We start from the raw sequence: 56,950 nt of genomic DNA, 5'->3' as shown, positions 1-56,950 counted from the left end.
CCCGAGGACGTCGCGGTCGGCGACCACGGCGGACACCGGCACCACACCGCCGCCGAGGGCCTTGCCCAGCACGTACACGTCCGGGACGACGCCCTCGTGCTCGCAGGCGAAGGTCTTCCCCGTGCGGCCCAGACCCGACTGGATCTCGTCCGCCATGAACAGCACGTTCCGCTCGCGCGTCAGCTCCCGCACGCCCGCCAGGTACCCGGGCGGCGGGACCAGGACGCCCGCCTCGCCCTGGATCGGCTCCAGCAGCACGGCGACGGTGTTGGCGGTGACGGCGCGGGAGAGCGCGGTGAGGTCCCCGTACGGGACGATCTCGAAGCCCGGCGTGTAGGGGCCGAAGTGGTCGCGGGCGTCGTGGTCGGTGGAGAAGCTGACGATGGTCGTCGTGCGGCCGTGGAAGTTGTCGGCCGCGACGACGATCTTGGCCTGCCCGTCCGGGACGCCCTTGACCTCGTAGCCCCACTTGCGGGCGGTCTTCACCGCCGTCTCCACGGCTTCCGCGCCCGTGTTCATGGGCAGCACCATCTCCTTGCCGCACAGCGCGGCCAGTTCGGTGCAGAACTCGGCGAAGCGGTCGTGGTGGAAGGCGCGGGAGGTGAGGGTGACCCGCTCCAGCTGTGCCTTGGCCGCGTCGATCAGACGCCGGTTGCCGTGCCCGAAGTTGAGCGCCGAGTACCCGGCGAGCATGTCGAGGTAGCGCCGCCCCTCCACGTCGGTCATCCACGCGCCCTCCGCCGAGGCCACGACGACCGGGAGGGGATGGTAGTTGTGCGCGCTGTGCTCGTCGGCGGAGCGGATGGCATCAGCTGTTCTCGACACGGGGTCTCCGATCGTCCGTCTGCTGGTGACGCGGGTGACATGGGTGGCGTCCTTTGTATCGTCGCTCGGATCGTGGACGCGGAAACCTCCCGGGTGCCGCGCCCGCTAAGGTGTTCGGTACGCACGGCGACTGGCGTACGGGGAACCAACTCCGGGGGAGTCGTGCGCGCACGACCGCACACAGGGCCGCTCGCCTGGGCCTCGCGGGGACGAGACACGACATCGACCCCGGAGGAGCCGCGATGACCGCGCACCGCCAGCCCGCCCTGCTCGCCACCGACCCCGAACTCGCCTCGCTCGTCACCGCCGAGGAAACCCTCCAGGCGCAGACCCTGCGGCTGATCCCCAGCGAGAACTACGTCTCCGCGGCCGTCCTCGAAGCCTCCGGGACGGTCCTGCAGAACAAGTACAGCGAGGGGTACCCGGGCCGCCGCTACTACGAGGGCCAGCAGAACATCGACCGCGTCGAGGCGCTGGCCGTCGAGCGGGCCAAGGGCCTGTTCGGGGTGGAGCACGCGAACGTCCAGCCGTACTCCGGCTCCCCGGCCAACCTGGCCGTCTACCTGGCCTTCGCCAAGCCCGGCGACACGGTGATGGGCATGGCCCTGCCGATGGGCGGCCACCTGACGCACGGCTGGGGCGTCTCGGCGACCGGCTCCTGGTTCCGCGGCGTCCAGTACGGGGTGCGCGCCGAGGACGGCCTGATCGACTACGACGCGGTGCGCGACCTGGCCCTGGCCGAGCGTCCGAAGATCCTCTTCTGCGGGGGCACCGCGCTGCCGCGCACGATCGACTTCGAGGCGTTCGCGTCGATCGCGCAGGAGGCGGGCGCGGTCCTGGTCGCGGACGTGGCCCACATCGCCGGCCTCATCGCGGGCGGCGCGCACCCCTCGCCGGTGCCCTACGCGGACGTCGTCTCGACGACCACCCACAAGACCCTGCGCGGACCGCGCGGCGCGATGCTGATGTGCAAGGAGGAGCACGCGAAGGCCATCGACAAGGCGGTCTTCCCCGGCCTCCAGGGCGGCCCGCACAACCAGACGACGGCGGGCATCGCGGTGGCCCTGCACGAAGCGGCCCAGCCGTCCTTCACGGCCTACGCCCACGCGGTCGTCGCCAACGCGAAGGCGCTGGCCGCGGCGCTGCTGGAGCGGGGCTTCGACCTCGTCTCGGGCGGCACGGACAACCACCTGATCCTCATGGACCTCACCTCGCGGGGCGTTCCGGGGAAGGTGGCGGCGAAGGCGCTGGACCGGGCCGGCATCGTCGTCAACTACAACACGGTGCCGTTCGACCCGCGCAAGCCGTTCGACCCGTCGGGCATCCGGATCGGCACGCCGTCCCTGACCTCCCGCGGCCTGTCGGCCGAGCACATGCCGGCGGTCGCGGACTGGATCTCCCGCGCGGTGGACGCCGCCGCCAAGGGTGACGAGCCGGCCCTGGGCGTCATCCGCTCCGAGGTGGCCGACCTCCTGGCCGCCTACCCCGCCCCGGGCCTCCCGGTGGCGTAGCCGGTCCCCGCCCCGCCCTTCCACCGTTCGCCGGGGCAAGCCCCGGAGAACGGGTGAAGGGCGGGGCGGGGAGCGGGCCGGTACCTGAGAGAATGGCGGCATGGCTTCTGATCGTCCTCGCGCGCTCTCCGGCATCCAGCCCACCTCCGGCTCGTTCCACCTCGGGAACTACCTCGGAGCGATCCGCCAGTACGTCGCCCTCCAGGAGACGCACGACGCCTTCTACATGGTCGTCGACCTGCACGCGATCACCATGCCGCAGGATCCGAAGGACCTCCGCGCGAACACCCGCCTCTCCGCCGCGCAGCTCCTCGCCGCCGGCCTGGACCCCGAGCGCTGCACGCTCTTCATCCAGAGCCACGTCCCCGAGCACGCGCAGCTCGCCTGGGTCATGAACTGCATCACCGGCTTCGGCGAGGCCAGCCGGATGACCCAGTTCAAGGACAAGTCCGCCAAGGGCGGGGTCAACAGCGCCAGCGTCGGCCTGTTCACGTACCCGATCCTCCAGGTCGCCGACATCCTGCTGTACCAGGCGAACGCCGTCCCCGTCGGCGAGGACCAGCGCCAGCACGTGGAGCTGACCCGCGACCTCGCCGAGCGGTTCAACCACCGCTACGGCCGGACCTTCACCCTCCCCGCCGCGCACATCGTCAAGGAGGTCGCGAAGATCTACGACCTCCAGGACCCGTCGATCAAGATGTCGAAGTCCGCGTCCTCCCCCAAGGGCCTGATCAGCCTCCTCGACGAGCCCAAGGTCACCGAGAAGAAGATCAAGAGCGCGGTCACGGACACCGAGGCCGAGATCCGCTTCGACGCCGAGAACAAGCCCGGCGTCAGCAACCTGCTCACGATCTACTCCACCCTCACGGGGGAGTCGATCCCCGCGCTGGAGGCCGCCTACGAGGGCAAGGGTTACGGCGCGCTGAAGACCGACCTGGCCGGCGTGATGGTCGACTTCGTCACACCCTTCAAGCAGCGCACCCAGGAGTTCCTGGACGACCCCGAGACCCTGGACGCCGTACTGGCCAAGGGCGCGGAGAAGGCCCGGGCGGTCGCCGCCGAGACCCTGGCGCAGGCCTACGAGCGCATCGGCTTCGTGCCCGCGAAGCACTGACGGACCGAGGCCCCTGGCGGCCGAGGGGGTGCTGCCGCCACACTGAGGCGGCAGCACCCGATGCGAGCACATCGACCCGACCACCTCGATGTGACCACACACCAAGACAGCGCGGAGGAGATCACGTGGGGACCGTAACGCTCGGCGTTTCGATCGCGGTCCCGGAGCCGTACGGCAGCCAGCTCCAGCAGCTGCGCGCCGGCTTCGGGGACGCCGCCGCGCACGGCATCCCCACGCACGTCACCCTCGTCCCGCCCACGGAGGTGGAGGAGGGGCGCCTGCCGGCGATCCGCGCGCACCTCGCCGAGGTCGCGCGGTCCTTCCCCGCCTTCGCGATGCGGCTGGAGGGCACGGGAACCTTCCGGCCCCTCTCCCCGGTCGTCTTCGTCCGGCTCGCCGAGGGCGTCGAGGGCTGCACCAGCCTTCAGGGCCGCATCCGCGACCCCGAGGGGCCGCTCGACCGCGAGCTGGCCTTCCCCTACCACCCGCACGTCACGGTCGCCCACGGGATCTCCGAGGAGGCGATGGACCGGGCCTTCGCCGAGCTGGCCGACTACGCCGCCGCCTGGCAGTGCGCGGGCTTCGCCCTCTACGAGCAGGGCTCGGACGGGGTCTGGCGCAAGCTGCGCGAATACCCCTTCGCCACCGCCGCGACCGCCGTCCCCGCACAGTCGGGCCCGGCCGCCGCCGACACCGCCATACGACGCTCCTGACGCGACGGACGCAGGCCCCGGCCGGCCCGGACGGCGTGGAACCGGAGCCTTCGCAGGACCAGGGCGTGGAACGGCCGGGGCGCGGGGCGGGGCGCGGGGCGGAAAGTCACAGTCGACGACCGTAGCGCCCGAAAGCGGCAATTCCGACTATTTCCGGCAGCTCTTTTACGGTGACCCCCATGGACTGGCTGAAGAAACTCCCTGTGATCGGGCCGCTCGTGTCGGCTGTCGTGCGGACCCACGCCTGGCACTCGTACGAGCGTCTCGACCGCGTCCACTGGTCCCGGCTCGCGGCCGCGATCACGTTCATCAGCTTCCTCGCGCTCTTCCCGCTGATCACCGTCGCCGCGGCCGTCGGCGCCGCGCTGCTGAGCCAGGAGCAGCTGGACCGGCTCCAGAAGAGCCTCGCCGAGCAGGTCCCCGGCATCTCCGACCAGCTCGACCTGCCCGGCCTGGTCGCCAACGCCGGCACCATCGGCCTCGTCGCCGGCGTGCTCCTCCTCTTCACCGGCATCGGCTGGATCGGCTCGATGCGCGACTGCCTGCGCGCCGTCTGGGACAGGGACGACGAGGACCAGGGCAATCCCGTCGTCCGCAAGGGCAAGGACGCCCTCGTCCTGCTCGGGCTCGGCGGGGCGGCCCTGGCCTCGGCCGCCGCGTCGATCATCGGATCCACCGCCGTCGGCAAGGGCGCGGAGCTCGTCGGCATCCCGCGCGCGGGCGCGGGCGGGGCGCTGCTGCGGGCCGCGGCCTTCCTCGTCGGGGTCCTGGCCGCCTTCCTGCTCCTGCTCTACCTGCTGACCCTGCTGCCCGGGGTCGAGCCGCCGCGTGCCCGCCTCTTCCAGGCCGCGCTGATCGGCGCCGCCGGCTTCGAACTGCTGAAGCTGCTGCTCAGCGGCTATATGCGGGGGGTCGCCGCCAAGAGCATGTACGGGGCCTTCGGCGTGCCGGTCGCCCTCCTCCTGTGGATCAACTTCACGGCGAAGCTGCTCCTGTTCTGCGCCGCCTGGACCGCGACCCGGGACGACGGGGAGGAGCGGGGGGCGGACGTCACGAACCCTGCCCCCGGCGGCCGCGCGGCCAGCGCCGGTTGACCACGAAGGCCCCGCCGGCCACCACGGCCAGTGCCCCGCCCGCGATGCCGAGCGCGGTGCCGAGGCCGCCGCCGGCCGCCGGCGGCCCGTCCGCCACGGGGGTGTTCTCGTGGGACGTCGCGGGGGAGCCGTAGGGCCTGGTGTCGGCGCTCTTCGGGGGCACCAGCTCGCCGACGGGCTTGACCTTGCCGGCCGCCGCGAAGCCCCAGTCGAAGAGGGCGGCGGTCTCCTCGTAGACCGAGTTGAGGCCGCCGTGGTCCGGGTTCATCACGGTGACCAGCAGCTTCTTGTCCCCGCGCTGGGCCGCGCCGGTGAAGGTGGATCCGGCCATGGTGGTGTTGCCGTTCTTCACCCCGGCGATGCCCTTGTACGGGGTGATCCCGCCGGCGCCGGTCATCAGCCGGTTGGTGTTCTGGATCTGGAAGTACTCGCGGGGCTTGCCCGCCTCCTGAAGGCCCGGGAACTTCGCCTGGGCGGTACCGCAGTACTCGCGGAAGTCCTGCTTCTGGAGCCCGGAGCGGGCGATGAGGGTGAGGTCGTACGCGCTCGACACCTGCTCGGGGGCGTCGTACCCGTCGGGCGAGACCACGTGCGTGTCCAGGGCCTGGAGCTCCTCGGCGTGCGCCTGCATGTCCTTGACGGTCTTCTCGACGCCGCCGTTCATGGCAGAAAGCACGTGCACCGCGTCGTTCCCGGAGCGCAGGAACACCCCGAGCCAGAGGTCGTGGACGGAGTAGTCGTGGTCCTCCTTGACCCCGACCAGGCTGCTGCCGGGGCCGACGCCCTCCATGTCCTGGCCGGTGACGTGGTGCACCTGGTCCTTGGGCAGGGTGGGCAGCACGGTGTCGGCGAAGAGCATCTTCAGGGTGGACGCCGGGGGCAGCCGCCAGTGGGCGTTGTGGGCCGCGAGGACCTCGCCGGTCTCGGCGTCCGCCACGATCCAGGACCGGCCGCTGAGGTTCGCGGGCAGCGCGGGCGCCCCGGGCAGGAGGTTCACCTGGGTGCCGGGCTGGCCGAGCCGGGCGCCGCCGACGCCGGACATCGACGGCGGCGGTGCGGGTGCGGCCGGCCGCCCCTTTCCGTCCGTCGGAGGGGGAGGTGTCGTCGCGGCGTACGCGGGGGCGGTGGAGGCCTGGACGAGCATCGCCGGAACCAGCAGCGCGGCGGAAAGGACCGTCAGGGCGGTCTTCTTGGCAGACACGCAGGTGAACGTACATCCCGATGAGCCGACCGGCGTCGCGGACCGGCCAACCGGGGCGAACCGCCCCCGGTACGGCCCACCCCGCCGCGTCCGTCCCGGGGACGAATCCGATACTGGGGACATGAAACTCAGCCGCACCGCGTCCTGGTTCCTCGCAGCGTTCGGAGCTTGGTCCTGGGTGATCTGGTCCACGTTCGTCAAGAACCTCTTCAATGACGCCAGCGGTCTGGCATTCGATGACGGTCGGCCCACGGCCTACTTCTGGGTCCACCTGCTCCTTGCGGTGACGTCCTTCCTCCTGGGGACGGCGGTCGGAGTGATCGGGTTGCGCAGCATCCTCGTCTTGCGGCGCACATCACGATGACCGTGTTTGTGGTGATTGTGGCGGTCGTCGCGGTCCTGGCGCTGCTGGGGATGGTCCATCGGTGGCTGTGGGTACGACTGGTCCGTGACACCACCCGCGCGGGCGGGCCCGCGCGCCGCGCCGGGACGGTCCTGGCGTTCGCCCTGCCGCTGCTGTCCCTGGCCGCCCTGCTCGCGGGGCGGGCCGGAGCCCCGTTCTGGTTCCAGCGGCTGGTGGCCTGGCCGGGCTTCATGTGGCTCGCGGTACTCCTGTACCTGACGCTGGCGATGCTGGTCGCCGAGCCGCTCCGCCGCGTGTGGCTCCGCCGGACCGCCCGCGACGCCGCCGGGGCGGCGCCGGCTCCGCCGCGCCCCGTGCCCGACGCCGTACCCGCTCCGGCGGCGGGAGCCGCGCCCGCGGGCGACCCCGCGGCGGAGCCGGTGGGGGCCGCCGGGCGGGAGCCCGTGCGGGGGTCCGGAGCGGAGCCCGGCTCGCCGGAAGGGACGGGTGGGGAAACCGCCCGGCAGGGCCCCGAGCCCGCGGCGGGGTCCGCGGCCGGGTCCGGGGGGCCGGTGCCCGGAGCCCCCGCCGCCGGGGTCAGCCGACGGGTGTTCGTGGCGCGCACGCTCGGCGGGGCCGCCGTCGCCGCCGCCGGGGTGACCGTCGGGACCGGGACGTACGGGGTGCTGCGCGGGCCGCGCGTCAAGCGGGTGCAGGTCCCGCTCGCCCGGCTGCCCCGCGCCGCGCACGGCTTCCGGATCGCCGTCGTCAGCGACGTCCACCTCGGCCCGGTCCTGGGCCGCGCCCACACCCGCCGCATCGTCGACACCGTCAACCGCACCCAGCCCGACCTCATCGCCGTCGTCGGGGACCTCGTCGACGGCAACGTGCACGACCTCGGCCCCGCCGCCGAGCCCCTGCGGGAACTCCGGGCCCGCCACGGCAGCTTCTTCGTCACCGGCAACCACGAGTACTTCTCCGGCGCCCGGCAGTGGGTCGACCACGTCCGCGAACTGGGCCTCACCCCCCTGGAGAACGCCCGCCGGGAGCTGCCCCACTTCGACCTCGCCGGGGTCAACGACGTGCAGGGGGAGCAGGAGGGCGAGGGCCCCGACTTCCAGGCCGCGCTCGGCGACCGGGACCGCTCCCGCGCATCCGTGCTCCTCGCCCACCAGCCCGTCGTGATCCACGACGCCGTCCGCCACGGCGTGGACCTCCAGCTCTCCGGTCACACCCACGGCGGCCAGCTCTGGCCCGGCAACTACCTGGCCGAGCTCGCCAACCCCACGGTCGCCGGTCTGGAGCGGTACGGGGACACCCAGCTCTACGTCTCCCGGGGCGCGGGTGCCTGGGGACCGCCGGTCCGGGTCGGCGCGCCGTCCGACATCACGCTCGTCGAACTCGCCTCATACCACACCTGACGCTCGGCGACCGGGACAAATCGCCCCTTCCCGTGGCCGAATTTCCATGATTGGGTGGCCGACGTTCGTCCGATAGTCGGATGTGCGTTTCGCATGCCAGGGATTCAAGGGGCTGGGGATGGCGTTGGGGTCTGTCCGCACGAAGGCCGTCGCGGCCGTTCTGGTCCTCGCGGCGGCAGGCGGGGTGGCCGCGTGGCAGCTGCTGCCCCTGGGCGACCAGGGCCACGGCGCGATCCGGGTCGGCACCACCGACCACGTCTCGGCCCTGGACCCGGCCGGGGCCTACGACGCCGGCTCCTGGGCCCTGTACAGCAACGTCTACCAGTCGCTGCTGACCATCAAGCCCGGCGCCGACACCCCGGCCCCGGACGCCGCGTCCTCCTGCGCCTTCGTCGGGCAGAAGCTGACCACCTACCGGTGCGAGCTCCGCTCCGACCTCACCTTCGCCGGTGGCCGCCAGGTCACGGCCGAGGACGTGAAGTTCTCCTTCGACCGCATCAAGCAGATCAACTCCGACCAGGGCCCGGCCCCGCTGTTCAACACCCTGGAGTCGGTCAAGGCCGAGGGCCGCACCGTCACCTTCAACCTCACCGCCCCCGACGCCACGTTCCCCTTCAAGATCGCGACGGGTGCCGCCTCCATCGTGGACAGGGAGCGGTACCCGGCCAAGGCGCTGCGCGCGGACGGCAAGGTCGACGGATCCGGCCCGTTCACCCTGACCGGCTACAAGGCCGGTACGACCGCCGAGCTCAAGCCCAACCCCGCGTACAAGGGGCAGGCCAAGCCCGCCCGGGCCGCTGTCACCGTCCACTACTTCAAGGACTCGGCCCAGCTGGACCAGGCGTGGAAGGACCACCAGATCGAGGTCGCGCACCGCGACATGCCCCCGGCGGTGCTCGCGGGCCTCAACCCGGGCCTGAAGGACACCCGCTACCAGGCCTCCGGCGGCACGGAGACCCGTCACATCGTCTTCAACGTCCGCCCCGGCTCGACGGTCCAGAAGCCGGCCGTCCGCCAGGCCATGGCCGCCTCGCTGGACCGGTCCAAGATCGCCGGCGACGTCTACAAGGGCACGGTCACCCCGCTCTACTCCCTGGTCCCGGCGGGCATCGCCGGACACAGCACGCCGTTCTTCGACACCTACCCCGCGCCCAACGGCGCGGCCGCCCGCAAGCTCCTGACCGACGCGGGGATCTCGCTGCCGGTCTCCGTCACCCTCGGCGTCAACACGCGCGGCGCGAACGTGGCCGAGGCCGACGAGATCAAGCGGCAGCTGGAGTCCACCGGCCTGTTCCAGCTGAAGATCAAGGCGGTGGAGGCCTGGGAGGACTTCCAGAAGGCCTACGCGGCGGGCGAGTTCGACGCCTACACCATCGGCTGGATCGCCGACTTCCCGGACGCGGACAACTTCCTCGCCCCGCTGGTCGGCAAGGACTCCAGCATGAACAACGGCTTCTCCGACAAGACCGTCGAGGACCTCATCACCCGCACCCAGTCCTTCCAGGACCGCGGCGAGGCCTCCAACGACTTCCACGAGCTCCAGCGCGTGGTCTCCCAGCAGATCCCGCTGCTGCCGATCTGGCAGAAGAAGGACTACGTCCTCTCCCGCGAGGCCGTCAGCGGCCTGCAGTACCTCTCCGACGGCACGGGCGTGTGGCGCCTGTGGGAGCTCGACTGGCTGTAGCCGGCCCGGTGGTGTCCCCGCGGGCCGCCAGGAGGGTGCGCGGTGCCGTTCGGGGCGCGCCCGCCCCCGCTCAGCCCTCCTCGGTCCCCGGGTCGGAAGCCCGCTTCCCGCCCCGCGACACCGCCGTCTGGGCCATGCCCGGCAGGAAGTCCGCGAACAGCTCGTGCACCTCCCGCACCAGCGGCCGCAGCACCCGGAACCGGGCCAGGACGATGCCCCGCGTGGTCAGCTGCGCCCCGCGCTCGGCGAGCCGGCGCGACTTCTCGCTGTCCGGGGAGCGGTCGAAGACCCAGTACAGGACGAGCCCCATCTGCGAGAGCCACATCAGCTCCGGCAGGACGTCGGCCAGCTCGTCCGGGACCTTGCTCTTCGCCCCGGCGAGCACCTCCCGGTGGATGCTGATGGCCGCCTGGCGGGCCGGTTCCGATTCCGGGGAGAAGGGGCTCAGCGGACTCTCCGGGTCCGCCGCGTTCTTGAAGAACTGCGAGGCGAACTCGTGGTACGGCGCCGCGATGTCGAGCCAGCTCGTCAGCACACCCGCGAGCCGCTTCTGCAGATCGGTCTCCCCGTCCAGGATCGGCCGGACCGCCGCCTGGTGGGCCGCGCTGATCCGGTCGTAGAACCCCTGGACGAGGTGTTCCTTCGACTCGAAGTAGTAGTACGCGTTGCCGACCGAGACCCCCGCCTCCTTGGCGATGGCCCGCATGGTCGTCTTGTCGAACCCGCGTTCCTGGAACAGACGGAGCGCGGTTTCGAGGATGAGCGTGCGGGTCTGCTCGCTCTTGGGAGCCTTCTGATCTGTCACGGTGTCCGACCTTATCGGGGCGCCGCGCCGTGGTCGCCACAGGCCGGTTCCCCGGACTCCGCTTCGGACTTGGTCCGTACCACGCGCCGCGGCGGCGGGGGTTCAGCCCGGCCGTCGGAGCGTGAGCGGGTGGTCGGGGGCGAGGTGGTTGGCGAGGGCGACCAGGACGTCCGTGCTGGCGTTCTGGACCGTGCTGCCCCGGCCCTGGGTGGCCACCGTCGCGATCGCCAGCTTCTTCGCCGGCAGGTAGGCCACGGTCGCCGCGTATCCGGCGAAGGAGGGGTTCTGCAGGATCCAGTCGCCCTGGACGACCAGCCCCAGGGCGTACGAGGTACCCGGCTGGACCGTCGACACCGGGGTGAGCTGCGCCTTGTGGGACCGCGGGCTCAGCAGTTCGCCCTCGCCGATCGCCGCGAAGGACTTCGCCATGTCCGCCATCGTGGACGTCATCACCGCTCCCGGCGCGATCGTCCACGACGGGTCCCAGTACGTGGAGTCCTCGAACACCTTGCGCTCGTTGTCGAAGGCGTGCAGGACCGGCGGGGGGATCTCGGCCGTGGAGGGGTTCGAGGTCCCGGTCAGCCCCAGCGGCTTGATGATCTCCTCCCGCATCACCTCGCCCAGCGGCCTGTCCCGCACCCGGGCGATGATGTCGCCCAGGATCTGCCAGTTGGCGTGCGAGTACGCGAAACCCGAGCCGGGCGCCCGCACCAGGGGCTTGCCCACGGAGATCCCGACGAGCTCCTGCGGCGTCCACTGCCGGAACGGGTTCTCGTACAGGGCGGCGAGGAACTTCGGGTCCCGGACGTAGTCGGAGTACCCCGAGGTGGTGGAGGCCAGCATCCGCAGCGTGATCGCGTCCGCGTGCGGCAGGTCGGGGCGCCAGCGGGAGATGCTGTCGTCGAGCGACACCTTGCCCTCGTCGACGAGCTTGAGCAGCGAGGTCGTCAGGTACGGGATCGCGACGGCGCCGTTGCGGAACCGCATGTCGGGGGTGGCGGGGATGCCGGTCATGGACTTTCCGGCGGCGACGGAGGCGACCCGCTCGCCCCCGGACCACACCTCGGCCATGGAGGCGGTGAGTTTGTACGTCGCCAGCGAGGCCCGGACCTGCGCCCGGGCGAACCCGGCGGCGTCCCCGGGCAGGCAGACACCGCCCCGGGACATCTGCCCGGCCGGACAGTCCACCTCGTCACCCGCCGCCGGGGTCGACCCGCACCCGGAGAGCAGCGAGGCCCCGAGGGCCAGCGGGAGCGCCAGCAGCGCGGGCTTCACGGAACGACGGCGCACGGGTGCCTCCCTGCGGTTCGGAACGCTTCCCCACCGCTCCGGACGCTAACCCCGCGCCCCCGCCCCGGCACGCCGGAAGGGCCGTGCGGATGACACCCTCCGGGCACGCGCGAGGCCCCGCCCCCGGAGCAGGTCCGGGGACGGGGCCTCGACGGTCCGCGGCCCCGGGCGGAGGCCGACGGACGGGGTCCGGCGCGTCGGGAAGGTCAGAAGCGGCGCGTGATCAGCGCACGCTTGACTTCCTGGATCGCCTTCGTCACCTCGATGCCACGCGGGCACGCGTCGGTGCAGTTGAAGGTCGTGCGGCAGCGCCACACGCCGTCCTTGTCGTTCAGGATCTCCAGCCGCTGCTCGCCGGCCTCGTCACGCGAGTCGAAGATGAAGCGGTGGGCGTTCACGATCGCCGCCGGGCCGAAGTACTGGCCGTCGTTCCAGAACACCGGGCAGGACGAGGTGCACGCCGCGCACAGGATGCACTTCGTGGTGTCGTCGAAGCGCTCGCGGTCCTCGGCGGACTGCAGGCGCTCGCGCGTCGGCTCGTTGCCCTTGGTGACCAGGAACGGCATGACGTCCCGGTACGCCTGGAAGAAGGGCTCCATGTCGACCACGAGGTCCTTCATCACCGTGAGGCCCTTGATGGCCTCGACCGTGATGGGCTTCTCCGGGTTGATGTCCTTGATCAGCGTCTTGCAGGCGAGCCTGTTCTTGCCGTTGATCCGCATCGCGTCGGAGCCGCAGATGCCGTGCGCGCAGGAGCGGCGGAAGGTCAGCGTGCCGTCGAGGTCCCACTTGATCTTGTGGAGACCGTCGAGCACGCGCTCCTTCGGGTCGATCTCGATCTGGAAGTCCTGCCACTCCGCCTCGGCCGAGACCTCGGGGTTGTAGCGGCGGATCCGGAAGGTGACCGTGATGTACGGCGAGGCGGCGGCCGCCGCCTCCATCTTGTCCAGGGTCGGGGTGGCCATCAGTACTTACGCTCCATCGGCTGGTAGCGGGTGACGACGACGGGCTTGTAGTCCAGGCGGACGGAGTCCTTGCCGTCGGCGCCGACCTCGCGGTACGCCATGGTGTGGCGCATGAAGTTGACGTCGTCGCGGTTCGGGTAGTCCTCGCGGTAGTGACCGCCGCGGGACTCCTTGCGCGCCAGGGCGGACACGGCCATGACCTCGGCCAGGTCGAGCAGGTTGCCCAGCTCGATGGCCTCCAGCAGGTCCGTGTTGAAACGCTTGCCCTTGTCCTGGACGGACACGTTCTTGTAGCGCTCGCGCAGCTCCGCGATCTTCTCGACCGCGGTCTTGATGGTCTGCTCCGTACGGAACACCATCACGTTCGCGTCCATCGTCTCCTGGAGCTCCAGGCGCAGGTCGGCGACCCGCTCCGTGCCCGTGGAGTTGCGCAGGTGCTCGACCAGGTCGGCGACCTGCTGCGCCGGGTTCTCCGGCAGCTCGACGTAGTCGTTCTCGGCGGCGTACTTGGCCGCGGCGATGCCGGAGCGCTTGCCGAAGACGTTGATGTCGAGCAGCGAGTTGGTGCCCAGGCGGTTGGCGCCGTGCACCGACACGCACGCGACCTCGCCGGCCGCGTACAGGCCGGGGACGACGGTGGTGTTGTCCGCCAGGACCTCACCCTCGACGTTGGTCGGGATGCCGCCCATGGCGTAGTGCGCGGTGGGCTGGATCGGGATCGGGTCCGTGTACGGCTCGATACCGAGGTAGGTGCGCGCGAACTCCGTGATGTCCGGGAGCTTCGCGTCGAGCTGCTCCGGCGGGAGGTGCGTCAGGTCCAGGTACACGTGGTCGCCGGCCGGACCGCAGCCGCGGCCCTCGCGGATCTCGGTGTAGATGGAGCGCGAGACGACGTCACGGGACGCGAGGTCCTTCATGACCGGCGCGTACTTCTCCATGAAGCGCTCGCCGTCCTTGTTGCGGAGGATGCCGCCCTCACCACGGGCGCCCTCCGTCAGCAGGATGCCCATGCGCCAGATGCCCGTCGGGTGGAACTGGAAGAACTCCATGTCCTCCAGCGGCAGGCCGCGGCGGTAGCAGGCCGCCTGGCCGTCACCCGTCAGGGTGTGCGCGTTGGAGGTCACCTTGAAGAACTTGCCGGTGCCGCCGGAGGCGTAGATGACCGCCTTGGCCTGGAAGACGTGGATCTCACCGGTGGCGAGCTCGTACGCGACCACACCCGCGGACTTCTTCACACCGTCGACCTCGACCAGCAGCTGGTCCAGGACGTAGAACTCGTTGAAGAACTCCACGCCCTCCTTGACGCAGTTCTGGTACAGCGTCTGGAGGATCATGTGGCCGGTGCGGTCCGCGGCGTAGCAGGACCGGCGGACCGGCGCCTCGCCGTGGTTGCGGGAGTGACCGCCGAAGCGGCGCTGGTCGATGGTGCCGTCCGGGGTGCGGTTGAACGGCAGGCCCATCTTCTCCAGGTCGAGGACCGCGTCGATGGCCTCCTTCGCCAGGATCTCGGCGGCGTCCTGGTCGACCAGGTAGTCACCGCCCTTGACCGTGTCGAAGGTGTGCCACTCCCAGTTGTCGTCCTCCACGTTGGCCAGCGCGGCGGCCATGCCGCCCTGCGCGGCGCCCGTGTGGGAGCGGGTGGGGTAGAGCTTCGTCAGCACGGCGGTGCGGCTGCGCTTCGTCGCCTCGATGGCGGCGCGCATGCCCGCGCCACCGGCGCCGACGATGACGGTGTCGTACTTGTGGATCTTCATTGGATTCGCCTCAGCCCCGTTGCCTAGCGGATGTTCGGGTCGAAGGTGAAGATCACCAGCGTGCCCAGAAGGATGGTGAACACCGTGGCGGTGTAGAGCAGGCCCTTCAGCCACAGCCGCGTGTTGGCGCGCTCCGCGTAGTCGTTGATCACGGTACGCAGGCCGTTGGCGCCGTGCAGCATGGCCAGCCACAGCATCAGCAGGTCCCAGACCTGCCAGAACGGGGAAGCCCAGCGGCCGGCGACGAAGGCGAAGCCCACCTTCGAGACGCCGCCGTCCAGCACCAGCTGGATGACGAGGTGGCCGATGACGAGGACGACCAGCACGATGCCCGAGAGGCGCATGAAGAGCCACGCGGCCATCTCGAAGTTGCCGCGGGTCGAGCGCGGCGTCTTGCCGGTCCGCTTGCGCGGGGCCTCGATGTAGGGCGCCGGGTTGTCGGCGTCGTAGAGGGACACGCCCTCGACGGAGCCGATCGCCTGGGCGGAAGAAGTGTCAGAAGACATGCGTGTCACTCCCCGAACAGAACGCGGTAGGCGTGGCCGAGGACCGGGATGACGGCGAACGCCATCGTCACGGCCCACAGGCCCACGACGGTCCAGAGCATCTGCTTCTGGTAGCGGGGGCCCTTGGACCAGAAGTCCACGGCGATGACACGGAGACCGTTGAGCGCGTGGAAGAGGATGGCGGCGACGAGGCCGTACTCCAGCAGCGCGACGATCGGAGTCTTGTAGGTAGCCACGACATCGTCGTACGCCTCAGGGGAGACGCGGACGAGTGCGGTGTCGAGGACGTGTACGAACAGGAAGAAGAAAATGAGGACGCCGGTGACTCGATGAGCCACCCAGGACCACATTCCTTCCCGGCCGCGGTACAACGTTCCAGCCGGCACGGAAAACCCTCCGGAAGCGGGGCGGGGGCCAGCCGGCTTCTTTGTCGGTCGGGCCCGGCCGGGTACGGTCCACCGGCCCCGGACATCGTAGCGACGCTTCGTCGGTTCCCTCGCGCGGGGTCCACTGGTGTGATCAAACAGGCACGGACGGCCTATCCCACAGGGGCGAATAGCCCGAAATCGGCCGACGGCAGGCCGTCGTCGGGGTCGCTGCCGCGCCGAGGGGATCCCGCCAGCCGGCCGAGCAGGTGCAGCAGCCGCGAGCGGGCGACCATCCGCAGTTCGTCCGCCGCGACCGAGCGCTCCTCGTCGATCTCGTGACCCATCCTGCGGCGGATCGCGGCGAGCAGCTGGCTTATCTGCTCCTCCGGCGGGTGGCCGTCCAGGCAGACCACGAAGGCGTGCCCGAAGGTGCGCTCGTACTCCGCCCGGGCCGCGTCCAGCGCCACCAGCGCGGCGTAGGGCGCGCCGTGGCCCAGCTCCGCCGAGGACTCCCGGGCCAGCGCCTCGGTGAGGTCCCCCTGGGACATGTCGTACGCGGCTTCGTCGGCGGCCGCCAGCAGGGAGGCGGCGTCCGGGTAGGGGCGGTGGTCGGCGACCCGCTGGGCCCAGCGGGCGCTGCCGCAGCAGTGCAGGAGGGCGGTCCGGGCGTGCTCGGCCGGCAGCGAGTTGAACCGCACCAGCCCGGCGCCCGGAGCGGAGACCGGGCCGCGGACCTGTGCCGGAAAGGGGCTGGACAGCGGAGTTCTCCTCGATGCGCGGCGCGGGTGTACCGCCACGCTAGCGATCTCGGAGAGGGGGTGGCGTATGCATGAGGGGATTTCACCCGGAAGTGAGCCGAAAGGATGACACGCGGGCCGGATGGAACCGGCCGGAGGGAGGGGAGGGCGACCGAGGCCGCCACCCCCCACAGGAGAGGCCCCGGTCGCCATCCGTCACGGGCTCGTGCGACAAGCCCGTATCTGTGTCAGCGTCCGGAGTGCGTTTTCTGTCACACCTCGCTCCGCGCAGGCTTGGTCGCTGGTTGTGCAACGCGTGGACGAGAGGTACGCGAAAGCCGTAACGTGCGGATTTGCGCCACACGTACAGGACGTCGAACGGGTTGGGGACTTTGCTGGGGGACGACGCGGAGCTGACCGCCGCGGTGCTCGCGGCACAGGACGGCGACGAGAGCGCGTTCCGGACTGTGTACCGCGCCGTGCACCCGCGCCTGCTCGGATACGTACGCACGCTCGTCGGAGACGGCGACGCCGAGGACGTGACCTCCGAGGCCTGGCTGCAGATCGCCCGCGACCTCGCCTCCTTCACCGGAGACGCCGACCGCTTCCGCGGCTGGGCGGCCCGCATCGCCCGCAACCGGGCGCTCGACCACATCCGCATGCGCGGCCGCCGGCCCGCGGTCGGCGGCGACGAGACCGAGCTGACGGGCCGGCCCGCGGACTCCGACACCTACGGTGAGGCCATGGAGGCCCTGTCCACGGGCCGCACCATGGCGCTGATAGCCCAGCTCCCCCAGGACCAGGCCGAGGCCGTCGTCCTGCGGGTGGTCGTCGGGCTCGACGCCAAGAGCGCGGCCGAGACCCTGGGCAAGCGGCCCGGCGCGGTCCGCACGGCGGCGCACCGCGGGCTGAAGAAGCTCGCCGAACTGCTCGGCGCCGAATCCGGCCCCGCCGACGGGGCCGAGGCGCGCGGGCGGGTCGGCCATAATGCCGGAGACCCGGCGCGGGACCTCGACGCCGTACCGGCACAGCGGGCGCGGGCCAAGGACCTGGTCGAACAAACCGGTGTGACGCATTCACGTTGGCGGACGCAGAAGGACATGTGATGGCCGACGAGCACAAGGCGTGGCTGGACGGAGCCACGGCGGAAGAGCTGCTGCGCGGACGGGCCGCGGGTCCGGCCGGACCGGGCGCAGACCCGCGCGCCCGCGAGGAGGCCGCCCGGCTGCGCGCCGCCCTCGACGCCCTGGCCCCGTCGCGCGCGGACCGGGGCGAGCTGCCCGGCGAGGCCGCGGCCCTGGCCGCGTTCCGCGCGGCGCACGCGAAGCGGTCCGCCGCCGCGTCCGCCACGGCGCGGACCGCGGCGGACGGCGGGGCGGACCGCACCGGTGTCCCCGACGAGCCCGTGATCGACCTGGCCCCGATACCCGTCGTACGGATCCCCGCGCAGCGGCGCCACGGCAGTCCCGCCCGACTGGGGCTGGCGGCCGCGCTGGCCGGAGTCGCGGTCGGCGGGATCGCCGCCGTCGCCGGTGCCGGCCTGCTCGACCGGGCCGTCCACCTCACCGCGGGCCCGGCGCCCGCCGTCTCGGTCAGCGCCGACTCGGACCGTACGCCGGCCGGCGAGACGGCCGGCCCCACCCCCCTGCCCCAGCTGAGGCCCGCCCCGGAGGGCGGCGGCGGCCTCGCCTCGCTCGGCCCCGGCTTCTCGCTGCCGCCGGACGGGCAGGCCCGCACCCCCCTGGACGCGGCCCCGAGCCTGTCGCTGCCGCCGGGCGTGGTGCGCAGCCCGGGTACCGGGGGCGGCGGCGCGGCGGGCACGGACGGCACCCGCAACACGTTCACCGACAAGAACGGCGGCACCGGCCACGGTGACGGCACCGCCGGCGGCGGCGCGGACAAGGACCGTGACCTCCAGGCCAAGAACCGCCCCGAGGAACTGTGCCGGGACCACCGGGCGAACAAGCTGGGCGAGGACCGCAAGGAGTACCTCGCCCTGATCGCCGGCGGCTCCGCGAAGGTCCCGCGCTTCTGCGCGACCCTGCTGGACGCGCCCCGCTCGGGCACCCCGCAGGGCGGCACCGTCGACCCGGGGAGCGTCGTCAGCCCCTCGCCGGTGGCGAACCCGGGCGGCCCGCTGGGCTTCCGCACCCGCTGACGGACACCCCGCACGCGGGGCAGTAACACTTTTCGATCCGTCGGCGCAGTACAGAACGAGCCGACTGGTCATCGGCCGCGCGAGAGCCGGGGTTCCCCCCGTACCCCTGGGCTCTGCGCACCCGGCGCGGGCGGGGCACGTTCCCCCGGCCCTGCCCGCGCCCTCTCCCTCCCACGGCTGCGGCCGGTCGGTCGGTCGACCGAATCAGGGTCACCAGTAGACGACGACCTTGTCGCCGACCTTCACCTGGTCGAACAGCGCCGACAGCTTCGCCTTGTCCCGGACGTTCACGCAGCCGTGCGAGGCGCCGGCGTAGCCGCGGGCCGCGAAGTCGGCCGAGTAGTGGACCGCCTGGCCCTGGCTGAAGAACATCGAGTACGGCATCGGCGTGTGGTAGATCGTCGACGTCCAGTCCTTCGCCTTCCACTCCACCTGGAAGAGGCCCTCGCGGGTCGGCGTGTTCTCCGAGCCGAAGCGCACGTCCATCGACGAGACCACCTTGCCGTCGATCATCCAGGCGAGGGTGCGGCTCTCCTTGCTGATGCACAGGACCCGGCCCTGCAGGCAGCGCGGGTCCGGGGCGGCCACCTCGTTGGTGGTCGGCGGGCGCAGCTCCTCCTCCGTCGGCTTCCTGCTGAGGTCCTGCACCTTCCGCCAGGTGGCCTCGTCCACCGCACCGGTCGCGTCGAGCCCGTGCCGGGACTGGAAGGCCTTCACGGCGGCGGTGGTCTTGGAGCCGTAGAACCCGGTGGGCGCGCCCGACATCAGCGTGAGCTGCCGCAGGCGGGCCTGGAGCTCGCGGACCTGGTCGTTCTCGTCACCGTTGGCCATGACCGGCTTCACGGCGGGGGCCCCGGACCGCGAGGGCGGGGCCGACGGAGCGGCCGACGGGGACGCGGACTCCGTGGGTGACGGCGCGGGCGAGGAGGCGCCCGGCTTGTCGTCCTGCCCGGAGGGGGAGGCCGAGGAGGGCGCGACCGGCACCGAGGACGCCGCCGGGGCGGAACCGGAATGCTGGGGACCGCAGGCGGTGGCGGCAAACGCGACGGCGGCGGCCAGGCCGAGCGTGCGGATGGTGGCTCTCTGTCGGTGCATCGCGGATCCCCCGAATTCATCGTCGTGTATCCAGGTGATGCCTCACGGGCGTGGACAGTTGCGGACGAACCCGCAATGTTGCGCCATTGTGACCAGCGGTCGTCGCGGGCACGGTGGTACCGGCCCCAGGCCGGTCGGCTCCACGGACACGGAGGTCCACCGCATGGTCCGTCCCACGGCCCGCACCGAGAGCGGCATTCCCATCGAACCCGTCTACGGGCCCGCGGACCTCGCGGGATGGGACCCCGGGAGCAGGCTCGGGGTGCCCGGAGGGTATCCGTTCACCCGGGGCATCCATCCCGCGATGTACACGGCCCGGCCCTGGACCATGCGGCAGTACGCCGGCTTCGGCACGGCCGCCGAGTCCAACGCCCGCTACCGGCGGCTCATCGAGGGCGGCGGGACCGGCCTGTCCGTGGCCTTCGACCTGCCCACCCAGATGGGCCACGACTCCGACGCCCCCCTCGCCGCCGGGGAGGTCGGCAAAGTCGGCGTCGCCGTCGACTCCGTCGAGGACATGCGGGTGCTCCTCGACGGCATCCCCCTCGACGGGGTCTCCACCTCGATGACCATCAACGCCCCGGCCGCGCTGCTGCTCCTGATGTACCAGCTGGTCGCCGAGGAGCGGGGCATCGCGGGGTGCCGCCTGACGGGCACCATCCAGAACGACGTCCTGAAGGAGTACATCGCGCGCGGGACGTACATCTTCCCGCCCGGGCCCTCGCTGCGGCTGACCGCCGACACCTTCCGCTACTGCCGCGCCGAACTCCCCAAGTGGAACACCATCTCCGTGTCGGGCTACCACATGGCCGAGGCGGGGGCCTCGCCCGTGCAGGAGATCGCCTTCACCCTCGCCGACGCCGTCGCCTACGTCCGCACCGCCCTCGCCGCCGGGATGGCCGTCGACGAGTTCGCGCCCCGGCTGTCCTTCTTCTTCGTCGCCCGCACCACCCTCCTGGAGGAGGTGGCCAAGTTCCGCGCGGCCCGGCGGATCTGGGCCCGTGTCATGCGGGAGGACTTCGGGGCCAAGGACCCCAGGTCGATGATGCTGCGCTTCCACACCCAGACCGCAGGGGTCCAGCTGACGGCGCAGCAGCCCGAACTGAACCTCGTACGGGTGGGCGTGCAGGCGCTGGCCGCCGTCCTCGGCGGGACGCAGTCGCTGCACACCAACTCCTTCGACGAGGCCATCGCCCTGCCGACGGAGAAGGCGGCCCGGCTGGCGCTGCGGACCCAGCAGGTGCTGGCGTACGAGACGGACGTGCCGCACACCGCCGACCCCTTCGCCGGGTCCTACGCCGTGGAGCGGATGACGGACGAGGTGGAGGAGGCGGCCCTGGCCCTGATGCGCAGGGTCGAGGACCTCGGCGGGGCGGTCGCGGCGATCGAGGCCGGCTTCCAGAAGGCGGAGATCGAGGCCAACGCCTACCGGATCGCGCGGGAGCAGGAGGCCGGGGCGCGGGTCGTGGTCGGGGTGAACCGCTTCGCGCTGGAGCAGGAGGAGCCGTACGAGCCGCTGCGCGTCGACCCCGCGGTCGAGGCCCGGCAGTGCGAGGCGCTGGACCGGCTGAGGGCCGGGCGGGACGCGGAGGCCGTGCGCCACACGCTCGACGAGCTGAGGGAGGCGGCGGCCGGCACGGAGGAGAACGTCCTGCACCCGATGAAGGAGGCACTGCGGGCACGGGCCACCGTGGGCGAGGTGTGCGGGGTGCTGCGGGAGGTCTGGGGGACGTACGAGCCCGCCGGTCTCGGGTCGTGAAACCCACTGGCGTGACAGGTGCGTACCTATGGGACACTCCTGCGCATGCTGGGTGTGACAGATCTTCCTACTTATCTCGCCGCCGTGGTGCTGATCGTCCTGCTGCCGGGGCCGAACTCCCTGTACGTCCTGTCCGTCGCCTCGCGGCGCGGGGTGAAGCAGGGCTACCGGGCCGCCTTCGGCGTGTTCACCGGGGACACCGTCCTGATGGTGCTCACGGCCGTCGGCGCGGGGGCGCTGCTCAAGGCGAGCCCCGTGCTGTTCGGCGTGGTCAAGGTGCTCGGCGCCGGCTACCTCGGCTGGCTGGCCGTGGGCATGCTGCGGGCCGCGTGGGCCATGTGGCGGGCGCGGCGGACGCATGACGAGGAGCCGGAGCCGGCCGCCGGCGCGGGAGCGGCGGGCACGGCCGAGCGGCCCTACCGCCGCGCGCTGGTGGTCAGCCTGCTCAACCCGAAGGCGATCCTGTTCCTGCTGTCGTTCTTCGTGCAGTTCGTCGACCCCGGGTACGCCCACCCGGCGCTGTCGTTCCTGCTGCTCGGAACGATTTCCCAGCTGGTCAGCCTCGCCTACCTGTCCACCCTGATCTTCACCGGCACCCGCCTGTCGGCCGCCTTCCGGCGCCGCAAGAGGCTGTCGGCCGGGGCGACGTCGGCAGCCGGCGTGATCTTCCTCGGCTTCGCCGCCAAGCTCGCCGCCGGCTGACGGGCGCCGGTCAGGAGCGCGCGCCGAGCCGGCCCAGCCGTCTGCGGAGCCGGTGCGCCGCCCGCCGCACGGCGCGGTTGCGGGGCAGGAACGCCAGCCGCCGCGGGATCCCGCCCGGCAGCCCCAGCGCCGCCAGCCGGCGGCGCCCGAAGTAGCGCCGGGTGTACGGGTCCAGGTGCCGGGCGAGGTACGCCTCGGCCGCGGCGCGCCGGTCCGGCAGGATCCGGGGCTGCATGGTGAAGCCCACCGCCGCGACCAGCCCCGCAAGATCGGCGGGCGGATCCTGCGGCGGCCCGTCCAGGTCCGGGACCAGCGCGTCCACCAGCGTCAGCGGGATCCGGTTGCTGTTCTGGTACGGGGCCAGCCGCTCCAGCAGCGCCCCGGTGCCGGTCCGCGCCACCGGGATCCCGTACAGCGCCCGCGCCGTCAGCAGCCCGGTCGAGAAGCAGCCCACCACCAGGGCGGGGCGCAGCCGCCGGTACAGGGTCTCGGCCGGCACCGGCGCGTCCAGCACCGTCAGCCGGACCCCGAGCCGGTCGGCCTCCGCCGCGGCCCGCCGCGCGTACGCCGCCGGGGCGTTCGGGTGCGGTTTGAACACCAGGTCCCGGTGGCCCCACTCGTGGGCCCCGCGCACCATCGCGGCGTGCAGTTCCTCCTCCTCGTCGGGGGACATCAGCTCCAGCACCGACAGGTACTGGCCCAGCAGCAGCGCCGGCGGCTCGTCACCCGCGCGGGGGGCGGGGAGCCGGCCGAGCGGGTCCGCCAGGTCCGCCAGCTCGGCGAAGACCTTCAGGACGGCCGGGGCCGGGACCGCTTCGGCCCGTACCCCGAACTCGGTCAGCAGCAGCGGCTCCAGCCCCGGGACCAGGTCCACGTGCAGCACCCGCCGCACCCGCATGCCGATCTGCGGGTCGAGCCGGAAGCGGGTGGGCCCGTACGACATGAGCCCGTCGGCGTAGACGTCGATCGCGGCGCCCGGGAACAGCCGGCACAGGCTCTGTGCGGGCGGCACCTGGAGGGACTCCACGACCAGCTCGATCCGGTCCCCGCCCAGCCCCCACAGCCGGCGCAGCTGGCGCTCCCACAGCGGGACGTCCTCCGGGCGGGGGGCCCAGACGCCGGGGTGCTGCGGGGCGACGACCGCGTTCCAGTCGATCACCTCGTCGAAGCGGGTGCGCAGCGCGGCGAACCCCGGCGCGGCGTCGAGGCCGCGGGTGACCTCGGGGGCGGGGGAGTGGTTGCTGGTCAGCAGCACGCGGCGGCCGGCCGGCGGAAGACACCCGGAGTCGAGGGCCGCGGCGAGGGTGGCCGTGCCGTAGAGGGTGGAGGCGAGGAAGACCTGCGTCACGTTCACGCGGCGGCCCCGGAGGCGGCGCGCGTGCGGCGACGGAGCCTGCGCAGCAGGGCGGAGCGCTCGGCGTCCATCGAGTCCAGGGCCTCGTCCAGCGCCGCGCGGGGCATGCGGGCGAGCGCGTCCGCGCTCATCGACCGGAGTCTTTTCGCCACGGCCGGTTCGAACCTTTCGATCGAGCCGATATGGTGCGCGATAATCGCGCAGTACGTTCGGACCGCTTTGGGGATCAGGAGTTCGGATTCCCGGTCGGCGGCCGTCTCCGCGAGCACCTGGTCGAATGCCCGGATGAAATCGAGCTGGCGCTCGTCCCCGATCTGCGTCAACGAGGTGGAAATACCGCGCCGGTAGAAGACCCCCGGCAGGCCGACCGCGGCGAACGAATCCGCCTCCCGGTGCAGCCGCCAGATCCACGGCCGGTCCTCCGCCGTCCGCAGCCCGTCGGTGAAGTGCAGCAGCCCCCGGTCCAGCAGCCGCCGGTGGTACATCCCGGCCCAGGCGTACGGGTAGTCCACCGCGGTGGCCCGCGAGGCCGGCGTGATCCCGGCGCGCGGATCGGCGACCACCGACTCCGGCCCGTACGGCACGCGCCGCACGGACCGCTCCCGGCCCGTCACCCGCACGTGGTCGGTCCGGACGAAGTCGCAGCCCAGGGCCTCGATGGCGGCCAGCGTGCGGGACAGGTGACCGGGCGCCAGCCAGTCGTCGCCGTCCAGGAAGGCGATGTAGCGCCCCCGCGCCGCGTCCAGCCCGGTGTTGCGGGCGGTCGCCAGCCCGCCGTTGCGCTCCCGTCTCAGCAGCACCGCCCCCGGCAGGGCCGCGGCGGCGCGCTCCAGCAGACCGGGCGTCCCGTCCGTGGAACGGTCGTCGACGAGCAGGAACTCGAAATCCTCGCGGGCGTCGAGTTCGAGGCTCCGCAGGGCATCCGGTGCGTATGTCTGCACGTTGTAGAACGGCACGACCACAGAGAGCTTCAGCACCCGGGAGACCTTAGGGCGCGGCCCGGCATTCACCGTGGCCCCGGTGCGTATTCCATGTGAACGACGCGGGGCGGTCGCGTTAACCAGGGCGCTTTCGCATTTCGTCGACGGGTTGTTAACCCGCCGTTGTGCGCTCGTTGGGCCGACCACCGGAAATGCGGAATAACTTCTGCCGGGTGCCAGTGCCACTCAGCAGAAGCCGGGCCGATCAAAGGATCGCCGTCCTCGCCGATTCCGACACGCGGTGGAAATGGGGCGCCCTCACGGCCCGCCGCCTCGCCCCCTCCGAAGGCTCTGCGGGCCACCGGACCACCGGGTACCTCCTGCGCGGCCGAGCCACTCCCACCGCCCGCCAGCTCGGCGAGGCGGGGGTCGGGGCCGACGCCGCGCCCGTGGAGGTGACCTGCGCGGAGTTCCTCGCGGAACTCGGGCGGCGGCGCTACGACGTGGTCGTCCTCGCCCTCGTCGGCGGGGCCGTCCAGGCCGTCCTCCACGGCGCGCGCGCCCTGTGGCCGGAGCCCGCCCGGCGGCCGGTGTTCGTCACGGGGTACGTGGGCGTGGTCTACGAGAAGCTCGCCGACGGGCTGCTGCTGCGGCACGGCGCCGACCTGGTCCTCGCCAACTCCCGCCACGACGCCGAGCGCTTCCGCGCCGTCTACGGGGGCGTGGGCGCCGACCCGGACGCCGTGACGGAGACCGCCCTGCCCTTCCTGGACGGGGCCCCTCACGAGCCCGCCCGGGCCGGCGCCCACCGGGTGGTGTTCGCGGTCCAGCCCTCCGTACCCGAGGGCCGCGCCGACCGCGCCTACCTGCTGGGCCGGGCGGCCGGACACGCACGGCTCCATCCGGACCGGGAGGTCCTGGTCAAACTCCGCAGCCGGCCGGGGGAGCACACCACCCACCTGGAGGAACACCCCTACCAGCGCCTGGCCGAACGCCTCCCGGGCGGCCTCCCGCCGAACCTGCGGCTGGCCTACGGCCACATGGGCGAGGTCCTGGACACCACCGACCTGCTGGTCACGGTCTCCTCCACGGCCGCCCTGGAAGCCCTCCACCGCGGCATCCCGACCGCCGTCCTGACCGACCTCGGCATCCGCGAGTCCCTCGGCAACCAGCACTTCCTCGGCTCGGGCTGCCTGGCCTCGTGGGACCAACTCGACGCGGGCCTGCTCCCGCGGGGCAACCCGGCCTGGCTGTCGTCCCACGGAGTACCACCCCCCGACCGCCGGAACCCGTCCGACGGGACGGGAGCCACGTGGCCTCCGGCGTCCCGCGCCGACCGGCCGCCCGCGCCGGCCGACGGGCGTCCCGCCGGGCCGGATCCCGCCGACCCGTACGCCCCCGCCCGGGAGCGAGTGGCGCGGCTGCTGGAGCGGGAGTGGCTCGCGCCCGTGGCGCCGTACTACACGCTCGAAACCGCCCCCGGATACCTCCCCGGCATCCTCGCCCGCCAGCACCTCGCCCCCGACGGGACCCCGCTGCCCGGGGCCCTGCCGCGCGGGGAGTCGGCGGTGCGGCGGTGGGTGCGGGGGCGGCTGCGCGAGGCCGCCCGGGGGGCCTACCGGCACGGGGTGCAGCGCGTGGCCCCGGCGATCCGCCGCCTGGGCGACCTGTGAACCCGGCCGCCCCGCCCCCCCTGGCGCCGTCCCTGCCCCGCCCGCCGCCCCCACGGCTTCCTCCGGCGCCGCGGGCCCGACGGAGCCGGGAGCGGGGTCGACCACGTGCCCTCGTACCGGCCCGGGGAGCTCCGGGGGACCGGCGCCGCCCACCCCATGACCGCCGCCCGGCACCGCTTCTTCGAGCCGGCGCGGGTCCTGGAGCTCGACGCTCCGCACGACCCCGGCCGTGCCCGCCTCCTCGCCCCCTCCCCGACCCGGCTCCGGCCACACCCCGGCGCCCCCAGCGAAGGACACCCGACGCCATGACCGTCGCCCCCCTCAACCCCCGCCTCCGCACCCTCGGCACGCGCATCGCCGGCCCCGGCCGGCCCGTCTACGTCGTCGCAGAGATCGGCATCAACCACAACGGCGACCTCGGAACCGCCTTCGCCCTCGTCGACGCCGCCGCCGAGGCCGGATGCGACGCCGTCAAGTTCCAGAAGCGCACCCCGGAACTCTGCACCCCCCGCGACCAGTGGCACGTCGAACGCGACACCCCCTGGGGCCGGATGACCTACATCGACTACCGCCACCGCGTCGAGTTCGGCGAGGCCGACTACCTCGCCATCGACGAGCACTGCGCCAGGCGCGGCATCGCCTGGTTCGCCTCCCCCTGGGACACCGAGGCCGTCGCCTTCCTGGAGAAGTTCGACCTCCCCGCCCACAAGGTGGCCTCCGCCTGCCTCACCGACGACGAGCTGCTGCGCGCCCTGCGCGCCACCGGCCGCACCGTCGTCCTCTCCACCGGCATGTCCACCCCGCAGCAGATCCGGCACGCCGTCGAGGTGCTCGGCAGCGAGAACGTCCTGCTCTGCCACGCCACCTCGACCTATCCGGCCAGGGCCGAGGAGCTCAACCTGCGGGTGATCAACACCCTCCGGGAGGAGTACCCCAACGTCCCCGTCGGCTACTCCGGCCACGAGACCGGCCTCCAGACCACCCTGGCCGCCGTCGCCCTCGGCGCCGTCCTCGTCGAACGGCACATCACCCTCGACCGCGCCATGTGGGGCTCCGACCAGGCCGCCTCCGTCGAGCCCGGGGGCCTGGCCCGCCTCGTGCGCGACATCCGCACCATCGAGACCGCCCTCGGCGACGGCGTCAAGAAGGTCTACGACTCCGAGCTCGCCCCCATGAAGAAGCTCCGCCGCGTCCCGGGCACCCTCCCCGCCCCCGCGGCGTCCTGACCGTCCCCGGCCCTTTTCCCCAGAGCGGAGCACGTCGTGAACCCCTCAGCCCCCACCCTGGCCCTCGTGGAGAGCCCGGTCCAGCTCCTCAACGTGCTGGAGTGGGCCCACGCCCTCCGCGGGGACGGCGGCCCGCTGCTGAGCGGCGTCCCCCGACAGCCGGGCCCCGCCGCCGGCCGCGGCCGCACCGGTCCGCGCCCGCCCGCCGACGGGCTGCGCATCGTCGTCCTGCCCCCCACGGACCCCATGTCCCGGGGGCAGCTGCGCCGAGTGGCCGGGATCGCCCGGGGCGAGGGACACGCCGTCCACTGGCAGGAGGCCCGCGGCGGCACCGGGTCCCCCGCGGGCGCCCTGACCTCCCTCGGCCCCGCCGTGCGCCGGGCGCGGCGGATCGTGGTCGGCGACCCCTTCTCCCGCCTCATCCAGCTGCTGCTGGTCCCGGCCCGGGCCGCCGAGCTGGTCGTCGTGGACGACGGCACGGCCACCATGGAGTTCGTCGCGCAGCTCGGCCGCGGCGAGCGGCTGCGCCGCTGGCACCGCACCGGCGGCGAGGCCGCGGCCCGGGCGCGGGAGCTCGCGTACGCCCCGGTGTCGGCCGCCGCGCGGCGCCGGCTGACCGCGCGCGCCGGACGCGCCCTCGAACTGTTCACCTCGATGCCGCTCACCCCGCCGCCCGGAGCCCGGCTGCGGGTCAACGACTTCGCCTGGACCCGGGCCCGCTTCGGCCCGCCCCGCCTGACCCGGGGCACCGACCTGGTCGGCACCTCCCTGGTGGAGACCGGGGTGGTCGACCCCTTCCGCTACCTGGACGCGGTGCGCGCCCTGGCCCGGGAACACGGCGTGACCCGCTACTTCGCGCACCGCCGCGAGTCGCCGGAGAAGCTGCGCGCGCTGAGCGAGGCGACCGGGCTGGAGATCGTCCGCCCGGACCTGCCGCTGGAGCTGATCGCCCGGAGGGGCCCCATCGGCCGTACGGTCGTCAGCTTTCCGTCCACGGTCGTCCACACGCTGCCGTACGCGCTCACCGGCACCGGCGTGACCGTCGCCGTATGCGGTATCGACCCCGCCTGGCTCACCGCCACCGCCCCTCCCAGGGCCCGCGGCTTCCTCGCGGGCGTCACCGACACCGCCCGTGATGTGCGCAGACTCGCCCTTGGAGCGGCTCCTGCGGCCGGATGAGCGCGCGAGTTTACCCCCGGGCGCATCCGATCATGCGTCCAGAGGCGTTTTTCTTTCCCCTAACGGCATGAATTTCTGGTGATCTCCCGACAGTTGACCCATCCGTGCGCCTACCCTTAAACGGGTGAACCAGTTGATGTCCCGCGAGTCCCTGCCCGCCCTGCCCGGCAAGCCCGACCGGCCCGAGCTGCCCGGCAAGCTTCCGGATCACCTGCGTGCCGAACTGATCGCCTTCCGACGCGACTTGCACATGCACCCCGAGCTAGGACACCAGGAGTTCCGCACCACGGCGGCGATCAAGGCGCGGCTGGAGAAGGCGGGGCTTCGACCACGGGTGCTGAAGTCCGGCACGGGGCTGATCTGTGACGTCGGCACCTGGGACGGGGGGCGGCCCATGCTGGCCCTGCGCGCGGACATCGACGCCCTGCCCATCCCCGACGCCAAGACCCACGTCTCGTACCGCTCCACCGTCCCGGACCGGGCCCACGCGTGCGGCCACGACGTGCACACCTCCGTCGTCCTCGGCGCGGGGCTGGTGCTCGCCGAGCTCGACCGGCAGGGCCTGCTGCCGCGCCCGGTGCGGCTCCTCTTCCAGCCGGCCGAGGAGGTCCTGCCGGGCGGAGCCACCGAGGCGATCGACTCCGGGGTGCTGGAGGGCGTCGGGCAGATCATCGCGGTGCACTGCGACCCCCGCGTGGACGCCGGACGGATCGGCCTGCGGGCCGGCCCGATCACCTCGGCCTGCGACCGGCTGGAGGTCACCCTGTCGGGCCCCGGCGGTCACACCGCCCGCCCGCACCTGACCACCGACATGGTGACGGCCGCCGCCCGCGTCGCCGTCGACGTGCCGGCCCTGCTGGCCCGCCGGATGGACGCCCGCTCGGGCATGTCCGTCACCTGGGGCCGGATCGAGTCCGGGCACGCCTGCAACGTCATCCCGATGCACGCCGAGCTCTCCGGCACGGTCCGCTGCCTGGACCTGAACGCCTGGCACGACGCCCCGGACATGATCCACGCGGCCATCGACGAGGTCGCGACGATGCACGGCGCCAAGTTCGAGATCAACCACGTGCGCGGCGTCCCGCCCGTGGTGAACGACCCGGTGGTCGCGGAGCTGCTCCGCGAGGCCATGGCTGCCCGGCGCGGCAACGAGTCGGTCGAGGACACCGAGCAGAGCCTCGGCGGCGAGGACTTCTCCTGGTACCTGGAGCACGTCCCCGGCGCCATGGCCCGCCTCGGCGTCCGCAAGCCCGGCGACACCGCCAAGCGGGACCTGCACCGGGGCGACTTCGACGTCGACGAGTCGGCGATCGGGGTCGGGGTGGAGTTCTTCACGGCCGCCGTCCTGCTCGACGGGCGCCGTTCAAGGCCCTCCGTGTAAAAAATCAAGCAAAGCTCCGTACGACATCCGGCGGTCCGCTGCCGGAGCTGTCCAGCCCTTGGTACACAAGGGCTGGACCTTCTCGCGGTTACCAATCGGTCACTGTCCGGTTCGCGACGATCCGATAACGACTCATGAACGGGCCTTTAACTGACATCTACGCGCGTTACGATCGCCGCGAAACCAGCGCCGGTCGTGGCGCTTCGGTCAGGTTTTGAAGGAGCCTCCCCTTGCGCCGGATCACCAGGATCGCCACCGTGGGCATCGCGTCCGCGGCGCTGGCCCTCTCGGCCACCGCCTGTGGCGGAAAGAAGTCCTCGGACGCCTCGTCCTCCTCCTCGTCCTCCTCCGAGGCCAAGAGCGCCAGCGCCGCCATCGCGTACGACGTCGGCGGCCGCGGTGACCAGTCGTTCAACGACGCCGCCTACGCGGGCCTGGAGAAGGCCGAGAAGGACCTCAAGATCAAGACCGCCGAGGCGGAGCCGACCGAGGGCGAGAGCGAGGCCGACAAGGTCCAGCGCCTCACCGAGCTGGCGCGCAAGGGCAACAACCCGGTCATCGGCGTCGGCTTCTCCTACGCCCCGGCCATCGAGAAGGTCGCGAAGAAGTTCCCGAACACCACGTTCGGCATCATCGACGACACCTCGAAGACCGGCCCGAACATCGCCAACCTGGTCTTCAACGAGGAGCAGGGCTCCTACCTGGCCGGCGTCGCCGCCGCCAAGGCGTCGAAGACCGGCACGGTCGGCTTCATCGGCGGCGTCGAGGTTCCGCTGATCAAGAAGTTCCAGGCGGGCTTCGAGCAGGGCGTCAAGGACACCAACCCGAACGCCAAGGTGCTGTCGGCCTACCTGACCCAGCCGCCGGACTTCTCGGGCTTCGCCAAGCCCGACCTCGGCAAGGCCGCCGCCAAGGGCCAGCTCGACGGTGGCGCCGACGTGATCTACGCCGCCGCCGGTCTCGCGGGCTCGGGCGCCATCGAGGCCGCCTCCACCGCCGGCAAGTGGGCCATCGGCGTCGACTCGGACCAGTACAACCAGCCGGGTCTGGCGAAGTACAAGGACCACATCCTGACCTCGGTCACCAAGGACGTCTCCCTCGCGGTCTTCGACCTGATCAAGTCGGTCAAGGACGGCAAGCCGGAGGCCGGCGAGGTGCGCTACGGCCTGGACAAGAACGGCGTCGCCCTGGCCGACTCCAACCCGCAGTACAAGGCGATGGCCGACGTCACCGCCGCGGTGGAGAAGGCCAAGGCCGACATCATCGCCAAGAAGATCACCGTCAAGACCGCGCCGTAAGGTTTCGTCTGACGCGCAGTCGCGGTCTCCGGGGTCCGGGAGCGGTCTCAACCGCTCCCGGACCCCGAACCGCGTCTTCGCTACAGTCCGTGAAGACTTGTGGTCAGTTGGCCGCAAGTTTTCACTTTCGACAGTGCTACGCGCGTAGAGGCAGCGTGGACGCGATACCGTCCCTCTCCCGCCCACCCGCCCGGCCGATTCCCGCCCTGTCCTCCTGCCACTTGGCTCAATTCCGGCTCCTTCCGCGCCAAGGAGAGTGCGTCATCAACGCGTCCAGCCCCCCTCTCGCCGTAGAACTGCACGGCATCACCAAGCGTTTCCCCGGCGTCGTCGCCAACAAGGACATCGCCATCTCCGTCCGCAAGGGCACGGTCCACGCCCTCATCGGTGAGAACGGTGCCGGCAAGTCGACCCTGATGAAGATCCTCTACGGCATGCAGAAGCCGGACGAGGGCACCATCGCCATCGACGGGGAGCAGGTCTCCTTCAACAACCCCGGCGACGCCATCGCCCGCGGCATCGGCATGGTCCACCAGCACTTCATGCTGGCCGACAACCTCACCGTGCTGGAGAACGTCGTCCTCGGCGGCGAGAAGCTCTACGGCATCGGCGGCAAGGCCCGCAAGAAGATCATGGAGATCTCGGACGCGTACGGTCTCGGCGTGCGCCCCGACGCCCTGGTCGAGGACCTCGGCGTCGCCGACCGCCAGCGCGTGGAGATCCTCAAGGTCCTCTACCGGGGCGCCAAGACCCTCATCCTCGACGAGCCCACGGCCGTGCTCGTGCCGCAGGAAGTGGACGCGCTCTTCGACAACCTGCGCGGACTCAAGGCCGAGGGCCTGACCGTCATCTTCATCTCGCACAAGCTGGGCGAGGTGCTGAAGGTCGCCGACGACATCACGGTCATCCGCCGCGGCACCACGGTCGGCACCGCCGACCCGAAGACGGCCACGACCAAGCAGCTCGCCGAGCTCATGGTCGGCACCGAGCTGCCCTCGCCGGAGACCCGCGAGTCCACGGTGACCACCACCCCGATGCTCAAGGTCGAGGGCCTGACCGTCGCCGAGTCCGGCGCGGTCACCACCCCCGAGACCTCGGCGCCCGCCCTGGGCGACTCCGACACCGACCTGCGCGAGGTTCCGGCCGCCGGCCGTCTCCTGCTCGACGGGATCGGCTTCACCATCCACAAGGGTGAGATCCTCGGCATCGCCGGTGTCGAGGGCAACGGCCAGACGGAGCTGATCGAGGCCCTCATGGGCATGATCACCCCCGACGCGGGCGTCATCACCCTCGACGGCGCCGACATCACCAAGATGCCGGTCCGCAAGCGCCGCGAGGGCGGCATCGGCTACATCCCCGAGGACCGCCACCGGCACGGCCTGCTCCTGGAGTCCCCCCTCTGGGAGAACCGCATCCTCGGCCACGTCACCGAGAAGCCCAACTCCAAGGGCGGCATCCTCGACCCGAAGGCCGCCCGCAAGGACACCGAGCGGATCGTGCGCGAGTACGACGTCCGCACCCCCGGCATCGACGTCACCGCGGCCTCGCTCTCCGGCGGCAACCAGCAGAAGCTGATCGTCGGCCGCGAGATGAGCCACAACCCGAAGTTCCTGATCGCCGCCCACCCCACCCGCGGCGTGGACGTCGGCGCGCAGGCGCAGATCTGGGACGCCATCCGCGAGGCCCGCCGCGAGGGCCTGGCCGTGCTCCTGATCTCGGCCGACCTGGACGAGCTGATCGGCCTGTCCGACACGCTCCGGGTCATCTACCGCGGCCGCCTGGTCGCCGACGCCGACCCTGCGACGATCACCCCCGAGGAGCTCGGCACCGCCATGACCGGCGCCGCCAGCGGGCACCTCGAAGCCCAAGACGACCACTCCGCCGGGGTCGACGGCGACACCACGGAGGACGAGGCCCGATGAAGAAATTCGACAAGGACCGGCTGCTCCTGGCAGCCGCCGGACCGGTGCTGGCGCTGGTCAGCGCCCTCCTGCTGACCATGATCGTGCTCGCCGCCTCGGGCGTGGACCCGATCGACCCGCTGCGGATCATGATCGAGCAGGCGGGTTACGAGGACATCCAGGTCCTGATCGTCAACCAGGCCGGCATCTACTTCCTGGCCGCCCTGGCCGTGGCCATCGGCTTCCGGATGAACCTCTTCAACATCGGCGTGGACGGCCAGTACCGCCTCGCGGCGATGGTCTCCGCCGTGGTCGGCGCGGCGGTCTCGCTGCCCGCGCCGCTGCACATCCTGCTGATCGTGCTCATCGCCATGGCGACCGGTGCCTTCTGGTCCGGTATCGCGGGCGTCCTCAAGGCCCGGCGCGGGGTGAGCGAGGTCGTCTCCACGATCATGCTCAACGCCATCGCGACCTCCCTGATCGCCTGGCTGATCCTGCCGAAGAACCTCGGCGTGCAGCCGGCCGGCTCCAACGACCTGACCACCGGTGACATCCCGGAGTCCGGCTGGTTCCCGGCCGTCTCCCTGCCCGGCGGCGACATCTACGGCTTCACCTTCGTGGCCTTCGCCCTCGGCCTCGTCTACTGGTTCGTCCTCAACCGGACCCGCTTCGGCTTCGACCTGCGCGCCTCCGGCGCCAGCGAGTCCGCCGCGCAGGCCTCCGGCGTCGAGCCCAAGAAGATGATCATGACGGCGATGCTCATCTCGGGCGCCGTCGCCGGTCTGACCGGTATGCCGCTGCTGCTCGGCGAGTCGCACACGTACAACCTGTCCTTCCCCCTGGGTGTCGGCTTCACCGGCATCACCGTCGCTCTGCTCGGCCGCAACAACCCGATCGGCATCTTCTTCTCGGCGTTCCTGATCGCCTTCATCGACAAGGCGTCCGCCGGTCTCGACACCGAGGGCTACGCCAAGGAGATCGGCACGATCATGCAGGGCCTGATCGTCATCGCGGTCGTCGTCAGCTACGAGCTCGTCCGCCGCTACGGCATCCGCCGCCAGCAGCAGAAGGTCGGCGAAGAGCTGGCCGCCGGCCATGCCCTCAAGACCGACAACAAGGAGGTCGCGGCGTGAGCACCAGCACCGTTTCCGCGACGAGCGCCGCGCCCAAGAAGGGCGGCGGCCGCCGCAAGCTCACCCTGCCCTGGATCCTGCTGATCATCGCGGCCGGCCTCGCGCTGGTCTCGGTCGTCCGCCTGATCTCCGGGGCCAACGACCTGACCTCGGTCGGTCAGTTCTCCGGCGCCCTCCAGCTCGCCGTGCCGATCGCCCTCGCGGGCCTCGGCGGCCTGTGGGCCGAGCGCGCGGGCGTGGTCAACATCGGCCTCGAAGGCATGATGATCCTCGGCACCTGGTTCGGTGCCTGGGCCGGCTACCAGTGGGGCCCCTGGACCGGTGTCGTCCTCGGCATCATCGGCGGCGCGCTCGGCGGTCTGCTGCACGCGATCATCACCGTGACCTTCAACGTGAACCACATCGTCTCCGGTGTGGCGATCAACATCCTGGCCGTCGGCTTCACCCAGTACCTGTCGAACTTCACCTTCGACAAGACCCCGGGCGGCTCCTCCAAGCAGTCCCCGCGCATCGACCCGATCACCGAGATCACCATCCCGGGGCTCTCGGACTGGTTGGCGACGCTCCAGGGCAAGCACTGGTTCCTGATCTCCGACGCCGCCGGCGCCCTCGGCGGGCTGGTCACCAACCTCTCGCTGCTGACCGTCGTCGCCGTGCTGCTGGTCCCGCTCACCTGGTGGGTGCTGTGGCGCACCGCCTTCGGCCTGCGCCTGCGCTCCTGCGGTGAGAACCCGGTCGCCGCCGAATCCCTCGGCGTCAACGTCTACAAGTACAAGTACATCGCCGTGATCGTCTCCGGCGCGATGGCCGGCCTCGGCGGCGCGTTCCTCGCGATCGTCTCCACCGGCATCTACCAGGAGGGCCAGACCGGCGGCCGCGGCTACATCGGTCTCGCCGCGATGATCTTCGGCAACTGGATGCCGGGCGGCATGGCCCTCGGCTCGGGCCTCTTCGGCTTCACCTACAGCCTCCGCCTGCGCGGCGGTGCCGAGAACGTGCACGCGATGCTCCTGCTCCTCGCGATCCTGCTCGTCCTCGCCGTCGCCTGGCAGCTGTACAAGAAGAAGTACGTCCAGGCCGCGATCGCCGCGGTCTGCGCCGCCGGGCTCTTCGCCTGGTACGCGCTCACCGACCAGGTGCCCAGCCAGTTCGTGGACGCCGCCCCCTACGTCACGACGCTGCTGGTGCTCGCCCTGTCGGCGCAGCGCCTGCGGATGCCGAAGGCGGACGGCATGCCGTACCGCAAGGGCCAGGGCAAGTGACCCCGGCACCCACGGTGGACTGGGAAGCCCTGCGGGCGGCCGCCCGGGACGCGATGACCCGCGCGTACGCCCCGTACTCGGGCTTCCCGGTCGGGGTGGCCGCGCTGGTCGACGACGGCCGGGTGGTCACCGGCTGCAACGTCGAGAACGCGAGCTACGGTCTCGGCCTGTGCGCCGAATGCGGCCTCGTCTCCTCCCTCGCGGCCACCGGCGGCGGCCGCCTCACCCACTTCACGTGCGTGGACGGCAAGGGCGAGAGCCTCGTCCCGTGCGGCCGCTGCCGGCAGCTGCTCTACGAGTTCGGCGGCCCGGAGCTGCTGGTGGACACACCGGACGGGATCCTCCCGCTGAGCGCGATGCTGCCGCAGGCCTTCGGGCCCGACCACCTCAGATAGCCGTGACGACGGCCCTCAGCCCAACCGGGCGGAGGGCCGTCGGCCGTCTTCGAGCCGGGCTCGACCCCCGCCTGGAACTCCTTGAACCACCCAGAACTCCCTCCCCTCATCTCTATGCGCGTAGAAGGAAGTCACCTCATGGACGTCATCTCCGTCATCCGGACCAAGCGGGACCGCGGTGAGCTCAGCCCCGAGCAGATCGACTGGGTCATCGACGCCTACACCCGCGGGATCGTCGCCGACGAGCAGATGTCGGCGCTCGCCATGGCCATCCTGCTCAACGGCATGAACCGGGCCGAGATCGCCCGCTGGACCGCCGCGATGATCGCCTCCGGCGAGCGGATGAACTTCGACTCCCTCTCCCGCCCCACCGCCGACAAGCACTCCACCGGCGGCGTCGGCGACAAGATCACCCTCCCGCTCGCCCCGCTCGTCGCCGCCTGCGGCGCGGCCGTCCCGCAGCTCTCCGGCCGCGGCCTCGGCCACACCGGCGGCACCCTCGACAAGCTGGAGTCCATCCCCGGCTGGCGCGCGCTGCTCTCCAACGAGGAGATGCTGAACGTCCTCGACACCACCGGCGCCGTCATCTGTGCCGCCGGCGACGGCCTGGCCCCGGCCGACAAGAAGCTCTACGCCCTGCGCGACGTCACCGGCACCGTCGAGGCCATCCCGCTGATCGCCTCCTCGATCATGTCGAAGAAGATCGCCGAGGGCACCGGCTCCCTCGTCCTCGACGTGAAGGTCGGCTCCGGCGCCTTCATGAAGAACATCGAGGACGCGCGCGAGCTGGCCTCCACCATGGTGGCCCTGGGCACCGACAGCGGCGTCAAGACCATCGCCCTGCTCACCGACATGTCCACCCCGCTCGGCCTCACCGCCGGCAACGCGCTGGAGGTCCGCGAGTCCGTCGAGGTCCTGGCCGGCGGCGGCCCGGCCGACGTGGTCGAGCTGACCATCGCCCTCGCGCAGGAGATGCTGACGGCCGCCGGCATCAAGGACGCCGACCCGGCGAAGGCCCTCGCGGACGGCTCCGCGATGGACGTGTGGCGCCGGATGATCTCCGCCCAGGGCGGCGACCCGGACGCGGCCCTGCCGGTCGCCCGCGAGCAGCACGTGGTCACCGCCTCCGCCTCGGGCGTCCTGACCCGCCTCGACGCGTACGCGGTCGGCGTCGGCGCCTGGCGCCTGGGCGCGGGCCGCGCCCGCAAGGAGGACCCGGTGCAGGCGGGCGCGGGCATCGAGCTGCACGCCAAGCCGGGCGACACCGTCACCGCCGGCCAGCCGCTGATGACCCTGCACACGGACACCCCGGAGAAGTTCGAGTACGCCCTGGCCTCCCTGGAGGGCTGCTACGACGTCGCCCCGGCGGGCACGGCCTTCACGGCCGACCCGATCGTCCTGGACCGCATCGCGTAGGCACGGCCGGGGCGGGGAGCCGACCGCTGCGCGCAGCCGTCTCCCCGCCCCGCCCTCGCGCCCCGATGAGTTCCGCGGTCAGGGACGGTCATCCACCCGTGGAGATCACGACCCTGGCCCTGGACGGGCCCCAGCCGGACATCCCCGCGCTCTGCGCCCGCGTCGGCGAGGCCTGCCGTGACGGCCCGCCACGGCAGCTGGTCTGCGACGCGAGCCGGGCCGGCAGGCCCACCCTCGCCACCGTCGAGGCCCTGGCCCGCATGGCCCTGACCGCGCGGAGCCACCGCACCCCCTTCACGGTCACCGGCGCGCCCCCCGCCCTCCGGGCCCTACTGGACCTCGTAGGACTCGTCGAGCTCCTCGGGGAGCCCGAACAGCGGGAACCAGCGGGCGGTGTCCAGGAAGGCGTTCAGCCCGACGATCCGCCCCTCTGACACCTCCAGCACCTGGAGCGCCCACGGCACGTGCCCCGGCCGGCCGTCCTCGCGCGGCCGGTACTGCCCGAAGGCCGGCAGCCCGTTCGCCGTGGTCGGTATCAGGCGCGAGCCCTTGCACCCGATGCCCTGGTTCAGATGCCAGGCCGCGATGTCCGCGTGCCCCTGGAGCCACAGGTCGAACGGCGGCATCGACAGCACCGCGTCCTCGTGCAGCAGGGTGGTCAGGCGGGTGATGTCGTAGGCCTCGAAGGCCGACAGGTACTGCTCCAGCAGCTTCGCCTGCTCCGCGTCCAGCGGGTCCTTCGGCTCGCTCGGCCGCAACGCCTGCCCCGACAGCGTCGCCCGGGCCCGCTGGAGGGCGCTGTTGACCGAGGCCACCGTCGTCTCCAGGAGCTGCGCCACCTCGTCCGCCTTCCAGGCCAGCACCTCCCGCAGGATCAGCACCGCCCGCTGCTTCGCCGGCAGGTGCTGGAGCGCCGCCACGAACGCCAGCCGCACCGACTCCTTCGCCAGCGCCATCTCCGCCGGGTCGGCGGTCTGCGGCAGCACCCGCCCGTCGGGCACCGGCTCCAGCCAGGTCACCTCCGGCCGCTCGTTGAGCACCGCCGACGCCTGGTGCTGCGGGGCGGTGAGGTCCATCGGCCGGGCCCGCTTCTTCCCGGCGTTCAGCAGGTCCAGGCAGACGTTCGTGGCGATCCGGTACAGCCACGACCGCAGCGACGAGCGGCCCTCGAACTTCCCGTACGCCCGCCAGGCACGGACGTAGGTGTCCTGTACCGCGTCCTCCGCGTCGAAGGACGAGCCGAGCATCCGGTAGCAGTACCCGGTCAGCTCGACGCGGTAGCGGTCCATCGCCGCGTCGAGCTCCGGGTCGAGCTCCGGTGAGGTGGTGGTCGAGAGGTCGCTCATGGCTGCCGTCCCCCAGGGTGTCGTCCGTCACTTCGGAACCTACCCGAGGGGTCTGACAACGGCAGCCGCAGCGCCGCGCGGTTGATCAGGTCCCGGGCTTGCGCCCGTACACGAACACGTCCTCGCCGTTGGACAGCATGTCCCAGTACGCCTTGGCGTCGGCCGTCGTCATGTTGACGCAGCCGCCGGAACCCGGCGGGTTCCACATGCTCTTGGTCACCGAGTGGAAGGCGATGCCCCCGTCGAAGAACTGCGCGTACGGCATCGCCACGTTGTAGATCGTCGACCAGTGGTTGATGTTGCGGTAGTAGATCTTCTTCAGCCCGGTCCGCGTCGGGGTCTCCGCCTTGCCGGTGCGCACCGGCACCGGTCCGTACTTCAGCGTCGCCCCGTCCTGGATCCAGCTCAGCTGCCGGGTCAGGTCGACACAGGCGATCCGCCCCAGGTTCGTGGGGCACTGGCCCGCGGCGTTCGGGTTCTTCCCGGCCGCCCGCTGCGCCAGCATGGTGCTCATGGTCTGCCAGGTCAGCGGCCCGGCGTACCCCATCGTCGGGGTGATCCCGTGGGTGGCCTGGAAGGACTGGATGGCCGCGCAGTCGGCCGCCGACTGCACCCCGTCCACCGGCCGTCCCAGGAACTGCTCCACCTGCCGCTGGTACGGCCCCGTGGTCACGTTGCACGAGGCGGCGGCCTCGGCGGCCTGAGCCGCCCCGCCCCCCACGACCACCAGGGGCGCCGCCAGCGCCAGTGCCCCGCCGAACACCACCGCGGCCCGCCGGCCCGCGCGCACGCGTACCCGTATCCCCGCCATCGATCCCTCCCCTGCCGCGCCCGCACCGTGGGGGCGCCGATGCTCCCCACGCTAGAGCCGGACGGGCACGCGGGACAGGGGTCCGACCGCACTTCAGCGCGCGGCCACCGCCGCGCCGGGCAGCCGCCGTTCGGCGCGGGCCGCGTGCGACCCGTACAGGGTGATCGAGACGACGCCCAGCACCGCGAGCAGCGCGATCCCGACCGTCGCCGCCCACCCCGACGCGTGGTACGCCAGCGCGCCCAGGGTGCCGCCCGCGCTGGAGCCCAGGTAGTACGCGGACTGGTACAGCGCGGACGCCTGCGCCCGGCCCGTCTTCGCCGTCCGGCTCACCGCCGCCGAGGCCACCGCGTGGCCCGCGAAGAAGCCGGCCGTGATCAGCACCAGCCCCGGCAGGATCAGCCACAGGGAGTCGGCGAGCGACAGCAGCAGTCCCAGCGCGGTCGTGGTCACCGCCAGGTACAGCGCGCCGCGCCGCCCCGTCCGGGCCACCAGCTGGCCGGCCGCAGCCGAGGAGGCCGTACCCACCAGGTAGACCAGGAAGATCGACCCGACCACACCCTGTCCCAGCGAGAACGGCGCTTCCACCAGCCGGTAGCCGATGACCGTGTACACCGCACCGAACACGGTCATGAACAGCGCGCCGATCCCGTACAGCCGCACCAGCAGCGGATCCCGCAGGTGCCCGGCGACCGTACGGCCCACCGCGCGCGGGTTCAGCGAGGCCGGCCGGAAGAACCGCGCCCGGGGCAGCAGCACCAGGAAGGCCACCGCGCAGGCCAGCGCCATCACGCCGACGGCCAGCAGCCCGCCCCGCCAGCCCCAGAGCTGGGCGCCCCAACCGGTGACGATGCGGCCGCTCATGCCGCCGATGGAGTTCCCCGCCACGAACAGCCCGATCGCCCCGACCAGCGCCTTTGGCCGGACCTCCTCCGCCAGGTACGCCATCGCGGAGGCCGGGATCCCGGCGATCGCCGCCCCCTGCACCGCGCGCAGCGCCACCAGCCACTCCAGGCTCGGCGCGAACGGCACCAGCAGGCCGACGCCGACGGCCACCACCATCGAGCAGGTCATCATCCGGGTCCGCCCGAACCGCTCGGAGAGCGCGCTGAGCGGCAGTACGAACAGGGCGAGCGCCCCGGTGGCCGCGGACACCGTCCAGCTGGCCTGACCGGCCGTCACGCCGAAACCGGCGGAGACCGCGGGCAGCAGGGCCTGGGTGGAGTAGAGGAGGGCGAAGGTCGCCAGTCCGGCGGCGAAGAGCGCGAGGCTCATCCGGCGGTAGCCGGGGCGGCCGGGGGAGAGGGGCTCAGGGGACGACGGGATGGAGGCACCCGGGATGACGGGTGCCCCGGTATGAGCGGGAGGCATACCCCGAAAGTAGGCCCCTCCTTTTCATGCGTCCAATGCACAAACCACCGATAATCAATCCACCCGCGCATCACCGCACCTCAGGCGGACGGATATCAATGAACCGTTACGAAGAAGACATGACCGTGACACAAGGCCTGGCCCCCCGCCTCGCCCAGTTCGTCGCCGTCGCCCGACACGAGCACGTCACCCGCGCCGCCCAGGAGCTGGGCGTACCCCAGTCCACCCTGTCCCGGGCGATGGTCCGCCTCGAACAGGACCTGGGCGTCTCGCTGTTCGCCCGCAAGGGCCGTACCGTCGCCCTCACCACCGCCGGCCGCACCTTCCTCGCCTCCGCCGAGGAGGCCCTCGCGGGGATCGCCCGCGCCGCCGGCTCCGTACAGCAGGACGCCGACCCCGGCGTCGGGAAGGTCGCCTTCGGGTTCCTGCACACCCTGGGCCCCGAGACCGTGCCCGGCCTGATCCGCGCCTTCCGCGCCGACCACCCCCGGGTCCGCTTCGCCCTCGTCCAGAACTACGGCGAGGCCATGCTGGAGAAGCTCCGCGCGGGCGAACTCGACCTCTGCCTGACCTCACCGGTCCCCGACGCCCCCGACCTGGCGGCCCGCCGCCTCGACGAGCAGCGGCTGCGCCTGGTGGTCCCGGACGACCACCGCCTCGCGACCCGCAAGCGCATCCGCCTCGCCGAGGCCGCCGAGGAAACGTTCGTCACCCTGGAACCCGGCTACGGGCTGCGCCGCATCACCGACAACCTCTGCGCGGAGGCCGGGTTCACCCCGAAGGTGGCCTTCGAGGGCGAGGAGGCCGAAACCCTGCGCGGCCTGGTCGCCGCGGGCCTGGGCGTGGCCCTCCTCCCCCCGCCGCTCGTCCCGCGCCCGGGCGTGGTCGAACTGACGGTCACCGCCCCGCGCGCGGTCCGCGAGATCGGCGTCGCCTGGCTGGACGGCCACCCGGACACCCCGCCGGTGGCCGCCTTCAAACGCTTCCTCCTCTCCCGCCGCGGCCGCCTGATCCCCGAACTGGAACCCCCGGCCTAGGGCCTGTCGTCACACTCCCGTCTGCCCCGCGACGCCTGGCACGCTCCCCCGAGCTCTTCGAGCAGGGGGTGCCCCCACTCGCCGCACCGGGCGCAAGCCGAGTACGTCCAGTACGCGGGCTTCCGCCCGGCGCACCGAGAGCACGCTCCCCCCAAGCTCTCGACTTCGCTCGACCAGGGGGGACCCCCATGACGCCGCGGGGCCGCCCTCCGGGCGACGACGGGAGTGTGACGACAGGCCCTACGGCCTGTCGGCGGCCTTCGCGGGAGCGGGCCGGGCGAGCTCCTCCCGGACCATGCGCAGATAGCGGTCCCAGTCCCAGAGGGGTCCCGGGTCGGTGTGGTCGGCGCCCGGGACCTCCGAGTGCCCCAGCAGGTGCCTGCGGTCCACCGGTATGCCGTACCTCCGGCAGACGTCCGCCGCCAGCCGGGCCGAGGCCGCGTACATCGCGTCCGTGAAGTCCTGCGGCCGGTCGATGAAACCCTCGTGCTCGATGCCGACGCTGCGCTCGTTCATGGACCGGTTCCCGGAATGGAAGGCGACGTCCAGCTCGCGCACCATCTGCTCCACGTGCCCGTCCTGGCGGACGATGTAGTGCGCCGACGCCTTGTGGAACGGGTTCTGGAACGCGCCCACCGACGAGGCGAAGTCCCCCTGCGTGACATGCACGACGATCCGGTCCACCCGGTAGTCGTCGGGCCGGTCCGCCATCCGCCAGTTCGCCGGCGACGCAGCCGTCCAGCCCACCCCGGGGGAGTCCACCTCCCCCTCCTTGCGCGGCTTGCTCACCCCCGGCAGCAGCCACCAGGCCCGCCCGATCTCCTCCCGGGCCGCCAGCGCCCCGAGCGCGAGCGCCCCGAGGCCCCCGAACAGCACCGCCCGCCGGGTCCGGCCCCCGCCCTTCCCCTTCTCGGTCATGTGATCCACCCCCCACCACCGACAACGCGCTGTGACCGCGCGCGGTTCCCCGTACCCTGGAAGGCGCTATGACTGAGAACCTGCCGCGCACCGCCCGCCCCCTCCGCGTCCTTGCCGCCATGTCCGGCGGCGTGGACTCCGCCGTCGCCGCCGCGCGCGCGGTCGAGGCCGGGCACGACGTCACGGGCGTCCACCTGGCGCTCTCCGCGAACCCGCAGTCCTTCCGGACCGGCGCCCGCGGCTGCTGCACCATCGAGGACTCCCGCGACGCCCGCCGCGCCGCGGACGTCATCGGCATCCCCTTCTACTGCTGGGACCTCGCCGAGCGCTTCCGCGAGGACGTCGTCGAGGACTTCGTCGCCGAGTACGAGGCCGGGCGCACCCCGAACCCCTGCCTGCGCTGCAACGAGAAGATCAAGTTCGCGGCGCTCCTCGACAAGGCCCTCGCCCTCGGCTTCGACGCGGTCTGCACGGGCCACTACGCGACCATCGTGGAGAAGGAGGACGGCACGCGCGAGATGCACCGGGCCTCCGACATGGCCAAGGACCAGTCCTACGTCCTCGGCGTCCTCGACGAGAAGCAGCTGGCCCACGCCCTCTTCCCGCTCGGCGACACCGTCACCACCAAGGACGAGATCCGCGCCGAGGCCGAACGACGCGGCCTGGCCGTGGCGAAGAAGCCCGACAGCCACGACATCTGCTTCATCGCCGACGGCGACACCCAGGGCTTCCTCGCCCAGCGCCTCGGCAAGGCCGAGGGCGACATCGTGGACGAGGCGACCGGCGAGAAGGTCGGCACCCACGACGGGGCGTACGGCTTCACCATCGGCCAGCGCAAGGGCCTGCGCATCGGCCACCCCGCGCCCGACGGCAAGCCCCGCTACGTCCTCGACATCTCGCCGGTGAACAACACGGTCACCGTCGGCCCCGCCGAGGCCCTCGACGTCACCGCCCTCACCGCGATCCGCCCCCGCTGGTGCGGCTCCACCGCCGCCGCGCCGGGCACCTACACCGCCCAGCTGCGCGCCCACGGCGGCGAGACGGAGGTCTTCGCCGAGGTCGTGGACGGCGAGCTGCGCGTCCGCTTCACCGAGCCGGTCCGCGGCGTGGCCCCCGGCCAGGCGATCGTGCTCTACGACGGCACCCGCGTGGTCGGCTCCGCCACCATCGCCACCACCACCCGCGCCACGGCCGCCGCCGTCTGACCCCGGCGGCCCCGGGCCACGCCTCCGGGGGCCCGGGCGGCCCCCGGACGCTCAGGCCACCGGAGCCTCAGGCCACCGTCAGGACGATCTTGCCGGTGGTCCGGCCCAGCTCGCCGATCTCGTGCGCCTTCCCGGCCTGCTCCAGCGGCAGCACCGTCTCCACCAGCGGCTTCAGCGCGCCGCCGTCGGCCAGTGCCGCGATCTCCCGCAGCCCGTGCCGGTCCGGCTCGACCAGCATCCACTGCGCGCGGAAGCCGCGGGTGTCGGCCGGGACGTCGTCCGGGCCGGGCAGCGTCACCAGCCGGCCGCCCTCGCGCAGCACCGACAGGGAGCGTTCGGCGATCTCGCCGCCGAGGCCGTCCAGGACCACGTCGACGTCCGAGACGACGTCCTCGAAGGCCACCGTCCGGTAGTCCACGACCTCGTCCGCGCCCAGCGAGCGCAGCAGCTCGTGCTTGCCCGCGCTGGCCGTGCCGATCACGTACGCCCCGCGCGCCTTGGCGATCTGCACCGCCAGGTGCCCGACGCCGCCGGCGGCCGCGTGCACGAGGACCCGCTCGCCGGGACGCACGTCCGCGGTGTCCACCAGCGCCTGCCACGCGGTCAGTGCGGCCAGCGGCAGCGCGGCGGCCTCGACGTGGCTCAGCGAGGCGGGCTTCTCCGCCAGCTGCCGGGCGGGGGCGACGACGTACTCGGCGTAGGCGCCCGCCTGGCGCGGGAAGTGCGGCATGCCGTACACCTCGTCACCGGGGGCGTAGAGGGTGACGCCGGGGCCGACCGCCTCGACGGTGCCGGACACGTCCCAGCCCACGGCCGGGTTCTCGCCCCAGGCGATCAGGGCCCCGCTGGCGCGGGTCTTCCAGTCGACCGGGTTCACGCCGGCCGCGTGGACCCGGACGAGGACCTCGCCGAAACCGGGCTCGGGCCGGTCGGTCTCCCGCTCGACCAGGTTCTCCGGGCCGCCCCACTCGTTCACGACGATCGCGCGCATGTCCGTCTGCCTCATTCCATCCGTGTACGTCTGCCTCCGGGCCGTTTCCCGGCGACGTGTCCCAGGTTCGGGTACCGCGCACCTCCGTGGTGTTGGCCGTTTGGCCACTATGTGACAGGATCTGGCCATGAGCGAGAGACGGGAAGGCACCGGGGAAGCGGCCCGCCCCGGGGGCGGAACCGGCGGCAGGCACCTCGTCGCGGTGCTGGCCCTGCCGGGCTTCCCCCCGTTCGAGCTGGGCATCCCCTCCCGGGTCTTCGGCAGCGCCGTGGACGAGGACGGCGAACCCCTCTACGAGGTGGTCGTCTGCACCGCCGACGGCCTCCCCGTGCCCAGCGACTCCGGCTTCACCCTCCAGCCGGCCGCCGGACCGGAAGCCCTCGCCGCGGCCGACACCGTGATCGTCCCGCCCACCCACGCCATGCCCGAGCTGGGCCGCGGCGGGCCGCTGCCGGCCGCCGTCGCCGCGGCCATCGCGGGCATCCGCCCCGGCACCCGCCTGGTGTCCATCTGCACCGGCTCCTACGTGCTCGCCGCCGCCGGACTCCTCGACGGCCGGCCCGCCACCACCCACTGGAACCTCGCGAGGGAGTTCCGCGCGGCCTACCCCGAGGTCCGCGTCGACGAGGACGTGCTCTTCGTCGACGACGGCGACGTCCTGACCTCCGCCGGCGTCGCCGCCGGCGTCGACCTGTGCCTGCACCTGATCCGCCGCGACCACGGCGCCGCGGTCACCAACCGGGCCGCCCGCATCTGCGTCGTACCGCCGTGGCGCGACGGCGGGCAGGCCCAGTACATCGACCGTCCCGTCCCCGAACCCACGGTCGCCACCACCACCGCCACCCGCGCCTGGGCCCTGGAGCGCCTCGGCGAACCGGTCAGCCTCGCCGAGCTCGCGGCCCACGCCCGGATGAGCCTGCGCACCTTCACCCGCCGCTTCCGCGACGAGGTCGGCATGACCCCGGTGCAGTGGCTCACCGCCCAGCGGCTCGAAGTGGCCCGCGACCTCCTGGAGTCCAGCGACCTGCCCGTGGACCTGGTGGCCCACCGCGCGGGCTTCGGCACCGCGAACTCCCTGCGCCAGCACATGCGCGCGTCCCTCGGCGTCTCCCCGGTCGCCTACCGCCGCACCTTCAGGCCCGCCGCCGAGGCCCACCAGCACGCCTGACACATGACCCCGGAGGTAATCGCCCGGCCCGTTCCCCCCTGCCACGATGAGATCGACAAGCCGACCGGGCAAGGGAATCGGAGCCGGACATGACCGCGTACGCCATCGGCCACATACGTCCCCAGACCATGAACGAGGACATCCTCCGCTACATCGAGGAGATCCAGTCGACCATGGACCCCTTCGAGGGCCGCTTCCTCGTCCACGGCAACCCCGTCGAGGTCCTGGAGGGCGCCTTCCCCGGCGACCTCGTGATCATCGCCTTCCCCGACATCGAGCGCGCCCGCGCCTGGTACGCCTCCCCGGCCTACCAGGAGATCCTGCCCCTGCGCACCCGGCACATCCCCGCCGACATCCTCCTCGTCGACGGCGTCCCGGCGGGCTACGACGCCACGAAGACGGCCGCGGCACTCCGCGAGTCCGCCGGGCTCTGACCGGCCCGGGCCGGCCGGCCCCGGGTGGCGGGGCCGGGGCCGGCCGCGGGGTGCGAGCATGGCCGTATGCCTACTCATCTGATCACCGGTGCCGGCTCCGGCATCGGCGCCGCCGTCGCCGCCCGCCTGCACGCCCGCGGCGACGACCTCGTCCTGCTCGCCCGCGACGCCGCCCGCGCCCGGCAGCTCGTCGAGCGCTACCCCGGCGCCCGGACCCTGGTCGGCGACCTCGCGGACCCCGACCGGCTCTCGTGGGCCTTCTCCAAGCAGCCGACGCCCGAACGGATCGACTCCCTCCTGCACATCGCCGGAATCGTCGACCTCGGCCCCGTCGGCGAGCTGCGCCCCAAGACCTGGCACCAGCAGCTCAACGTCAACCTCATCGCCCCCGCCGAGGTCACCCGCCTGCTGCTGCCCACCCTGCGCGCCTCCAAGGCGACGGTGGTCTTCGTCAACTCCGGCGCCGGTCTCACCGCCCACGCCGACTGGAGCGCCTACGCCGCCTCCAAGCACGGCCTGAAGGCCCTCGCCGACTCCCTGCGCGCCGAGGAGAGGGCCAACGGCATCCGCGTCACCTCCGTCTACCCGGGCCGCACCGCCAGCCCCATGCAGGCCAAGGTCCACTCCCAGGAGGGCAAGGAGTACGACCCCGCCGCCTGGATCGACCCCGAGTCCGTGGCCACCACCATCGTCATGGCCGTCGACCTGCCGCGCGACGCGGAGGTCAACGACCTGAGCGTCAGGCCCGGCCGATGACCGCGGGTGCCACCGGCGTCGGCTCCCTGCCGGGCGGCGACGCCCGAGAGGCCGCCAAGACCGCCACGGGCTCCTTCGAGGACTTCCCGTACCTGCCCGAACTCCCCGCCCGCGGACCCGGCGCCGACATGATCGGCCGCTCCCTCGGGCTGCTCGTCGACCTGTACGCCCACGTCGAGCCCAGCGGCTGGCGGATCAGCGACCGGCCCGGCCGCGACACCCGCCGGGCCCGCTCCTGGCTCGGCGAGGACCTCGACGCGCTGGAGGAGTTCACCCAGGGCTACACCGGCCGGCTCAAGGTCCAGGCCGTCGGCCCGTGGACCCTGGCCGCCGCCCTGGAACTGCACGGCGGCGAGGCCGTCCTCCAGGACGCCGGAGCCTGCCGCGACCTGGCCGCCTCCCTCGCCGAGGGCATGCGCGGCCACCTCGCCGATGTGCAGAAGCGCGTCCCGGGCGCCGAGATCGTCCTCCAGTACGACGAGCCCTCGCTCACCGCCGTCCTGCGCGGCCGGGTGCGCTCGGCCAGCGGCTACCGCACCTACCGGGCGGTCGACCGGCAGGTCGTCGAGAGCGCCCTGCGCGACCTCTTCGCCGTCCACGACGGGGAGGTCGTCGTCCACTCCTGCGCACCCGACGTGCCGTTCGCGCTGCTGCGCCGGGCCGGTGCCGCGGCCGTCTCGTTCGATTTCTCCCTGCTCACCGAGCGCGAGGACGACGCCATCGGCGAGGCCGTCGAAGGCGGCATGAAACTCTTCGCCGGAGTGGTGCCGGGCACCGACGGCCCGTTGTCGGACCCGGGCGGTAGCGTCATGGGTGTCAGGAAGCTTTGGCGCAGGCTGGGGCTGGCCCCGGGGACTCTCGCCGAGTCCGTCGTGGTCACCCCGTCGTGCGGTCTGGCGGGCGCCTCGCCCGCCTACGCCCGCGCGGTGCAGGCCCACTGCGTCAGGGCGGCGAGGTCACTCGCAGACAACCCTGAGTGACGGTCGAGGACGGGCCACGGGAGGACACGGCATGGCAGCCGAACAGCAGGACACGGCAGTACCGACGGCGGCGCGCGAGCAGCACCAGCTGCTCGCCGAGCAGGTCGAGGAGCACCGCTTCCGGTACTACGTGAACGACCAGCCGGTCGTCAGCGACGCCGAGTTCGACCAGCTGCTGCGCTCGCTGGAAGCCCTTGAGGAGCAGTACCCCGAGCTGCGCACGCCCGACTCCCCGACGCAGAAGGTGGCCGGGGCGTACGAGACGGACTTCGCCTCCGTCGAGCACCGGGAGCGGATGCTCTCCCTGGACAACGCCTTCGACGACGAGGAACTGGCCGCCTGGGCCGAGCGGGTGGCCCGGGACGTGAACACCCCGGACTACCACTACCTGTGCGAGCTCAAGGTGGACGGCCTCGCCGTCAACCTCACCTACGAGAACGGCCGTCTCACCCGCGCCGCCACCCGCGGCGACGGCCGCACGGGTGAGGACATCACGCCCAACGTCCGCACCATCGCCGAGATCCCGGACCGCCTCAAGGGGGACCGGATCCCGGCGCTCGTGGAGATCCGCGGCGAGGTGTACTTCCCGATGGAGAAGTTCGAGGAGCTCAACGCCCGCCTCGTGGCGGCCGAGGGCAAGCCCTTCGCCAACCCGCGCAACGCCGCGGCCGGCTCGCTGCGCCAGAAGGACCCCAAGGTCACCGCGAGCCGCCCGCTGCACATGGTGGTGCACGGCATCGGCGCCCGCGAGGGCTTCGAGATCGAGCGCCAGTCCCAGGCGTACGAGCTGCTGCGCGAGTGGGGCCTGCCCACCGCCCGGCACAACGCGGTGGTGTCCACCCTCGACGAGGTGCGCGCCTTCATCGCCCGCTTCGGCGAGAACCGCCACTCCGTGGAGCACGAGATCGACGGCGTCGTCGTCAAGCTCGACGAGATCGCCCTCCAGGGCCGGCTCGGCTCCACCGCCCGCGCCCCGCGCTGGGCCATCGCCTGGAAGTACGCCCCCGAAGAGGTCAACACCAAGCTCGTCGACATCAAGGTCGGCGTCGGCCGCACCGGGCGCGTCACCCCGTACGCGCAGGTCGAGCCGGTGACCGTGGCCGGCTCCGAGGTCGAGTTCGCGACCCTGCACAACCAGGAGGTCGTCAAGGCCAAGGGCGTCCTCATCGGGGACACCGTCGTGCTGCGCAAGGCGGGCGACGTCATCCCCGAGATCCTGGGGCCCGTGGTGGACCTGCGCGACGGCACCGAACGGGAGTTCGTCATGCCGACGGAGTGCCCCGAGTGCGGGACGGCGCTGCGCCCGATGAAGGAGGGCGACATCGACGTCCGCTGCCCCAACGGGCAGACCTGCCCCGCCCAGCTGCGCGAGCGCCTGTTCTACCTGGCGGGCCGGCAGTCCCTGGACATCGAGAACTTCGGGATGGTGGCCGCCGCCGCCCTGACCGGACCGCTGGAGCCGGCGCAGCCGCCGCTGCTGGACGAGGGCGACCTCTTCGACCTGACCATCGAGGACATCCTCCCCATCAAGGCCTACGTCCGCGACCCCGACAGCGGACTGCCCAAGCGGGACCCGAAGACCGGCGAGGAGAAGATCGTCACGGTCTTCGCCAACCAGAAGGGCGAGCCGAAGAAGAACGCCCTGGCCATGCTGGAGAACATCGCCGCCGCCAAGCAGCGCCCGCTGGCCCGCATCATCAACGGCCTCTCCATCCGGCACGTCGGCCCGGTCGCGGCCGAGGCCCTCGCCCGCGAGTTCCGGTCGATCGACCGCATCGAACAGGCCACCGAGGAGGAGCTGACCGCCACCGAGGGGGTCGGTGCGATCATCGCCGCCTCCCTCAAGGAGTGGTTCGCCGTCGACTGGCACCAGGAGATCCTGCGCAAGTGGCGGGCGGCCGGCGTACGCATGGAGGAGGAAGGTTCCGGCGAGGAGGAGGGCCCGCGCCCGCTGGAGGGCCTGACCGTCGTCGTCACCGGCACCCTCCAGAGCCACACGCGCGACGGCGCCAAGGAGGCCCTGCAGAGCCGGGGCGCCAAGGTGACCGGTTCCGTGTCCAAGAAGACCTCCTTCGTCGTGGTCGGCGACAACCCCGGCTCGAAGTACGACAAGGCCGTCCAGTTGAAGCTGCCCGTCCTCGACGACGCCGGCTTCGCCGTCCTGCTCGAACAGGGTCCCGACGCGGCCCGCGAGGCGGCGCTCCCGCTGGAGGGCGGGGTGGAGGGGGAGTAACACCGCGAACGGATGCGCGGCGTGGGGCCGTACGGGCGGGCGCACGCCGGGCGCGGCGCCCGGTGCCAAACGGCCGGTACCCGGCTGGTCGCGGGCCGGTGAGCTGTCGGATCATCGGAGGGGTGACGGGGGGGCCTGGTCCCGACTCACCCGTTCGGCGGATACCGTACTGATGAGGATGGCTGGGTCGCATTCGGGCAACCACCGCCGACCGCTGCCCCTGGGAGCCTCTCCCGTCCTACTGTTGTGGGGTGCGCCTGTCGTGCGCGGCTGCCTGATGTGCCTTCCAGCCGTGATGGCACGACGTCGGGGCCATCGCGCGACATCGGCATCGCCGGCTGTGAGAGGGACGGGCATGAAACCCACCGAAAGCGCCGACCCGTCACCTGAAGTCGGCGGGGAACCCCCGCCCTTGCGGGCGGGCCGGCTGGGTGTCCTGGGTGCCAGGACACCGCAGACCCGCCCCCTGGACACCGGAGCGGGGCGGCAGCGGCGCGCCGCGCTGCCCGCGGCCGTCGTGGGCGCCGCCGCCGTGGTGCTGCTGGGCGGGGTCGTCTCCGCAGTGACCGCCCGTCAGGCCCTGTTCCCCGGCGGCCCGGTCGGCTGGGCCCTCGCCCTGCTCACCGGCATCATCGTCGGCCACCTCGTCGCCCTCGGCCGGGACCGCTGGTGGGGCGGCACGGGCTCGGGCGCCGCCCTCACCCTCGGCGTGCTCATCCTCTACGGCTGGGTCCCCGCCGGACTCGTCTCGCTGGCGGTGGTCTCCCTGGTCGGGGCGGCCCGCCGGCACCGCTGGCGGCAGGGGCTGCTGCACGGGTCCGTCGACATCCTCGGCATCGGCGCGGGCGCCCTCGTCCTGGCCGCCTTCGGCGACGCGCCGAGCGTGGAGTCGCCGTGGCTGCCCACCACCTGGGACCTGGCGGCCGCGCCCGAGGTGGCCCTGGTGGCCGTCTCCTACCTCCTGGTCACCCGGGTCCTGCTGTGGTTCGCCCTCACCCCGCCCGGCGGCGGCCTGCCCACGGTGGCCCGTACGGCCCTCCTGCGCCAGGCCCTGGTGGCGGCGGCCCTGCTCGGCATCGCCCCGCTGATCTGCGTCGTGGCCAGCACCCAGCCGGTGCTGCTGCCGCTGTTCGCCGTACCGCTCATCGCGCTCGACTCCACCCTGTGGATCGCCCGGGCCCGCGCCGAGGAGCAGCTGCGCGACCCGCTGACCGGCCTGCCCAACCGGCAGTGGCTGCTGGAGCGCACCTGGTCCGCGCTGGACGAGGCTGAACGTTTGGGCACCCGGTCAGCTCTTGTGCTGATCGACCTGGACCGCTTCCGCGCCGTCAACGACACCCTCGGCCACCTCGCCGGCGACCGCCTGCTGCTCCAGATCGCCGCCCGGCTGCGCCAGGCCCTCCCCGACGAGGCGGAGGCGGCCCGCCTGGGCGGGGACGAGTTCGCCGTCCTCCTGCCCACCACCGACTCCACCACCAGCGCCCAGCGGGTCGCCCGCCACCTGGTCGCCGAGCTCAGCTCCCCGCTCGACCTGGACGGACTCACCCTCGTCCTGGAGGCCAGCGCCGGCCTCGCCGTCTTCCCGGACCACGCCCTCGACGCCGAGGGCCTGCTGCGCCGGGCCGACGTCGCCATGTACCAGGCGAAGCGGGACCGCACGGGAGTGGAGGTCTACGAGTCCAAGCGCGACAGCAACACCCCCGACCGCCTCGGCCTCCTCGGCGACCTCCGCCGGGCCCTGGACGCCGGCGAAGTGGAACTCCACTACCAGCCGAAGGTCCGCTTCGACGGCCAGGTGGCCGGCCTGGAGGCCCTGGTCCGCTGGGTCCACCCGGAACGCGGCCGCGTCCCTCCCGACGAGTTCATCGCCATCGCCGAGACCTCCGGCCTGATGCCGCACCTGACCGAGTACGTCCTGGAGACCGCCCTGGCCCAGGTCGCCCGCTGGCGCGCCCAGGGCCTGAAGGTCCCGGTCGCCGTCAACGTCTCCCCGCGCGACGTCCACACCCCCGGCTTCGCGGGCGCCGTCGCCGCCCGCCTGGCCCGGCACGGGGTCCCGGCGAGCGGCCTCCAGCTGGAGATAACGGAACACGTCCTCCTCGAAGACCCGCAGCGCGCGGCGGACACCATGGCGGGCCTCACGGGCCACGGCGTGAAGATGTCCCTGGACGACTTCGGCACCGGCTACTCCTCCCTGGTCCACCTGCGCCGCCTCCCGGTGAGCGAGCTGAAGATCGACCGCTCGTTCGTGGCCCGGCTCGCGGTCGACGCCCAGGACGCGGAGATCGTCCGCTGCACGGTCGACCTGGCCCACTCCCTGGGCCTTTTGGTCGTCGCGGAGGGCGTCGAGGACGACGAGACGTGGGAGCGCCTGCGGGACCTGGGCTGCGACGCCGTCCAGGGCTGGCTGGTCGCGGCCGCCATGCCGCCCCAGGAGGCCACGGCATGGCTCCTGGCCCGAGGCGAACGCGGCTGGCGCCGCCCGGCGGACATCACGGCGGAACTGGCCGCCACGGCCGACACCCCGGCCCCGTAGCGGACGCCGGCGGCGCCGGTCCCTGGCGGGGCGGGGCGGACAGACCCCGTACGTGCGCTGCGCGCACGCGCCTCAAACGCCGGCGGGGCTGATTTCAGCCCCGCCGGCGTTTGAGGCGCGGGGGTCTGGGGGCGGGGGCCCCAGGCGGCCCCGCGCAGCGGTGCACCCGCCCCGCGCCGCAGGCCCGCGGCAAACCGTTTACCAGGTCCAGGGGCGGGCCCCATAGGATTGGGACCGAAACTACACACTCACCACCCCCAGAGGATCGCTGCATGCCTGGCATCACGCGCGAGGAGGTCGCCCACCTCGCTCGGCTGGCACGTCTGGAGCTGAAGAGCGAAGAGCTCGACCACTTCGCAGGACAGCTCGACGACATCATCGGCGCGGTCGCCCGCGTTTCCGAGGTCGCCGACCAAGACGTCCCGCCGACCTCCCACCCGCTCCCGCTGACGAACGTCATGCGCGCGGACGAGGTCCGTCCCTCGCTCACCCCCGAGCAGGCGCTGTCCGGCGCTCCTGCCCAGGAGCAGCAGCGTTTCAAGGTGCCGCAGATCCTGGGGGAGGACTAATCACCATGGCTGACACCCACATCATCAAGCTGACGGCCGCCGAGACCGCCGAGAAGATCGCCTCCGGCGAGCTCACGGCCGTCGAGGTCACCGAGGCCCACCTGGCCCGCATCGACGCGACCGACGAGAAGGTCCACGCCTTCCTGCACGTCGACCGCGAGGGCGCCCTCGCGCAGGCCCGCGCCGTCGACGCCAAGCGCGCCGCCGGCGAGAAGCTCGGCCCGCTGGCCGGCGTACCGCTCGCGCTCAAGGACATCTTCACGACGGTCGGCGTCCCGACGACGGTCGGTTCGAAGATCCTCGAAGGCTGGATCCCGCCCTACGACGCCACCCTGACGCGCAAGCTCAAGGAAGCCGACGTCGTCATCCTCGGCAAGACCAACATGGACGAGTTCGCCATGGGGTCCTCCACCGAGAACAGCGCCTACGGCCCCACCGGCAACCCCTGGGACCTCACCAAGATCCCCGGCGGCTCCGGCGGCGGCTCCGCGGCCGCCCTGGCCGCCTTCCAGGCCCCGCTCGCCATCGGCACGGACACCGGCGGCTCCATCCGCCAGCCCGCCGCCGTCACCGGCACCGTCGGCGTGAAGCCCACGTACGGCGGCGTCTCCCGCTACGGCATGGTGGCCTTCTCCTCCTCCCTCGACCAGGGCGGCCCGTGCGCCCGTACGGTCCTGGACGCGGCGCTCCTCCACGAGGTCATCGCCGGCCACGACCCGCTCGACTCGACCTCCATCGACGCCCCGGTCCCGCCGGTCGTCGAGGCGGCCCGCAACGGCTCCGTCGCCGGCATGCGCGTCGGTGTCGTCAAGCAGTTCCGCGGCGAGGGCTTCCAGGCCGGCGTCACCCAGCGCTTCGACGAGTCGGTGGAGCTCCTCAAGGAGCTCGGCGCCGAGATCGTCGAGGTGGACTGCCCGTCCTTCGACCTGGCCATGGCCGCGTACTACCTGATCGCGCCGTCGGAGGCCTCCTCCAACCTGGCCCGCTTCGACGCCATGCGCTACGGCCTGCGCGTCGGCGACGACGGCACGAAGTCCGCCGAGGACGTCACCGCCCTGACCCGCGAAGCCGGCTTCGGCGACGAGGTCAAGCGCCGCATCATCCTCGGCACGTACGCGCTCAGCTCCGGCTACTACGACGCGTACTACGGCTCCGCCCAGAAGGTCCGCACGCTCATCACGAAGGACTTCGAGAAGGCCTTCGAGCAGGTCGACGTGATCGTCTCCCCGACGACCCCGACCACCGCCTTCGCCATCGGTGAGCGCACCGACGACCCGCTGGCGATGTACCTCGCTGACATTTGCACCATCCCGACCAACCTGGCCGGCAACTCCGCCATGTCGCTCCCCTGCGGCCTGGCCCCGGAGGACGGCCTGCCGGTCGGTCTGCAGATCATCGCCCCGGCGATGAAGGACGACCGTCTGTACAAGGTCGGCGCGGCCGTCGAGGCCGCCTTCGTCGAGCGCTGGGGCCACCCGCTGCTTGAGGAGGCTCCGTCGCTGTGAGTTCGAGTGCGCTGTCCAAGGCCAAGGGCTTCAAGAAGTCGAAGACCGGGACCTACCTGTCGATGGGCACCACCGCCTTCGGTGCCTTCGGTGTGATCAAGCAGGTGCGCAAGGCCCGCACCGAGCACGACACGCTCCAGCTCGTCGACGCCGTCGTGTCCGCCGCCGCCATCGTCACCGGCCTCGCGATCCTGTACCGCGAGCTGAAGCGCCTGGGCGACGACGACGTCCTGCTGGGCTGAGAGGGAAAGTTTCACCGTGACCACCTTCACCGAACTGCTGTCGTACGAAGACGCCCTCGCGTCGTACGACCCCGTCATGGGCCTTGAGGTCCATGTCGAGCTCGGCACCAAGACCAAGATGTTCTGCGGCTGCTCCACCGAGCTGGGCGCCGAGCCCAACTCGCAGACCTGCCCGACCTGCCTCGGTCTGCCCGGCTCGCTCCCGGTCGTCAACGCGATCGGCGTCGAGTCCGCCGTCAAGATCGGCCTCGCGCTGAACTGCGAGATCGCCGAATGGTGCCGCTTCGCCCGGAAGAACTACTTCTATCCGGACATGCCGAAGAACTTCCAGACCTCCCAGTACGACGAGCCGATCGCCTTCAACGGCTACCTGGACGTCCAGCTGGAGGACGGCGAGATCTTCCGCGTGGAGATCGAGCGCGCCCACATGGAGGAGGACACCGGCAAGTCGCTGCACGTCGGCGGAGCCACCGGCCGTATCCACGGCGCGTCCCACTCCCTGCTGGACTACAACCGCGCCGGCATCCCCCTCATCGAGATCGTCACCAAGCCGATCGAGGGCGCCGGCGAGCGGGCCCCCGAGGTCGCCAAGGCGTACGTGGCCGAGCTGCGCGAGGTCATCAAGGCGCTCGGCGTCTCCGAGGCCCGGATGGACAAGGGCCAGATGCGCTGCGACGTGAACCTGTCGCTGCGCCCGAACGGGACGAAGGAATTCGGCACCCGCTCGGAGACGAAGAACGTCAACTCCCTGCGCTCCGTCGAGCGCGCGGCCCGCTTCGAGATCCAGCGCCACGCGGCGGTGCTCTCGTCCGGCGGCTCCATCGTGCAGGAGACCCGGCACTTCCACGAGGACGACGGCTCCACCACGGCCGGCCGCATCAAGGACAACGCCGAGGACTACCGGTACTTCCCGGAGCCCGACCTGGTCCCCGTCGCCCCGGCCCGCGCCTGGGTCGAGGAGCTGCGCGCCGCCCTCCCGGAGATGCCGCGCGTGCGCCGCAACCGCCTCCGCGAGGAGTGGGGCGTCAGCGAGCACGACATGCAGTCCATCCTCAACGCCGGCGCGGTGGACTCCATCGTCGCCACGATCGAGGAGGGCGCCGACTCGGCGGCCGCCCGCAAGTGGTGGATGGGCGAGCTGGCCCGCAACGCCAACGAGCAGGGCATCTCGGTCGACGAGCTGCCGATCACCCCGGCCCAGGTGGCCCGTATCGCGGCCCTGGTCGCGGCCGGCGACCTGAACGACAAGCTGGCCCGCCAGGTCATCGAGGGCGTCCTCGCCGGCGAGGGCACCCCGGACGAGGTCGTCGAGAAGCGCGGCCTGAAGGTCGTCTCGGACGAGGGCGCGCTGGGCGCGGCCGTGGACGAGGCCATCGCGGGCAACGCGGCCATCGCCGACAAGATCCGCGGCGGCAAGATCGCCGCCGTCGGCGCCCTGGTCGGCGCGGTCATGAAGACCACCCGCGGCCAGGCCGACGCGGCCCGCGTCAAGGAGCTCATCCTGGAGAAGCTCGGCGTCTCCGAGGGCTGAGCCGACGTATCGCATCGCAGGGGAGTGGGGGGGGGGCCCCCCGCGGGCGGGGGGGGCCCCTTCAGCCGGTCGGGAGCCGACAGCGGTCAGCCGCCGTAGCTGCCGCCCTCGGTGTGGTGGCCGCCGCCGCCGGA

At 72.4% G+C, this 56,950-nt stretch carries 51 protein-coding genes and 1 riboswitch (1 of these 52 cut by a window edge); of the genes, 34 read left to right on the top strand and 17 right to left on the bottom strand.

The window, feature by feature from the left end; genetic code table 11:
- Positions 1-825, bottom strand: partial view of an ornithine--oxo-acid transaminase gene (rocD, locus tag WDV06_RS15905; protein ID WP_395510394.1) — the 5' portion only. It extends 381 nt beyond the left edge of the window; only the first 825 of its 1,206 coding nucleotides appear in the window; the start codon lies at positions 823-825; the stop codon falls past the left edge of the window.
- A 116-nt stretch (positions 826-941) separates the two neighbouring features.
- A riboswitch (ZMP/ZTP riboswitch) is annotated at positions 942-1,032 on the top strand.
- 35 nt (positions 1,033-1,067) lie between these two features.
- Between rocD and WDV06_RS15900 the strand changes: the two genes are divergently transcribed.
- From WDV06_RS15900 to WDV06_RS15885, 4 genes are all read left to right on the top strand, one after another.
- Positions 1,068-2,336: a serine hydroxymethyltransferase gene (locus WDV06_RS15900; RefSeq protein ID WP_395510393.1), complete on the top strand. Its 1,269-nt coding sequence runs from the start codon at positions 1,068-1,070 to the stop codon at positions 2,334-2,336.
- A 100-nt stretch (positions 2,337-2,436) separates the two neighbouring features.
- A complete protein-coding gene (gene trpS / locus WDV06_RS15895) occupies positions 2,437-3,450 on the top strand; it encodes a tryptophan--tRNA ligase (protein WP_395510392.1) in 1,014 nt (337 codons plus the stop codon).
- 125 nt (positions 3,451-3,575) lie between these two features.
- Positions 3,576-4,163: a 2'-5' RNA ligase family protein gene (locus tag WDV06_RS15890; protein ID WP_395510391.1), complete on the top strand. Its 588-nt coding sequence runs from the start codon at positions 3,576-3,578 to the stop codon at positions 4,161-4,163.
- Between the two features lie 179 nt (positions 4,164-4,342).
- The gene (locus WDV06_RS15885; protein WP_395510390.1) at positions 4,343-5,257 is read left to right on the top strand and encodes a YihY/virulence factor BrkB family protein; all 915 of its coding nucleotides are present in this window, start codon (positions 4,343-4,345) and stop codon (positions 5,255-5,257) included.
- Here the strand turns inward: WDV06_RS15885 and WDV06_RS15880 are convergent.
- Positions 5,214-6,458, bottom strand: coding sequence for a D-alanyl-D-alanine carboxypeptidase family protein (locus WDV06_RS15880; RefSeq protein WP_395510389.1), 1,245 nt, complete (start codon positions 6,456-6,458; stop codon positions 5,214-5,216). The genes WDV06_RS15885 and WDV06_RS15880 overlap by 44 nt on opposite strands.
- Positions 6,459-6,579: 121 nt before the next feature.
- On the opposite strand from WDV06_RS15880, the gene WDV06_RS15875 reads away from it, so the two are divergent.
- From WDV06_RS15875 to WDV06_RS15865, 3 genes are all read left to right on the top strand, one after another.
- Positions 6,580-6,822: an SCO4848 family membrane protein gene (locus WDV06_RS15875; RefSeq protein WP_395510388.1), complete on the top strand. Its 243-nt coding sequence runs from the start codon at positions 6,580-6,582 to the stop codon at positions 6,820-6,822.
- Positions 6,819-8,222: a metallophosphoesterase gene (locus tag WDV06_RS15870; RefSeq protein WP_395510387.1), complete on the top strand. Its 1,404-nt coding sequence runs from the start codon at positions 6,819-6,821 to the stop codon at positions 8,220-8,222. The genes WDV06_RS15875 and WDV06_RS15870 overlap by 4 nt, the downstream gene beginning before the upstream one ends.
- Before the next feature lie 118 nt (positions 8,223-8,340).
- Positions 8,341-9,906: an ABC transporter substrate-binding protein gene (locus tag WDV06_RS15865; protein WP_395510386.1), complete on the top strand. Its 1,566-nt coding sequence runs from the start codon at positions 8,341-8,343 to the stop codon at positions 9,904-9,906.
- Between the two features lie 70 nt (positions 9,907-9,976).
- On the opposite strand, the gene WDV06_RS15860 is transcribed toward WDV06_RS15865, so the two are convergent.
- The 7 genes from WDV06_RS15860 to WDV06_RS15830 all read right to left on the bottom strand — a co-directional run bounded on the left by WDV06_RS15860 (position 9,977) and on the right by WDV06_RS15830 (position 16,391).
- The gene (locus WDV06_RS15860) at positions 9,977-10,711 is read right to left on the bottom strand and encodes a TetR/AcrR family transcriptional regulator (RefSeq protein WP_395510385.1); all 735 of its coding nucleotides are present in this window, start codon (positions 10,709-10,711) and stop codon (positions 9,977-9,979) included.
- A gap of 102 nt (positions 10,712-10,813) precedes the next feature.
- Entirely contained in the window at positions 10,814-12,001 is a 1,188-nt protein-coding gene (locus WDV06_RS15855; RefSeq protein ID WP_395510384.1) for a serine hydrolase domain-containing protein, read from the bottom strand.
- Positions 12,002-12,207: 206 nt separating this feature from the next.
- Positions 12,208-12,966, bottom strand: coding sequence for a succinate dehydrogenase iron-sulfur subunit (locus WDV06_RS15850; RefSeq protein WP_007266035.1), 759 nt, complete (start codon positions 12,964-12,966; stop codon positions 12,208-12,210).
- On the bottom strand, positions 12,966-14,720 hold the full coding sequence (gene sdhA / locus WDV06_RS15845) for a succinate dehydrogenase flavoprotein subunit (RefSeq protein WP_045948762.1): 1,755 nt from the start codon (positions 14,718-14,720) through the stop codon (positions 12,966-12,968). Before sdhA ends, WDV06_RS15850 begins: the two co-directional genes overlap by 1 nt.
- Before the next feature lie 23 nt (positions 14,721-14,743).
- Positions 14,744-15,226: a succinate dehydrogenase hydrophobic membrane anchor subunit gene (locus WDV06_RS15840; protein WP_395510383.1), complete on the bottom strand. Its 483-nt coding sequence runs from the start codon at positions 15,224-15,226 to the stop codon at positions 14,744-14,746.
- 5 nt (positions 15,227-15,231) lie between these two features.
- On the bottom strand, positions 15,232-15,612 hold the full coding sequence (gene sdhC, locus WDV06_RS15835) for a succinate dehydrogenase, cytochrome b556 subunit (RefSeq protein WP_395510382.1): 381 nt from the start codon (positions 15,610-15,612) through the stop codon (positions 15,232-15,234).
- 152 nt (positions 15,613-15,764) lie between these two features.
- Positions 15,765-16,391 carry a 2-oxo-4-hydroxy-4-carboxy-5-ureidoimidazoline decarboxylase gene (locus WDV06_RS15830; protein WP_395510381.1) on the bottom strand — a complete coding sequence of 209 codons (627 nt, stop codon included), beginning with the start codon at positions 16,389-16,391 and terminating at the stop codon, positions 15,765-15,767.
- A gap of 332 nt (positions 16,392-16,723) precedes the next feature.
- On the opposite strand from WDV06_RS15830, the gene WDV06_RS15825 reads away from it, so the two are divergent.
- On the top strand, positions 16,724-17,437 hold the full coding sequence (locus tag WDV06_RS15825) for an RNA polymerase sigma factor (RefSeq protein WP_395510411.1): 714 nt from the start codon (positions 16,724-16,726) through the stop codon (positions 17,435-17,437).
- Positions 17,437-18,489 (top strand): hypothetical protein, encoded by a 1,053-nt coding sequence (locus tag WDV06_RS15820; protein ID WP_395510380.1) that lies wholly within the window; start codon positions 17,437-17,439, stop codon positions 18,487-18,489. The genes WDV06_RS15825 and WDV06_RS15820 overlap by 1 nt, the downstream gene beginning before the upstream one ends.
- 210 nt (positions 18,490-18,699) lie before the next feature.
- Here the strand turns inward: WDV06_RS15820 and WDV06_RS15815 are convergent, their stop codons facing one another.
- The gene (locus WDV06_RS15815; protein ID WP_395510379.1) at positions 18,700-19,584 is read right to left on the bottom strand and encodes a L,D-transpeptidase family protein; all 885 of its coding nucleotides are present in this window, start codon (positions 19,582-19,584) and stop codon (positions 18,700-18,702) included.
- A gap of 163 nt (positions 19,585-19,747) precedes the next feature.
- On the opposite strand from WDV06_RS15815, the gene WDV06_RS15810 reads away from it, so the two are divergent.
- Both WDV06_RS15810 and leuE read left to right on the top strand, forming a co-directional pair.
- The gene (locus WDV06_RS15810) at positions 19,748-21,343 is read left to right on the top strand and encodes an acyl-CoA mutase large subunit family protein (RefSeq protein ID WP_395510378.1); all 1,596 of its coding nucleotides are present in this window, start codon (positions 19,748-19,750) and stop codon (positions 21,341-21,343) included.
- Between the two features lie 45 nt (positions 21,344-21,388).
- A complete protein-coding gene (gene leuE / locus WDV06_RS15805; protein ID WP_395510377.1) occupies positions 21,389-22,045 on the top strand; it encodes a leucine efflux protein LeuE in 657 nt (218 codons plus the stop codon).
- A 10-nt stretch (positions 22,046-22,055) separates the two neighbouring features.
- Here leuE and WDV06_RS15800 read toward each other — a convergent pair whose 3' ends face one another.
- Both WDV06_RS15800 and WDV06_RS15795 read right to left on the bottom strand, forming a co-directional pair.
- Positions 22,056-23,399 (bottom strand): polysialyltransferase family glycosyltransferase, encoded by a 1,344-nt coding sequence (locus tag WDV06_RS15800; protein WP_395510376.1) that lies wholly within the window; start codon positions 23,397-23,399, stop codon positions 22,056-22,058.
- Entirely contained in the window at positions 23,396-24,376 is a 981-nt protein-coding gene (locus WDV06_RS15795) for a glycosyltransferase family 2 protein (RefSeq protein WP_395510375.1), read from the bottom strand. The genes WDV06_RS15800 and WDV06_RS15795 overlap by 4 nt, the downstream gene beginning before the upstream one ends.
- 155 nt (positions 24,377-24,531) lie before the next feature.
- Here WDV06_RS15795 and WDV06_RS15790 point away from each other — a divergent pair, with 155 nt between their 5' ends.
- The 11 genes from WDV06_RS15790 (at position 24,532) to WDV06_RS15740 (ending at position 37,617) form a co-directional block, all read left to right on the top strand.
- The gene (locus tag WDV06_RS15790) at positions 24,532-25,992 is read left to right on the top strand and encodes a DUF6716 putative glycosyltransferase (RefSeq protein ID WP_395510410.1); all 1,461 of its coding nucleotides are present in this window, start codon (positions 24,532-24,534) and stop codon (positions 25,990-25,992) included.
- 305 nt (positions 25,993-26,297) lie between these two features.
- Entirely contained in the window at positions 26,298-27,218 is a 921-nt protein-coding gene (locus WDV06_RS15785; RefSeq protein WP_395510374.1) for an N-acetylneuraminate synthase family protein, read from the top strand.
- Between the two features lie 36 nt (positions 27,219-27,254).
- Positions 27,255-28,397, top strand: a complete 1,143-nt coding sequence (locus WDV06_RS15780; RefSeq protein WP_395510373.1) for a hypothetical protein — start codon at positions 27,255-27,257, stop codon at positions 28,395-28,397.
- A 136-nt stretch (positions 28,398-28,533) separates the two neighbouring features.
- On the top strand, positions 28,534-29,778 hold the full coding sequence (locus WDV06_RS15775; protein WP_395510409.1) for an amidohydrolase: 1,245 nt from the start codon (positions 28,534-28,536) through the stop codon (positions 29,776-29,778).
- A gap of 230 nt (positions 29,779-30,008) precedes the next feature.
- Complete coding sequence (locus tag WDV06_RS15770; RefSeq protein ID WP_395510372.1) at positions 30,009-31,076, top strand: BMP family lipoprotein; 1,068 nt, start codon at positions 30,009-30,011, stop codon at positions 31,074-31,076.
- Positions 31,077-31,273: 197 nt separating this feature from the next.
- Positions 31,274-32,998, top strand: coding sequence for an ABC transporter ATP-binding protein (locus WDV06_RS15765; RefSeq protein ID WP_395510408.1), 1,725 nt, complete (start codon positions 31,274-31,276; stop codon positions 32,996-32,998).
- On the top strand, positions 32,995-34,110 hold the full coding sequence (locus WDV06_RS15760; RefSeq protein WP_395510371.1) for an ABC transporter permease: 1,116 nt from the start codon (positions 32,995-32,997) through the stop codon (positions 34,108-34,110). The genes WDV06_RS15765 and WDV06_RS15760 overlap by 4 nt, the downstream gene beginning before the upstream one ends.
- Complete coding sequence (locus WDV06_RS15755; RefSeq protein ID WP_395510370.1) at positions 34,107-35,372, top strand: ABC transporter permease; 1,266 nt, start codon at positions 34,107-34,109, stop codon at positions 35,370-35,372. The genes WDV06_RS15760 and WDV06_RS15755 overlap by 4 nt, the downstream gene beginning before the upstream one ends.
- On the top strand, positions 35,369-35,767 hold the full coding sequence (locus WDV06_RS15750) for a cytidine deaminase (RefSeq protein ID WP_395510369.1): 399 nt from the start codon (positions 35,369-35,371) through the stop codon (positions 35,765-35,767). The genes WDV06_RS15755 and WDV06_RS15750 overlap by 4 nt, the downstream gene beginning before the upstream one ends.
- A 138-nt stretch (positions 35,768-35,905) precedes the next feature.
- The gene (locus WDV06_RS15745; RefSeq protein WP_395510368.1) at positions 35,906-37,183 is read left to right on the top strand and encodes a thymidine phosphorylase; all 1,278 of its coding nucleotides are present in this window, start codon (positions 35,906-35,908) and stop codon (positions 37,181-37,183) included.
- Positions 37,184-37,281: 98 nt separating this feature from the next.
- Positions 37,282-37,617, top strand: coding sequence for an STAS domain-containing protein (locus WDV06_RS15740; protein ID WP_395510367.1), 336 nt, complete (start codon positions 37,282-37,284; stop codon positions 37,615-37,617).
- Here WDV06_RS15740 and WDV06_RS15735 read toward each other — a convergent pair.
- From WDV06_RS15735 to WDV06_RS15725, 3 genes are all read right to left on the bottom strand, one after another.
- Entirely contained in the window at positions 37,513-38,529 is a 1,017-nt protein-coding gene (locus WDV06_RS15735) for a sigma-70 family RNA polymerase sigma factor (RefSeq protein WP_395510366.1), read from the bottom strand. The genes WDV06_RS15740 and WDV06_RS15735 overlap by 105 nt on opposite strands.
- Before the next feature lie 85 nt (positions 38,530-38,614).
- Positions 38,615-39,340, bottom strand: a complete 726-nt coding sequence (locus WDV06_RS15730; RefSeq protein WP_395510365.1) for a L,D-transpeptidase family protein — start codon at positions 39,338-39,340, stop codon at positions 38,615-38,617.
- A 93-nt stretch (positions 39,341-39,433) separates the two neighbouring features.
- A complete protein-coding gene (locus WDV06_RS15725) occupies positions 39,434-40,711 on the bottom strand; it encodes an MFS transporter (protein WP_395510364.1) in 1,278 nt (425 codons plus the stop codon).
- Between the two features lie 98 nt (positions 40,712-40,809).
- On the opposite strand from WDV06_RS15725, the gene WDV06_RS15720 reads away from it, so the two are divergent.
- Positions 40,810-41,748: a LysR family transcriptional regulator gene (locus tag WDV06_RS15720; RefSeq protein WP_395510363.1), complete on the top strand. Its 939-nt coding sequence runs from the start codon at positions 40,810-40,812 to the stop codon at positions 41,746-41,748.
- Positions 41,749-41,988: 240 nt separating this feature from the next.
- Here WDV06_RS15720 and WDV06_RS15715 read toward each other — a convergent pair whose 3' ends face one another.
- Positions 41,989-42,666, bottom strand: a complete 678-nt coding sequence (locus WDV06_RS15715; protein ID WP_395510362.1) for an N-acetylmuramoyl-L-alanine amidase — start codon at positions 42,664-42,666, stop codon at positions 41,989-41,991.
- A 68-nt stretch (positions 42,667-42,734) separates the two neighbouring features.
- Between WDV06_RS15715 and mnmA the strand changes: the two genes are divergently transcribed.
- Complete coding sequence (gene mnmA / locus WDV06_RS15710; protein ID WP_395510361.1) at positions 42,735-43,871, top strand: tRNA 2-thiouridine(34) synthase MnmA; 1,137 nt, start codon at positions 42,735-42,737, stop codon at positions 43,869-43,871.
- A 67-nt stretch (positions 43,872-43,938) separates the two neighbouring features.
- Here the strand turns inward: mnmA and WDV06_RS15705 are convergent, their stop codons facing one another.
- Positions 43,939-44,877 (bottom strand): NADP-dependent oxidoreductase, encoded by a 939-nt coding sequence (locus WDV06_RS15705; RefSeq protein ID WP_463668214.1) that lies wholly within the window; start codon positions 44,875-44,877, stop codon positions 43,939-43,941.
- Between the two features lie 112 nt (positions 44,878-44,989).
- On the opposite strand from WDV06_RS15705, the gene WDV06_RS15700 reads away from it, so the two are divergent.
- The 10 genes from WDV06_RS15700 (at position 44,990) to gatB (ending at position 56,816) form a co-directional block, all read left to right on the top strand.
- Positions 44,990-46,030: a GlxA family transcriptional regulator gene (locus tag WDV06_RS15700; RefSeq protein WP_395510360.1), complete on the top strand. Its 1,041-nt coding sequence runs from the start codon at positions 44,990-44,992 to the stop codon at positions 46,028-46,030.
- An 89-nt stretch (positions 46,031-46,119) separates the two neighbouring features.
- Complete coding sequence (locus tag WDV06_RS15695) at positions 46,120-46,464, top strand: DUF1330 domain-containing protein (RefSeq protein ID WP_395510359.1); 345 nt, start codon at positions 46,120-46,122, stop codon at positions 46,462-46,464.
- A 66-nt stretch (positions 46,465-46,530) separates the two neighbouring features.
- Positions 46,531-47,220 carry an SDR family oxidoreductase gene (locus WDV06_RS15690; RefSeq protein WP_395510358.1) on the top strand — a complete coding sequence of 230 codons (690 nt, stop codon included), beginning with the start codon at positions 46,531-46,533 and terminating at the stop codon, positions 47,218-47,220.
- Positions 47,217-48,200 (top strand): methionine synthase, encoded by a 984-nt coding sequence (locus tag WDV06_RS15685; protein ID WP_395510357.1) that lies wholly within the window; start codon positions 47,217-47,219, stop codon positions 48,198-48,200. Before WDV06_RS15690 ends, WDV06_RS15685 begins: the two co-directional genes overlap by 4 nt.
- 31 nt (positions 48,201-48,231) lie before the next feature.
- Positions 48,232-50,433 carry an NAD-dependent DNA ligase LigA gene (gene ligA, locus WDV06_RS15680; protein WP_395510356.1) on the top strand — a complete coding sequence of 734 codons (2,202 nt, stop codon included), beginning with the start codon at positions 48,232-48,234 and terminating at the stop codon, positions 50,431-50,433.
- 355 nt (positions 50,434-50,788) lie between these two features.
- Positions 50,789-52,969 (top strand): putative bifunctional diguanylate cyclase/phosphodiesterase, encoded by a 2,181-nt coding sequence (locus WDV06_RS15675; RefSeq protein WP_395510355.1) that lies wholly within the window; start codon positions 50,789-50,791, stop codon positions 52,967-52,969.
- Positions 52,970-53,241: 272 nt separating this feature from the next.
- Positions 53,242-53,538 carry an Asp-tRNA(Asn)/Glu-tRNA(Gln) amidotransferase subunit GatC gene (gene gatC / locus WDV06_RS15670; protein ID WP_007266718.1) on the top strand — a complete coding sequence of 99 codons (297 nt, stop codon included), beginning with the start codon at positions 53,242-53,244 and terminating at the stop codon, positions 53,536-53,538.
- A 5-nt stretch (positions 53,539-53,543) separates the two neighbouring features.
- The gene (gatA, locus tag WDV06_RS15665) at positions 53,544-55,043 is read left to right on the top strand and encodes an Asp-tRNA(Asn)/Glu-tRNA(Gln) amidotransferase subunit GatA (protein ID WP_395510354.1); all 1,500 of its coding nucleotides are present in this window, start codon (positions 53,544-53,546) and stop codon (positions 55,041-55,043) included.
- Positions 55,044-55,105: 62 nt separating this feature from the next.
- Entirely contained in the window at positions 55,106-55,285 is a 180-nt protein-coding gene (locus WDV06_RS15660) for a hypothetical protein (RefSeq protein ID WP_395510406.1), read from the top strand.
- 16 nt (positions 55,286-55,301) lie between these two features.
- Positions 55,302-56,816 (top strand): Asp-tRNA(Asn)/Glu-tRNA(Gln) amidotransferase subunit GatB, encoded by a 1,515-nt coding sequence (gatB, locus tag WDV06_RS15655; RefSeq protein WP_395510353.1) that lies wholly within the window; start codon positions 55,302-55,304, stop codon positions 56,814-56,816.
- The last annotated feature ends 134 nt before the right edge of the window (positions 56,817-56,950 follow it).

The sequence above is a fragment of the Streptomyces racemochromogenes genome, assembly GCF_044129415.1.
Classification (GTDB): domain Bacteria; phylum Actinomycetota; class Actinomycetes; order Streptomycetales; family Streptomycetaceae; genus Streptomyces; species Streptomyces racemochromogenes_A.
Note: the sequence above shows the minus strand (reverse complement) of the source record. Positions and strands in the feature narration are given on the sequence as shown.

Excerpts from the sequence above, each read along its gene's own strand:
- WDV06_RS15900 (WP_395510393.1), top strand. The coding sequence starts at position 1,068 with ATGACCGCGCACCGCCAGCCCGCCCTGCTCGCCACCGACCCCGAACTC.
- trpS (WP_395510392.1), top strand. The coding sequence starts at position 2,437 with ATGGCTTCTGATCGTCCTCGCGCGCTCTCCGGCATCCAGCCCACCTCC.
- WDV06_RS15885 (WP_395510390.1), top strand. The coding sequence starts at position 4,343 with ATGGACTGGCTGAAGAAACTCCCTGTGATCGGGCCGCTCGTGTCGGCT.
- WDV06_RS15875 (WP_395510388.1), top strand. The coding sequence starts at position 6,580 with ATGAAACTCAGCCGCACCGCGTCCTGGTTCCTCGCAGCGTTCGGAGCT.
- WDV06_RS15870 (WP_395510387.1), top strand. The coding sequence starts at position 6,819 with ATGACCGTGTTTGTGGTGATTGTGGCGGTCGTCGCGGTCCTGGCGCTG.
- WDV06_RS15865 (WP_395510386.1), top strand. The coding sequence starts at position 8,341 with ATGGCGTTGGGGTCTGTCCGCACGAAGGCCGTCGCGGCCGTTCTGGTC.
- WDV06_RS15850 (WP_007266035.1), bottom strand. The coding sequence starts at position 12,966 with ATGGCCACCCCGACCCTGGACAAGATGGAGGCGGCGGCCGCCGCCTCG.
- sdhA (WP_045948762.1), bottom strand. The coding sequence starts at position 14,720 with ATGAAGATCCACAAGTACGACACCGTCATCGTCGGCGCCGGTGGCGCG.
- WDV06_RS15840 (WP_395510383.1), bottom strand. The coding sequence starts at position 15,226 with ATGTCTTCTGACACTTCTTCCGCCCAGGCGATCGGCTCCGTCGAGGGC.
- WDV06_RS15820 (WP_395510380.1), top strand. The coding sequence starts at position 17,437 with ATGGCCGACGAGCACAAGGCGTGGCTGGACGGAGCCACGGCGGAAGAG.
- WDV06_RS15815 (WP_395510379.1), bottom strand. The coding sequence starts at position 19,584 with ATGCACCGACAGAGAGCCACCATCCGCACGCTCGGCCTGGCCGCCGCC.
- WDV06_RS15810 (WP_395510378.1), top strand. The coding sequence starts at position 19,748 with ATGGTCCGTCCCACGGCCCGCACCGAGAGCGGCATTCCCATCGAACCC.
- leuE (WP_395510377.1), top strand. The coding sequence starts at position 21,389 with ATGCTGGGTGTGACAGATCTTCCTACTTATCTCGCCGCCGTGGTGCTG.
- WDV06_RS15790 (WP_395510410.1), top strand. The coding sequence starts at position 24,532 with ATGCGGAATAACTTCTGCCGGGTGCCAGTGCCACTCAGCAGAAGCCGG.
- WDV06_RS15785 (WP_395510374.1), top strand. The coding sequence starts at position 26,298 with ATGACCGTCGCCCCCCTCAACCCCCGCCTCCGCACCCTCGGCACGCGC.
- WDV06_RS15775 (WP_395510409.1), top strand. The coding sequence starts at position 28,534 with ATGTCCCGCGAGTCCCTGCCCGCCCTGCCCGGCAAGCCCGACCGGCCC.
- WDV06_RS15760 (WP_395510371.1), top strand. The coding sequence starts at position 32,995 with ATGAAGAAATTCGACAAGGACCGGCTGCTCCTGGCAGCCGCCGGACCG.
- WDV06_RS15745 (WP_395510368.1), top strand. The coding sequence starts at position 35,906 with ATGGACGTCATCTCCGTCATCCGGACCAAGCGGGACCGCGGTGAGCTC.
- WDV06_RS15735 (WP_395510366.1), bottom strand. The coding sequence starts at position 38,529 with ATGAGCGACCTCTCGACCACCACCTCACCGGAGCTCGACCCGGAGCTC.
- WDV06_RS15730 (WP_395510365.1), bottom strand. The coding sequence starts at position 39,340 with ATGGCGGGGATACGGGTACGCGTGCGCGCGGGCCGGCGGGCCGCGGTG.
- WDV06_RS15725 (WP_395510364.1), bottom strand. The coding sequence starts at position 40,711 with ATGCCTCCCGCTCATACCGGGGCACCCGTCATCCCGGGTGCCTCCATC.
- WDV06_RS15720 (WP_395510363.1), top strand. The coding sequence starts at position 40,810 with ATGAACCGTTACGAAGAAGACATGACCGTGACACAAGGCCTGGCCCCC.
- WDV06_RS15715 (WP_395510362.1), bottom strand. The coding sequence starts at position 42,666 with ATGACCGAGAAGGGGAAGGGCGGGGGCCGGACCCGGCGGGCGGTGCTG.
- mnmA (WP_395510361.1), top strand. The coding sequence starts at position 42,735 with ATGACTGAGAACCTGCCGCGCACCGCCCGCCCCCTCCGCGTCCTTGCC.
- WDV06_RS15705 (WP_463668214.1), bottom strand. The coding sequence starts at position 44,877 with ATGAGGCAGACGGACATGCGCGCGATCGTCGTGAACGAGTGGGGCGGC.
- WDV06_RS15700 (WP_395510360.1), top strand. The coding sequence starts at position 44,990 with ATGAGCGAGAGACGGGAAGGCACCGGGGAAGCGGCCCGCCCCGGGGGC.
- WDV06_RS15695 (WP_395510359.1), top strand. The coding sequence starts at position 46,120 with ATGACCGCGTACGCCATCGGCCACATACGTCCCCAGACCATGAACGAG.
- WDV06_RS15690 (WP_395510358.1), top strand. The coding sequence starts at position 46,531 with ATGCCTACTCATCTGATCACCGGTGCCGGCTCCGGCATCGGCGCCGCC.
- WDV06_RS15685 (WP_395510357.1), top strand. The coding sequence starts at position 47,217 with ATGACCGCGGGTGCCACCGGCGTCGGCTCCCTGCCGGGCGGCGACGCC.
- ligA (WP_395510356.1), top strand. The coding sequence starts at position 48,232 with ATGGCAGCCGAACAGCAGGACACGGCAGTACCGACGGCGGCGCGCGAG.
- WDV06_RS15675 (WP_395510355.1), top strand. The coding sequence starts at position 50,789 with ATGAAACCCACCGAAAGCGCCGACCCGTCACCTGAAGTCGGCGGGGAA.
- gatC (WP_007266718.1), top strand. The coding sequence starts at position 53,242 with ATGCCTGGCATCACGCGCGAGGAGGTCGCCCACCTCGCTCGGCTGGCA.
- gatA (WP_395510354.1), top strand. The coding sequence starts at position 53,544 with ATGGCTGACACCCACATCATCAAGCTGACGGCCGCCGAGACCGCCGAG.
- WDV06_RS15660 (WP_395510406.1), top strand. The coding sequence starts at position 55,106 with ATGGGCACCACCGCCTTCGGTGCCTTCGGTGTGATCAAGCAGGTGCGC.